The sequence below is a fragment of the Bacillus sp. FSL K6-1218 genome (genome assembly GCF_038006445.1).
Classification (GTDB): Bacteria; Bacillota; Bacilli; order Bacillales; family Bacillaceae_G; genus Bacillus_A; species Bacillus_A thuringiensis_S.
Genome location: NZ_JBBOVE010000001.1, coordinates 412,843 through 470,513, shown reverse-complemented (window position 1 = coordinate 470,513; position 57,671 = coordinate 412,843). Strand labels below are relative to the sequence as shown.

The following is a 57,671-nucleotide window of genomic DNA, read 5'->3' as shown; positions in this document are numbered from 1 at the left end:
AACGGAAATAGTATCGCTGGTTTTAAAATTCTTGAACTTCTGTCTGCTCAAGAAGGCTGGAGTATTTTTTAATCGCGAGTTATCCTGCTATACTAGCAGGATTTTTTATTTCACCAAAACCTCACTTTTGTCAGTTATCAATCCTCTTACAAAAACAGTGCTGAAAGTTTCTCTATATCATGCATATTTGTTCCCCCCTCCTGAATAATATAGTACAACCTAGCGCTATATGTGGAGGTGTGAAAGATGAAACTAATATTTCAAATGGGAAAACAACCTGTTCTTGAAAAAACAATCCTTCTTTTTATATTGAGTATTGTAGAAAGCTTGAAGTTAAAAGTTGTTTCACTCGACGAAGCTCACCGATACATATTCAATTTAGAAGTACTTGAATTATTAATGGATCGGAACATCGATGATCAAGTACTTGAACTTATTCATTTCGGGATGGGACTTGAAGACATTCATCATGTGCTTCCTGAAGAACTTGAGCACACGATTGAGGAATTAAAGTGGCTTTGCATCCAAGTGTTAAGTGAATACAGTATGCATGAAGAATCAGAGCAATTAATTGAAGACATACGCTAAAAAGCACCTATGTAGTATGTAGGTGCTTTTTATTTATTAAGAAGTAAATATCCGATGTCGATATATGCAATTTATTCAAGTATTTCCGAGGAAATGCTCGAACATTGCTTTTCTATTTTTACAACAACTGATCAATCCCAATAAGTATTAATAACACTCCTGCAATAATCGTCGCCCATTTCCCTAAGTATGCTGCTAAATATCGTTTTCCTACATACATAAAACCGCTTATACAAATAAAACTAAACACCCCAGAAATAGTCGCTGTAAGCCAAAGATTTAAATTTGTTACCCCAGCATCAAACCCACCTGCAATATTATTAATAGATAATGCAACTCCTAAAACAAGTGCTTCAGAAAAACTAATTGTTTTAGAGCCATCAAAATCTGCTTTTTCTGGATCACGTAAAATTCCCATAAGTACATTATCATCTTTAGAACCTGCAGTATTTTTTTGACTCAAGAAAGGCTGACATAAAATAAACACCCCAATTATCCCTAAAACGATTGCTCCAATCAGGTTTGCTGTAAACTCTGAAATAAATAACGCAATCCAGTTCCCAAAAAATCCAGCTAGTAAAGTAAATAAAAACCCCAAGAATGCGATGATAAAATTGTTAAACCACGAAATACGAATTTTACGAATGCCATACGCAATTCCAACACCTGCATTATCTAAATTAGAAGCGATGCCGATTAAAAAAATTGAAAATAAGCCTGCCGTACCCATAAATAGTCACCCCTTTTTCTCACTTTTCAATGCATATTATGAAAATGTTGAGCAACTGTGCCTGTCTGTTTCATATACTTGTAATAAATGCTCAACATTTTTTCAACACTAAAAAAGGAGTGCCTACACTATGGCTAATGAAAACCCGAATGATCGGCTTGGTAAATTAATAAAAAAACTTTTAAAAGAACGCGCCCTATCTATGCGCCAACTAGGAATACTTACAAATATTGATCCTGCAACAGTCTCAAGAATTATTAATGGCAAACAACCGCCAAAACAAAAACATCTACAAAAATTTGCAGAATGTCTTCAAGTTCCACCCCAATTGTTATTTGATGAAATGTACCCTGATTCTCCTCACATAAATAAAGAAAAAACGGATATGTACACATCTCTTGATACCATTCAGCAAACTTTACAATCCTCTAACTTATTCGATTTCGATTACACTACAACTCGCGTAAAACAAGAACTCGAAAATTACGAACGCTATGCCCAGACAACAGAAGGCGAAAAACGTATTCATGACAGTTTTGCAAGCAAATTAGAGCAAATTGATAGTGCTGGTCCTTTTATTGAACAATTAACAGATATGTATCAACAATTTTGTAATGAAGCCATTTCAAAAGAAGAACGTGCAGTTCTTGGGAGCGCATTACTTTATTTCATATTATCGACAGATATTATTCCCGACTATCTCTTTCCAATTGGCTATTTAGATGATGCGATTGCCGTTGAATTAGCGAAAGAGAAATTAATTGAAATGAAACGAAAGACCTAGCAAAATAAAGAACTATTTCAGTTGTTTATATTCAACTCTGAAATAGTTCACTAAAAAATCGTACAAGTATACATACTCGTACGATTTTACTATACAAATCTATTTTTTCGTGTGGCACCATTCATATATAAATGTTGTTATCACTTTTGTAAATTCAATTAACTGTTCAACTTCAACTTTCTCATTTACAGAATGTGCTTCTTCTAATGTACCTGGTCCATATATAATCGCTGGAATGTGAAACTCACTAAACCAACCGCCATCAGTTACCGTTGCAGACATATCTAAGATTGCATTTTTTGATAGAATAGACTCGTGTACTGAGCTAAGTTTTTTTACAGCTTTATGTTCACTATCTACTTCTAATGAAGGGAAAATTTCACCACGATCTACAATCATTGATTCTCCGCCCCACTTAAATTGTGGCGGATTTTCACTTAACCATGGATCGGCAGCTGCCACCTTTCCAATATACTCTTCAATTTCGTTTATTATTTGTTCATGTGTTTCATTCGGATAGAAGTGCACTGTTATCCACAATCGGCACTCATCCGCAATAAACGCCGCATGCCTTCCTCCCTCAATAACAGCTGGATTAATTGTTGTTGTTCCAGATGGATAGCCTTCATATGTTTTCATAACTGCCCAGTGGCGCTCTAATTCTTGTAAGCTTTGTACAATTTTCATCATTTTTTCAATCGCACTCGCTCCAAATAAACGTCCTCCAGCATGGATCATTTGTCTGCGCGTTGCATCATGAAACGTTTGCGGACTTTTCACTGTAATCCATCCAGTAATGACACCGCCTTGTCCTTGCATATGTAAATCGCTCGTATCCACTACGACTGCAAAATCAGCATCGTAACCCCTTTTGCAGCATTGAAGTGTACCTGCTTCTCCAACTTCTTCTCCAATTACCGATTGAAAAGTTAAATCTCCAGGTAATTCAATACCAGCTTCTTGTAAAAGTTGAATGGCAAATAGCGCTCCAGCCAGCCCACCTTTCATATCTGCTGCGCCACGTCCAACTAACCAGCCATCTTTTATAAATGGATCAAATGGATTTGTTTCCCATGCCTCATCTGCTGACACTTCGGCTACATCCATATGTCCATTAATAATAAGACTTTTATATGAGTCACTTTTTATCCCTTTTTTTACCCCAACAACATTCGGATCAATCGGATATACATCCCATTTATCAATACTAAAATTTCGTTTTCTTAAAAACTCTGCAATAAATTCTTGTGCTTCATTTGTATTTCTCGCTGGCGGTGCTGGTGTTTCAAAACGAATTAATGTTTTTGTAAGTTCTAACAATTCCTCTTTCCTTGAATCTATTTGTTTTAACAACTGCGAAACTTCTGGATTCATCGCTAATTCCCCTTTGCATACATAGTATGTTTCCAGCTTTATTTTCACAAAAAAAGAGACTGTTTACAATTTTACAGTCTCCTAATTAATCACTATTATAAACTCTCTACTTCCGTTGTATTTGTCTTTTCAATATGCTCTACATTACTTCCCTTATTTCTTGTAGCACGATAAAACAGTAAACAAACCATCATAAATGGAATACCACAATACAATGCCATTCTTTGTTCTGGAATAAAGGCCATGCCAACGATTACTGTTAAATTTAATACTAACGCAAGAAGTGGTACAAATGGATACAATGGTGTTTTAAATTTCAAGTCCTTAACATCCCCGCCCCGCTTCATATATGACCTTCTAGCTAATAAATTTGATAAAGCAATAGATGCCCAAACTAGTATCGCTCCGAACCCAGCGATAGAAAGCAGCCATAAATAAACTGTATCTTCCGCATAAATACCTGATAGTAGTGAGAGACACCCTACAATTGTGCTTACGATTAATGCATAAATAGGAACACCGTTTTTAGATAACTTTCCAAAAATTGGACTAATCATTCCTTGATTAGACATAGACCATAGCATACGTGAAGTTGCATATAATCCTGAATTCGCAACGGATAGTACTGCTGTAATAATAACGAAATTTATAATATCTGCTGCATAAGGAATACCAATTTTATCAAATACAACTACGAATGGACTTTCTATTACTCCTGCTTGCTGCCAAGGGAATAGTCCAGCAAGAATAAAAATAGATAGTACAAAGAAAACAAGTATACGCCAAACTGTATTGTTAATTGCCTTCGGGATCGTTTTCTCTGGATTTTCACTCTCACCTGCTGCAATACCAACTAATTCTGTTCCTTGGAAAGAAAAATTAACTGCAATCATTGTAATTAAAATGGCTGATAATCCATTTGGAAACAATCCACCATAATCAGTAAAGCTAGAGAACATTGGCGCTGGTTCATTCCCTTTCATATCTAGAAACCCAAACATTGCTGCCCCGCCCAAAATAATAAATGCAATAATTGTAATTACTTTAATACTTGCAAACCAAAATTCCACTTCCGCAAAACTTCTTGAAGATAACGCATTAATAGCAAAGAGCAGTACCGCGAACACTACACACCAAATCCATGACGGTACATCAGGAAACCAACGTTTCATCAAAATACTAACTGCAATTAATTCAATACCTATCGTAGCAGACCAGTTTAACCACGACATCCATCCCACTACATAACCTGCTGCAGGAGAAATATGCTTTGTCGCATACGTTTGATAAGACCCTGCGTCAGGCATCGCAACCGCTAACTCTCCAAGACAGAGCATCGTTAAATACATTACAAATCCACCGACAAGATACGCTACAATTGCTCCTCCAGGTCCAGCTTCATGAATCGTATAACCTGATCCTAAAAAAAGTCCTGTACCAATAACTCCACCAAGTGCAATCATAAATATGTGCCTGCTTTTCAATTCTCTTTTTAATCCTTGGTTTTGATCCATCATATAAATCCCCCCTTTTCACTTTGCCAATCCATTTAATGTAAGCGTTTTTAAAATTCTTCACCGTAAAAATAATGATTTAAAAGAGCAAAAATACACATCACTTACATTAATCACTGCCTGTTACTAAAAGGTCATCCCTTACTGTTATTAATAACTTTTGATCAGCAATAGCTTGTCCTTCTACTACTTCTAATGATTCAATATAACCACTGATTCCTATCTTAATTTCTACTTTCTGTTTATCTATCGTTTCAATTAACGCTAATTTCTCCCACTCGTATACGTAAGAACTTTCCGTAACAAATAACTTCTCTACTTTTCCATAACAAGGACTATACACACCTTCTATAACTGTCTTCACTTTATAAATCCCTCCCTCTTATTAATTGACACCGAAACGTTGTATATCCTGTAAAAATTCATATTCTCCCCTCTAGAGATTTCAAATATTATTTATGCAAAATGCGTACCAAGTCTCTAATTCATATATTAAATGAGAGTTTTACACAAAAAAGCGTGCACAACCGCAAAATTTTTCTATCATTTGAAAAGTTTTAAAAGGAAAATAGCAAAAAAATTTTGCGATTTTATAAGAATTTTAATAAAATTATAAAAAGTCAGTCTTCATAGGGTGAAATGAGGAGAAGATAATCTATGCGTACAGAAGACATTAATTTTAAACAGATCATTGAAATGAACATGCTATATGAAACTTTACTCAATGAACTCGATATCGGTATTCATATTATTAATGAGGAAAGTAAAACGATTATCTATAACCGCAAAATGACAGAAATTGAATCAATGGAACGCTCAGATGTATTATATAAAAGTCCTTTAGAAATATTTGCATTTGAAGAAAATAAAAATAGTACTCTTATAGAGGCATTAAAATTAGGAAAAACAAACAAAAATATAAAACAAACGTATTTTAACAATAAAGGACAAGAAATTACAACGATTAACGATACTTTCCCTATAATAGAAAATGGAAAAATTAAAGGCGCTATTGAAATATCAAAAGAAATTAGTAACTTAAAGCAAACAATAAGAATGGGCCCTTCTCGAAAACAAAGTACTAAATTTACCTTTGATCACATAATTGGTGATTCTGAAGCTATTCAATCAATCATTACTGAAGGAAAAAGAGTAATTCGTACATCTTCCTCCATACTTCTAGTAGGAGAAACAGGCACTGGGAAAGAACTATTTGCACAAAGCATCCATAATGAAAGTCAGCGTTCAACAAAACCCTTTATTTCACAGAACTGTGCCGCTATACCTGATACACTCATGGAAAGCTTATTATTCGGTACAAACCGAGGTGCATTTACAGGAGCTATCGATAAAGCTGGTTTATTTGAAGAAGCGAACGGAGGAACTTTGTTATTAGATGAAATCAACTCATTAAGTCCAGCACTTCAAGCGAAGTTACTACGAGCTATACAAGAAAAAACAATACGAAGAATCGGAGGCACACACGAAAAAGAAATTGATGTTCGTATTATAGCAACTATCAATGAAGATCCTTTCGAAGCCATCGCACATAATCGATTAAGAGAAGACTTATATTACCGATTAAGCGTCGTTACTTTATGTCTTCCGCCTTTACGTGAAAGAAAAGAAGATATTCTAGCTCTTGTTCAGCACTTTATTGAAAAATATAATACTCAATTTGGGCTCAACGTAAACGATGTAGATGTAAATGTAAGAGAATTTTTCTATGCATACGATTGGCCTGGAAACGTACGGGAGTTGGAACATATAATTGAAGGTTCCATGAACTTGATAGAAGATGAAACCATCATTACAGCATTTCATATGCCTACTCGCTTTCGTGAACGAATAAAAACAGAATTCAATATGCAGCATGCACTAACTAATCACAATACTGATGCACCTAAAACTTTAAAACACACAATAGAAAAAATGGAAAAGAACTACATTAATCAAATTCTTAAAGAGAATCATGGCAACATTTCACAAGCTGCAAAATTTTTAGGATTAAGTAGGCAAAACTTACAATATCGAATTAAAAAATTGCATTTACACATATGAAATGAACATGTCTCCAAGTGCAAAAACAACTTGGTAAAATATGTTATAATAAACATATAACATGCTAGAAAGGGGCTATATATATGAGTAATGATAAAAAATTAAAGTTATTACAATACTTATACTTTTTCCCTGCCATGCTCTGTATGATGTTATTCATTAATGCCGATGTAAGCAGCTCTCCTTATGCAAAGCTATTAGGAACAATTTTTGGCTCCTTTGCAGCTATTATGCTTGCTGCTTTTTGGAATTTGAAGCTACGTATAAAAAACGAGAAATCTTCGTAATACTAAAAAAATCGAGCTACTTAGCCCGATTTTTTTATTTGCCATTAAAACTCAACATTCTCTAAATACAACCCACTCGCCTCAGCAAGACAATTAATTTGATTACGTTGTTTTTCCTCTAAAATATTTGGGATTGCGTCCGCATCTAATTGTCCTAATCCAACTTCAATTAATGCTCCAACAATTTTTCGTACCATGTTATGAAGGAATCCGTTACCACTTACTCTAATTTGTACAAATCCTGCTTCTTCCATCACTTCAAGTGTATATACTTCTCGAACCATAGACTTTTTCTTTGATTTCGCATTTGAAAAAGCAGTAAAGTCATGTGAACCAACTAAATGTTTCGCAGCTTCTTTCATGCTTTTCACATTTAATTTTTTATTCACATGCATGCTGTATTTACGCATAAATGGATTTGTATGCTCTTCATTCCAAATTTTATAAAGATATGTTTTTGCTTTAGAATTGTAACGAGCATGGAAACGATCTTGTACTTCTTCTACACTCGTAATGCTAATATCATTGGGTAAATATTGATTTAAATATTTTTTCACTTTATGTTCCACTAACTTCTCATCACTTTGAAAGTTAGCAACTTGATTCAAAGCATGTACACCCGCGTCTGTTCTACTACAACCGATAATTTCAATTTCTTTTCCGACCATTTCAGATATGACACTTTCGATTTTTCCTTGAATTGTATTATCGTTATTACCGAGACGTTGCCATCCCTTAAAACGTGCACCATCGTACTGAATCGTTAATTTATAATTATTCATTTTACTCTCCTTCATAGAAAATATTCCCTCATATCGTGAGGGAATATGAATACACTTTACTTTCTAACAAGCTTCACTACATTTTCTACATGGGCTGTATGTGGGAACATATCAACTGGTTGTACATATTCCACTTCATAACTCTTCATTAATGCTTGTACATCACGTGCTAATGAAGAAGGATTACATGATACGTAAACAACTTGTTTTGGTTTCACTTTTAAAATTGTTTCCAGTAATTTATCATCGCAACCTGTACGAGGTGGATCGACAACAATTACATCTGGACGCCATCCTTCTTTTACCCATTTCGGTAACCATTGTTCAGCTTTACCTGCTTCATATTTCGTATTTGTAAATCCGTGACGCTTCGCATTTTTCCTTGCATCTGCAATCGCTTCTGGAATTACATCCATACCACGTACTTCCGCTGCATCGTTCGCAAGCCAAAGACCGATTGTACCAACACCACAGTACGCATCCACAATCTTCTCGTTTCCTGTTAACGCAGCTGCTTTTTTCGCTTCATCATATAAAACAACAGTTTGTTCTGGATTCAACTGGAAGAATGCACGTGCTGATAATTCGAATGATAAATCACCAAGTGTTTCTTGAATTACTTCTTTTCCAGCTAATTTAAATGTTTTGTCGCCAAAAATAACAGATGTTTTACGCCAGTTTACATTTTGCATAATTGATTTAACCGCTGGCATCTGTTTTTGTACTTCTGCAATAAATTGTTCTTTATTTGGTAATTCTTCTTTTGTTGTAATAAGTGTAACTTGTACTTCCCCTGTTTGAACTGCAGTACGTGTTACAATTGTGCGTACTAAACCTTTTTGTTTTTTCTCATTGTAAATAGAAACATTTAACTTTTCTAATATACGTCTTACAACTTTTGTCGCTTCATTTGTTGCTTTATGTTGAATCATACAGTGAGCGATATCAATTAACTGATGTGAGTTTTGTTTATATAGCCCTGTAATAACTTTTTCGTCTTTACGCCCCACTTGTAATTGACTCTTATTACGATAATGCCATGGATTTTCCATGCCAAGCGTTGGACGAATTTTCTCTTCCATGCTGTTTTTCATGTACTTCTCAAATGCTTGTACAACGATATCACGCTTTTGATTCAATTGTTCTTTATAATCTAAATGTTGCAGCTGACAACCGCCACACTCCTCATACACTGGACACGGTGCTTTCACACGATGCGGTGAAGCTTTACGAACTTTTTTCACTTTCGCTTCAGCGAAGCCACGCTGAATTTTCGTTGTTTCTGCAACAACTTCTTCTCCTGGTAATGCCCCTGGAATGAAAACAACTTGTCTCTTAAAATAACCAACGCCTTCTCCGTTAATCCCAAGACGTTTAATTGTCACAGGAAACGTTTGACCAACTTCCAACTTACTCTCATGTTGCTTTTGTATCATTATTACACCTCTACTCTATACTTTTCCATAAATATAACGCTGCATAACTGCAGTATGGTTCACACTCTTGTTTCACTTTTTCTAAAAATGCATCATCAGGTTTATCATCTAATTGAAATATACCTTGCACTGCACGCTGAATCCCAATATCCGCTTTCGGGAACATATTTTTCCGTCCAAGCCCAAACATTAAAAAGTTTTGCACTGTCCATGCACCAATTCCCCTAATTGGCAACAATTGTGCCCCAACCTCTTCTTCCGTCCCGGTTTCTATACTCGCTAAATTTAATGTACCACTGACAATACTTCGACCTAATCCTACTATATATTCAGCCTTTCGCTGACTAAACTTCTGCTCTCTCAATTCTTCTATTGAAATATTTGCTACTATTTCCGGAGTGGGGAAAAAGAATACACCGTTCTTCTCTGTTCCATACCGTTTCACAAATTGTTCTGTTAACACAGTAGCAAATTTCAAATTTATTTGTTGGTGAATGATACAGCGAAGAAGACAAGCAAAATAATCAAATTCTAAAATAATTGGAGTATAAGCATATGTTTCAAATAGTGGACGTAATGATGTGTTTAAAAAATGATTTTGTATATCTTGAAACGGTTCATTCCAATGAAAAATGGTCCTCATTCGTTTCATGACTTTCTCCGGATTTCCTGTCTGACTAGAAATCCAAAACTGTGGATTTTGTACAGTACCAATCCCTTGTAAGCGAACAATAACCTGTTCCTCGTCTATACAAAGCGGGATATAAATGACTTTCTCATCTAATTGAATGACGTTAAGAGGATCAAAAGATAAACGTTTTAATACTTCTTCAAAATGATACGGATACTCTAACGTAACATGTTCGCTCCACATACGTTTCCCCATCCTTTTTACACATCATTATAGCATGAGAAAACCGTAAGCATACACGCTTACGGTTGATTGCTTTTTACTAAGTCATCTAGACTTTTAAAATGATACCCTTTCTCGCGCAAATCATCAATGATTTTCGCAAGTGCTTCTGCATTATCTTTTGATATTGCATGAAGTAATAAAATAGATCCTGGGTGAATCATCGTCATAACATTATTATGCGCATATTGCCATCCTCTTTGCTGATCCACTTTCCAATCCAAAAATGCAAGTGACCAAAATACATTATAGTAGCCCATTTCTTTCGTAAGAGCTAACGTTCTTTCACTAAATACGCCGCGCGGAGGACGTACATATTTCACTTCTTTTTGCCCAGTTACTTTTTTAATTTCTTCCGTTACACTCGTTAATTCTTCACGAAGTTTCTCATCATTTACCGCTGTAAAATCAGGATGACTCCAAGAATGATTTCCAATAATGTGTCCTTCATCCTTCATTCTTAACAATAAATCTTTTTGTGTTTTAATGTAATGCCCCGTTACAAAGAAAGTTGCTGGTACTTTTTTCTCTTTTAATACATCTAAGATTTTCCCTGTGTATCCATTCTCATATCCATTATCAAATGTTAAATAAATATCTTTTTTCTTCGTATCTCCTAAATAAAACCCGCCATTTTTTTGAAGTAAATCTGTATATAACTTTCCTGCATCTGGTACTGTTTCATTTTTAGGACGCGGGATTCCCCAGTTATGTGGAGTATTTGTATAAGCCAATGTTGAAACTGGAACAAGTGCCATCATAATTGAAAAAATGAGACCGATATATAACCATTTATATTTCATAAATAGTCTCCTTTCCATATATAATCGTACCTGTAGTTTCTGTTTCCTTACTTACTTTCATGCTGTGCATGTTTTTCTATATATACCAAAAAATGCATCTCGAAAGATTCGAGATGCATTTTTGTTTATTTAAATACCGGCTCTTTAAAGCTAGCTAATTTTTCAAGTGATGTTTTATCGACATCTGCATGTAAACTATTACCATGAGAGTCCATCGTTACAACTGCTTTAAAACCTTCAATGCGTAAATGCCACATTGCTTCTGGAATACCAAATTGTAAGAAATCAACATCTTTCACTTCTTTAATACATTCAGCATAATATTGCGCCGCACCGCCAATTGCGTTTAAGTACACGCCGCCGTGTTCTTCTAAAGCCGCTAATGTTTTCGCACCCATACCGCCTTTTCCAATAACAGCGCGAATACCAAATTTCTTCATAATATCGCCTTGGTACGGTTCTTCACGAATACTTGTCGTTGGACCTGCCGCTTTAATTTGCCAATTGTCATTGTCATCTTTCACAACAACTGGACCACAGTGGTAAATAATTTGTCCATTTAAATCTACTGGACAATCATTATCCATTAAATGCTTATGGATTGCGTCACGACCTGTATACATCATGCCATTAATTGTTACAACATCACCAACGCGAAGTTCACGAATTTGCTCTTCTGTAATTGGCGCTTGTAATACGATCTCACGTTGCTCTGTTTTTTCTTGTGCTTCATGCTGAAGTGTATCTTCACCTTCTTGATATAACCAATCCATAATTTCACCTGTTTCAGGGTGGATTGTTACACCAAGGCGGCGATATGCCCAGCAATTATACGCCACAGATACGTAGAAACTAGCTGGCAAACGATTATAGACGCCAATTTTACAACCAAGTAAAGTTGTTTCTCCACCAAATCCCATCGTACCAATGCCAAGCTTATTCGCATTTTCTAATACGTACTCTTCAAGTTGTTGTAACTCTGGTACTGGATTGACATCATCTAATGTACGGAATAATTGATTTTTTGCTAATTCATAACCTGATGTGCGGTCTCCCCCGATACCAACACCAATTACACCAGCACTACATCCTTGACCTTGTGCTTGGTATACTGCATGAAGAAGGCATTTACGAATCCCTTCTAAATCACGGCCAGCTCGTCCAAGTCCTTCTAGTTCACACGGTAAGCTATATTGAATATTTTTATTCTCACAGCCACCACCTTTTAGGATTAAACGTGCATCAATATAATCTTTTTCCCATTGTTCAAACTTAATAACCGGTGTACCTGGTCCTAAATTATTTCCACTATTGTCTCCAAAAAGAGAATCAACAGAATTTGGACGAAGTTTACCATCTTTTGTCGCCCGCTCAAGCGCATTATAGATAGCTTCCTTCAACTTTAATTGATTCACACCAACTGGTGTATAAATTTTAAACGTTGGCATCCCTGTATCTTGGCAAATCGGTGAGATGTTATCATCAGCCATTTTAATATTATTTGTAATTGTGCCAAGTGCCATCGCAGAACGAGTCCCTGCATTTTCTCGCTCTTTCGCTTGTTGAATCGCACGACGAACATCTTTCGGTAAGTTCGTTGACGTTTCAACAATTAGTTGATACATGCTTTCTTGAAGCTTTTCCATTGTTACTTCCCCCTCAATTGTGAACGCTACCAAAACGTTATGAGCTGAAAATTTCATTTTTATGCTCTTTAGCTTTTTATTTGTTTCACGCTATTAAAGCATAAATGAAATTTTTCACAACCTGATTATACCTCTTTTTCTATCGTCCTTCTATTATCCGCACAGAAAAAGGCTACCAAATTGGAATTGGCAGCCTTTTTAATATATTATTCGTCTTTTTTAAATTGCTCACATTTTAATTCTAATTCATCTAACATTGCAAGAAGACGATCTACATCTTCTAATTCTACTTCTTCAGGTTCAATTGTATCAATTACTTCAATGAACATATTTAAACGCTCTTTTAAATATACTAATTGTGTATCTTTATCTTGAATTGCTTTTCCCATGAAGGCACTCTCCTTTTAATTCGAGTTACTTTTATTATACCGCAAAAATGATTGCTATGGGCATGAAATTTCATCAATTTTGTCACAGTCATCCACTATAATGTAAGCCCTCTCTCTTTTCACGCTAAAAAGTTTCACTTTATAAAAAGCACATATTCTTCTATTATAGAGAATGGACAAATTGTTATTTCAATAGTCAAAGGAGTATTTCATATGACGATATCACAAAAAATGAAGCCGATTACTCCTTCTTACGATCCATGGGAAGCGTATATGGACCTTGAAGAGTACGGCAAACTACTATTAACAAATGTTGAATTTACAACGACGACGTTATGCAATATGCGCTGTGAGCATTGCGCTGTTGGTTACACGTTACAGCCGAAAGACCCAAATCCGCTTCCGATGGATCTTTTATTAAAACGATTAGATGAGATTCCTCATTTACGTTCTTTAAGTATTACTGGCGGAGAACCTATGCTTTCAAAAAAATCCGTCGACAACTATGTAACACCACTCTTAAAATACGCCCATGAACGAGGCGTTCGCACTCAAATCAACTCTAACTTAACTATAGATTTAGCACGTTACGAACAAATTATTCCTTATTTAGACGTGTTGCATATCTCTCATAACTGGGGAACAATTGATGACTTCGTTGAAGGCGGATTTGCAATGATGGAGCGTAAACCTACTTACCAACAACGTGCAAAATTATTCGAAAGAATGATTACAAATAGTAAGGCTCTATCAGATGCAGGTGTACTTGTATCGGCCGAAACAATGTTAAACAAAAGAACTCTACCACATATTGAACATATTCACCGCCAAATCGTCGAAGAGATGGGCTGTAAACGTCATGAAGTTCACCCAATGTATCCAAGTGACTTCGCGAGTAATCTAGAGATTTTAACAAAAGCTGAAATTCGTAATGCGATTGAGCATTTACTAGAAATTCGCGATGAAAATGTATGGATGTTATTTGGAACTTTACCTTTCTATGCTTGTAGCGATGACGAGCGAGACATTGCCACATTTAAAAAATTACAAGAAAGCAAAAATGTCACTGTTCGTAATGATCCAGATGGCCGTTCTCGTTTAAATGTAAATATTTTCGATGGAAATATTATTGTGACGGACTTTGGTGATGTTCCACTTCTAGGAAACATACAAACAAACACATTACAAGAAGCATACGACAAATGGAGTGCTTCAAAAACAGCAAAATCATTAAGCTGTCACTGTCCTGCAGTAAAATGTCTTGGACCAAATGTTCTTGTAAAAAACAGCTACTATCCGACAGAAGATTTCTTATCAAAAACAGCAAACATTACATTATAAAAAACGTCAGCTTATAAGCTGACGTTTTTTCATGTTATTGCGAGTGAGAAGAAGAAATGAATTTAAAAAATAAATGATCATGAATTGGAATCGCCGCTCCAATTCCTTGAGAGGTAATATTTTTCACAACAAGTCTTTTTTGATTTCCCTTTAATACAAGATAGACTTCTCCAAATGTTACTTTTCCCTTTTCATTTACTGCTGGTGTATAAGCGTATAAATATCCGAGTTGACTCGGACTAATATTATACACACGCTCATGTCCAGTACCATAACCAATAGTTGTTTTAAACGAAAGGGGTAATTGTACTTTTTCAAGTGCTTTGAGAAGCATCATTTTTTTCACATCTGCAGCATCTTTCATATCTGCTGTTAAATCACCTTCAACCGTCTTTTGTGTTTCTTGCTTATAGCGAAGTGGATATAAACGGTCTCCTCCGCGATTATCATACACATTTCGATTCACTTGTTTATATTCCCAATTAATCGATGTGTCTACTGATTCATAATGTAAAGCCCATTGACCTAAATAAATTTTTGCCCGATACCCCACTGCAAGCGGCGCATTTGAAATTGTCGTTTCATTAAACATCCGAATTAAGTCTGGATTTTCAATTTTAATATTAGCTGTTTTCAATAGTTCTTGAGCAAACTTACTTGGCTGTAAACGTGGCAAATCTTGCGCATCATTTGGAAATGTATTGTCTTTTGAAATATTTAAAACAGATGAAGGCATTTTTGTTCCTACTGTTGTCTTTGCAAAACTCATGTTAGGAAATAATAAAATAAACGAGACCATAGTTGAAAGACATATGCTGTATACTCGTTTCACCTGTCTGGCTCCTTCCTATGTAAAGGTATATATACTACTTTGTTTATTGTTTTCTCTGAGCACAATTGTTATGCCTATTTTTCATAATAAATAAAAACCAATTCCCATAATGACATACGCCGCTAGTAAAGTGCCACCTTCAAACCAGTTTGTATCTCCATCATTTGAAATTGCAATCGTTAAGAAAACGGCTGTAATCATAGACACAAGTTCTGGTATGGTAAATACTAAAGGCATTCTCTGCGTAAAGAACATAGAAAGCAATACTAATACAGGAGCAACAAACATGGCGATTTGTAATGTAGAGCCTATTGCAATTTCGACTGCAATATTTACTTTATTTTTATAAGCCATAATAATTGCAGACGCATGTTCCGCTGCATTTCCAACAATTGCAACGATAATAACCCCTATAAATAACTCTGACCAACCAAATGATTTTGCAACAGTTTCAAAAGTATGCACGAGCGCCTCTGATACATAAGCTACCGCCAGTGTTGCTATCGCTAAAATAAGGAGTGCCTTCCCTTTCGACCACTCTGGCTCTTCTTCATGCGCTATTTCGTCACTTTTATGTTGATATACACCACGGTGCGTAACTAACTTAAATAGTAATGCAGCAAGGTACATGATAATCATAATAATAGAAACACCTATACTTAATTGATACGTCTTGCCAGCGTCCATCTTCATTGAAAAGATCTCTGGAATAACAAAGGCCACGACAACAGCAAATATTAATAAAGCTGAATTATGCCTTGCATCGTATACATTAAAACTTTGTCTTTTGTATTTAAGACCTCCAACAAAGAAGGATAACCCTCCTACTAATAATAAATTTCCAAGTACAGAACCCGTTAAAGAAGCTAACACCACTTCAATTAACCCTGCTTGAAGTGCAAAAATTGAAATGATAAGTTCAACAGCATTACCGAAAGTAGCATTTAATAATCCGCCTATTCTAGGACCAGAAACAATTGCTAAACTCTCTGTTGCTCTCCCCATAAAACCAGCTAATGCGATAATCGTAATACAATACACAGCGAACATAATTGTTTCTGGCCAATGAAGTGTTTTTCCAAGTACAGACAGTGGTACACCTATAAGCGCTACTATAAGAAATATTTTATTAAACATGCTTTTCACCCTTCCATCGTATGTATTTCTCCTCAATATTATTATTATTCTTCTCCTAACTTGTCCGATTTCATCACAATTACGTTTAAAAAATCGGATTGAAGAAAACAGTATGAAAGATATTTAAATTATCTTGTTTAAACAGACAGAATTATAAATTATGAAAAGGGGTTAAAATTATGCACTTAAAAGAAAAAATCGCAACTATTATTCAAGGTCAACGTACTGGTGTATTATCTACAGTACGAAATGAGAAACCTCATAGCGCCTTTATGATGTTTTTCCATGAAGATTTTGTACTGTATGTTGCAACAGATCGACAATCAAAAAAGATAACAGATATTGAACACAATCCTAATGTCCATGTACTACTCGGACGAGAAGGGAAAAAATTAGATGAAGATTATATTGAAGTTGAAGGATTGGCTTCAATCGAGGAAGACTCGACATTAAAAAACAAGTTTTGGAATAATAGCTTAAAACGTTGGTTACTCGGTCCTGAAGACCCTAATTACGTATTGATAAAAATCAATCCCGACACAATTTATTACATCGATGGTGCCGGTACGACGGAGCCTGAGTTTTTACGACTATAAAATAAAACAAGCCCCCTTAGGTGGGCTTGTTTTGTCGAAAAGTTCTTTTGAAAAAAACAATAAAATAGGTGGAACTTTCTAAAGATTCTGTTATATAATAGCAGTAACTTAAATAAACTGTATTAAAACAGATTGAGAGGAGAAATAAAATTGATGAAAAGAGAAGAACGCAAAAACATGATTGAGTTTATTGAAAAGAAGAAAGGGATTGAGCGTGACGAATTACTGTTTATGACAGACGATGAAGTAGAACATATTTATAATGTAACGTACTTTTTATATGAGGAAATTGCAGAGTAGTATAATAATCCCCACCTTATTAAAAATATAAGGTGGGGATTATTTCGTTATTTAGCCCACTATTTGTGGGCAGTAAAACTCCCACCTTAAAATTCAAGTGGCGCAAGAAGTTAAGTTGAAGTCGTGCTTCCTATAAACCTTAATTACTTCAACTTTATACATGAGAATCATTTTCATGTATAATACTGTAAGATTGGGGGGATTTTACTATGAGTTCGTGGCTCTTATTTGCACTATTATCAGCAATTGCTGCTGCCCTTGTATCGATTTTTGGAAAGTTTGGTTTAGACGGAATCGATGCAAACGTTGCAACAACAATTCGATCTATTATTATGGCATTATTTATGATAGGCGTTATTATCATACAAGGTAAATTTCAAAATATCGGCGACGTACTGCTAAATAAAAAAGCACTGCTATTTATCACATTAAGTGGGATTGCAGGTGCTTCTTCATGGCTATTTTATTTTCTTGCCCTCAAAACAGGAAAGGTTTCACAAGTAGCTCCTGTCGATAAATTAAGCGTCGTATTTTCTATCATTCTCGCTATGATTATCCTCGGTGAAAAGTTAAACTTTATGACCGGTGTTGGTGTAGTCTTTATTACAGCTGGTGTATTATTTATTGCTTTCAGCTAAAAAAACCGCTATTAGCGGTTTTTCTTTTTCTTTATGTAAAACCATACAACACATGTAACAACTGCTGAAATTAATAAAATCCATATTCCATAATGATGTAAACTATACTCAACGAAGCGCCACTTCTCGCCTAACTTCCAGCCAAGCCCAATAAAAACACTTATCCAAATGAGCGCACCACCGTAAGCGTACAAACAAAAACGCCAAAGTGTCAAATTTGATACCCCAGCAAAATATGCCGTTAAATGACGTACTCCCGGTATAAAATAACCAATCATTAAAAGAAATGGCCCATATTTTTCAAATAAAATATGTGTTTTTTCAATGTGATGTTCTTTAATTCTAATTTTCGGCCCATATTTCTTTAAAACAGGGAGCCCAAGTTTTAAACCTAATATATAGCTTAACGTAATCCCTAACATCGCACCAGCCATCCCACTTAAAAAAGCAGCAGTTCCTGACATAACTCCTTTTGAAACATTATAACCAATAAAGGTCAATAAAAACTCGTCTGGTATCGGTAATCCGACAATCCCACCAGCCAAAGCTATAACAATTCCAAAATAGCCATAATGCGCGATTAACTCGCCAATATGTTGTTCCATTCGGAAGACACATCCTATGCACGATCGTTATTCCACATTGTACCCTTTCTATCTTTAAGGCAAACATGGTATACATATTCACTATACATTGTTTTTATAATGAACTCTACTTCTATTCTTTCCTTTAACAGAGATAAAGTGAAACTTTAATCAGTGGGGCTTTTCTTCATCCTCTACTAATTATTAACCTACGCCAATCTTGCTTCTACAGACATCCCGACTCCCACATAACTCACTTACATTCACCAATTTTGAGAGTAGATTCTTACTGCCCGCAAATGACCCGATAAAAAATAAAAATTCATATGCGTGTTTTTTTGTTACAATAAAGGAAAGTTACTTTTCGCAACGGTTTAACTCTCAAGAAAAATGATATATCTAGCAAAAACATAGTTTGGTCTATATAATGCAACTTCTACCTATTAAAAGAACATGAACCCTTTTACATACAACATCATTTTTCTAAATTATACAGGGGGGAACGAACATGACCATTGAAAATCAATTTATTCAAAAAGTTTACTATAAAACATTTTTAACAGAAGAAACTTCTACTCCTGCATCGGAAGTACTAGGTGAAGCATATATAAATGAATCTAAAAATGAATTCTCCAACATTTCTAATATTCGATTTGCTCAAGGTGAATTTTATTATCAAAATAAAGATTTTGAAGCAGCTATATTTAAATGGGAAAAAGTAAATAATGCTCTTGCACTTTGGGCAACAAAAAATATTGCAGATGCTTATTTTGAACTAGGATTTTTACCAAAGGCAGAAGAAATTTATCAATCCATTCAAACAGAAGATACAACTCTTACGATGGAGGTTTCCTTACAACTTCTTTCTCTTTATATCGAACAAGATCGTTTAGGACTTGCTTTTAAGACGATTAGTGAAGCTGTTGCATTCCAACCGGATTACCCAAATATTACTGCAATTGCACGTTCTTTCTATGAAAAACAAGAAGATTGGAACAACGCTATCGAACTAGCTGTTCAAGAAGGTATTCGAACACAATCTTTACACTGGTTTGATACATTAATAAACTACATAAACAAAGGATTTACTAAAAATATTAAGCCTGAATATTTCTATGAGTCTTTAAAAGCTCTATATGCTGTTGATCAAGCTCAATTTAAAGAACTTGTTATTGCTCTTTGGAATAGCTACCAACATGAATCCTTATATCTTCCTTGGATTCAAAGTATTAATCATTTATTCTTGCATATTGAAACAGACAATAATGACGATTGGAATGAAATTTCTACTCGCTATCAAGAAACATACTTTGCATTAATTACCGGAAATCATTTTATGCATGAATTAAACGGACTTGTACCAAATTTATTAACAAATTGGTTTAGTTTAACGAAAGCAAAAGATTCTCTAGTTGTCTCTGCAGCAGTGTTAGCATGGAATGAAGTCTCACCTACAACTTTAGAATCATTACTCGTAAAAAGTGCTGGATCCTTACTTTCTAATACATCAGCTGAAGCAGATGTAAATATGGAAACAGTTTCTCATTTATTCGAAACAATCGCTGTATGGGCTGAGAAAAATGATGTAGATTTAAGTCATCAATTTACGCTACTAGTCCATGAACTATGTGATTTAAATGTCACACCACTACTAATAGCTGGAACTAGTGACCATGATAAAACATCATTTGTTAATTCAATATTGGGAGAGAACATCTTAACTGAAACTTTAACAACTCCTATTCTATTTAAAGACGCTAGTCAAACTGAAATAACAGAATTTACCGAGTTAGATATACGAAATATCCCTAACCTTGATGAATTCCATCAAATAACGGCTACATCTGCTCAGTCAGAACTTGAGAAAAAATGTATAGAAATTAAGCTACCAAGTAGGTTTTTAAGAAAAAATAAGTTTACATTTCTTCTTACACCATCCATTCAAGAGCAATTGGATAAAAACAATGCATACTTTGAATACTTACAAGCAGCAGATAGTCTTGTTTACGTATTAAATTCTTCTTCACCATTGCATAGTAAAGAAATTGATACATTAATTTATTTACGTGAACAAGTACCAAACTTACAAATTCACTTCGTATTACACACAAATAATACGACTACTAATGAAAAACTAATTAGTAAACTTAAAGTACATTTTCCAGATGCACAATTCTTCCCATACTCTCCTTCGCAAGAGAGTAGCCAGCAACTTGGAGATGTAACAGAATCTATTCTCTCTAATCTTGCAAAACGCGATATAGAAAAAGAACGTATAGAAAAGCTAATATGGTTTACACAAAAGACAATTGCTTATCTCATAAATGAACGTGTGGAATTAGAAAATACATTAGTAAAATCCGTACGCTGGAATAAACACATCTCAGTGAAACTTACTGGATTTATTAATAACCTTACTGCTCTTGAAAAAGATAAAATTCGCTCTATTACCGAATCCTATCTTTTAACGAAAGAAGAAATTACACGAGATATACATTCTCAAATTCCTGAATTATTACAGAGTTGCTCTGATCTTGTTCAAGAAGATAGTGATTTCAAACTAGTTCATGAAGAATTAAATGCTGCAATGAATGAACGTGTTCAAAAGCATGTACAACAGGTACTTCTTCCTAAATTTACTGGGTCTATTCAAGAATGGATTGAAACAGCACATAATGAATTTATTCAAGCTCAAGCTTATTTAGATGAAATGAGTGAAACGTTTAATAAATTATATAAAGAAGAACGTATGAAACTTCCTTGCGATTTCAAATTATTAGATGATTGGAATCGAGATGTTGCACGAATGACAAATCGAATTACAGTAACGAACATCAATATTTTATTACGCTTTACACCGACACAGTTTTTCTTAAAAAGTGCCGGAAAATTATTTGGTAATATGCAAAAAAACCAATCTATGCTCGCCAACAAATATAAACAATATATTGAAACAGAAGACTATACAGAAATTGCTCACACAATTTCCAAACAATTCTTCCTTCAATTTGAAGTATTTGAAGGTGCATTAGAACGTGATATCATGATGTTCTTCAAAGATCCACTTAATATATTGAAACAAAATGTAGATGCAGCTCAACTTGAGATACAGGAAGACGAGCAAACATTAGCGACGCTAAGAAGCAATCCAGAAACATATCATGATCCTTTGGCGTTATTTAAACTACAATTACTACAACATAAATTTGTTTTAAGTACTACAAAGAAACATGAAGATATCTCTGTATCAAACGAATCTCCTACTGTTTAACAAAAAAACCAAGCAAACTAAAATTTGCTTGGTTTTTTTTACTTTATTATTTTCATATGTTCAAACGGATAATAAATGCCTGCTAACTTTCCTAACACATCTTCTCTATCAATAAAACCTAAACCATTTCTACTATCTTTACTTATTAAGCGATTATCTCCCATAACAAAAATCTTATTTTTAGGAACTGTAATCGGTCCAAAGTCCTCTGTTAAATTCATAAGTTTTTTTTCTGCTTGTTTTTTATTACTATCCAAATACTCTTCATCTTTCACTTCAGAATTTACATATAATTGATCATTTCTCATCTCAATTATATCTCCAGGCAATCCAATCACTCTTTTGACATAAAAATTATCTGTTTTCACAACAATAATATCTTCTCTCCCATAGCTTTCAAATTGTTTTGCTAACTTATTAACAATCACCTTATCTCCATCTTGCAACGTTGGCCTCATAGATGCTCCTTTTACAGTCGTCGGAAAAAACACAAAAATTTTCGCCAAAAACACCAATAAACATGCAATTGCAATAGTTCCAAAGAATTCACGCCAACGTTTTTTCTTTTGCATCATTTCACCAACTCATCATCTTTTTACTTTTATTATAAATAATACGACCGGTGATTTTCTACAAAATTCTGAATTGTAAAATTATAATATTAGAAATTTTAAAATAAAAATACTGATCAAATTAACAAGCAAAAAAGATACTCTCAAAATAGTCTATCCACTATTTTTGAGAGTATCTTTTTATAATCCCACATATACAATACACATTTGAGCAGCTACATATGTAAGCCAAATCCAAAGTGGCTCATACTTCAATTTACGCCCTCCGATATCTGTCACGCCAATAATGAAATCAGAAATTACAAACAGTAAGCCACCAAACGCTGGTATCCACCATATCCCTGTATTTTCATAATATAAGGCGAATGCAAAGCAAGCCATTCCTCCAACCCACAATCCGTAAATTAGAGCTCCTATCGTAAACAACTTATCCTGTTTATCATTTCGGATAAAGAAGAACCATCCTACAATTAGAAAGAGCCCATATACGAGTAAGCCAATCCAAAAACCATTCCATGAAATTCCTGTTTGCAAAAATGCTTTTACATAAAAACAATGAGCAAGAGCGAAAGTAACCATCCCTCCAATTAATCGATGACCAATTGGAATCAGCCCAGCCATAAACAAATCTCCCACAGTCGATAAAGTCATACCAAGTGCAACCCACGTACTATACTCTACAGATGGATCTTGTAGCCATATGCAAATTGCACTACCTGTTAAAGAAAAACTAAGAATAAGACGAATTGCTAAAGGTAACGGCATATTATCTTTCGTTCTTTTTGTCTGCCCCATTGCATAAATTGCACCAATAAAAAAAAGAAATATTTGCCCAATTAACACCACGTAAAGTAGATTCATAATATGTTCTCCTCAATAAATGCTTTTTGTATCTTTTTTCGTTACACTTAGTCTATTATCCTTTTTCTAAAAAAAGAAGAACAGCACTGTTCTTCCATTGTAATCGCTTTTCTGCTCTCTATGCTACTTGTTTTTCTTGCTCCATTTTTTGCTTAGCTGGTGTCCGATTTACCACAATAATTCCCGCGGCTACACATGCTAAACCGAGTAGCACAAATGAATGAATTGCTTCACCTAAAATCATGCTCGATAATAACACACCAAATACGGGTATAAAGAACATATACATAGATACTTTTCCAACCTTGTTGTACTTCATAATTGTATTCCAAATGCAAAAACCAGCTGCAGATAAGAAAGATAAATAAATCAGCATAAGTAGTGCATGTAGACTAAATGTAAATGGCATTACTCCAACTTGTAAAGCCCCTATACATAATAATCCTATAGAACCAAACATCATTTGGTATGCTGTCATATAGCCAACATCTAATGTTTTACTACCTTCTTTTGCTAATATGTTTCCATATGAATACAGTATTGCTGCACTAAGAAGTAATAAGCTTCCGATTCCAAAATGAAATGATAAGCTACCATCACTCGGCACATTTACTAAAATGACGCCACAAAAACCAATCGATACCCCAATTATTTTTCTCATATTGAGAGCATCATCTTTATATAAAAAATGGGCGAGTAAAATTTGAAAGAATGATGATGTCCCTGAAATGATAGCTCCTTCAATTCCCGAACTATAACTCATTCCAATGTAAAAACAGATATATTGAAGAAACGTTTGGAATAAACCAATTTGTATTAACTGTTTCCCCGTTCCTTTTTTGAAGCTCATATCTTTTCCTAACACTTTAAAGAATAATAAGAGCATGACTCCAGATAAAAAGAAACGATAACCGGCAAATAATATTTGCTCTCCAACTTCTTGTGGTTGAATTCCAAGTTCAACATAACTTAATTTAATAAAAGGAAATGCGCTTCCCCATAAAAAAGTTGCTACTATTGCAGCAATAAATACGCCAATCGGATGGGTAAAAAATTTCTCTGTCTTCACTTGTTGTCTTCCTTTCCGACCTTTTTATGAACAATATTCATATATACCAAAGGAATTGCGAAAACACAAGTTTTCCGTTTATACTTGAAACAAAACTGTACCATCTCATAAAAACATATGATATACTATAGAATAATTACAACATAATAACTATTAAAAACAGATTCAACAGAAATGCTGCTATCCATTATGGATGGCAGCTTTCGTCGTTTTATAGGGGTTTCGATTTTGATTATTTTTCTCAATAAGAATTCGGAAGGAGCGAGTAGTAATGAACTCAGAAGTAAAAACGTTACACGCAAAAGAAACAATTCCTCATCCCTCTTTATGGGACATATTAAAAAAGCATTATGAACTTGTATTTGCAGTGACATCTGGTATTTTTATTTTAGCTGGCTGGCTATTCACAAAGAACGATGCAATGAATGTAGGTATTACTTGCTATATCCTTGCTTATATAGTTGGTGGATATGCAAAAGCGAAAGAAGGCATTGAAGATACGATTGAAGAAAAAGAGCTAAATGTTGAAATGCTAATGCTCTTTGCAGCTATTGGTGCTGCAATTATTGGCTACTGGGCAGAAGGGGCTATCTTAATCTTTATCTTTGCGCTCAGCGGTGCTATGGAATCTTATACGTTAAGTAAAAGCCAAAAAGAAATTTCCGCTCTTCTTGACTTACAACCTGAAGAAGCATTACGTATTTCCAACGGAACTGAGGAACGTGTTCCTGTTGGAGAGTTACAAATTAACGACATTATTTTAATTAAACCTGGTGAACGTGTTCCTGCTGACGGTACGATTCATAACGGTGAAACAAATATCGATGAAGCAGCAATCACGGGAGAACCTATTCCAAATGAGAAAAGACATGGCGATGAAGTATTTGCAGGTACTGTAAATTTACGTGGTGCTATCGAAGTTAAAATTACGAAGCCAAGCGATCAAACATTATTCCAAAAGATTATCCGTCTCGTCCAAAGTGCACAAAGTGAAAAATCACCATCACAACTATTCATCGAAAAGTTTGAAGGAACATACGTAAAAGGTGTACTACTCGTTGTTACGCTTATGATGTTCGTTCCTCATTTCTTAATTGACTGGAGCTGGAATGAAACGTTTTATCGCGCTATGATCTTACTTGTAGTCGCATCTCCTTGTGCACTCGTTGCTGCCATTACACCAGCAACGTTATCTGCAATTTCTAACGGAGCAAGAAATGGAATTCTCTTTAAAGGTGGAATACATTTAGAACGCCTTGCTTCGGTGAAAGCAATCGCGTTTGATAAAACAGGAACATTAACAGAAGGGAAACCTACCGTAACAGATGTATATGTTCGAGAAAATATAACAGAAAAAGAAGTACTTTCTATTACAGCATCCATTGAAAGTCACTCTACACATCCTTTAGCTGAATCCATTGTTAAATATGCACAACATGCGTACGACATTACATTAAAAAAACCAGAAAAGGTTGAAGATGTAACTGGTTTTGGGCTAAAAGGAATATTCGAAAACAACGCTTATAAAATAGGTAAAGCTGATTTTATCGGTGAAGAAACAAAAACATTCCATAATGGTATTTCTGCCTCACTTGAAAAGGAAGGTAAAACTGTCGTTTATATTAGTGATGAGGGAGGCATTCTTGGACTTATCGCTTTAAAAGATACGCTTCGCCAAGAAACAATAGCTGCTATTCGTGAATTACAAATCATTGGTGTCGAAGCAATTATGATTACTGGCGATAATGAGGAAACAGCAAAGGCAATTGCCTCTGAAAGTAATATAAAAGAATATTACGCATCATGTTTACCAGAAACAAAAGTTGAAACGATTAAAAAGTTAAAAGAAAAATACGGTACAGTAGCAATGGTCGGAGACGGTATAAATGATGCACCAGCACTCGCTACTGCTAGCATTGGTGTAGCAATGGGAGAAGGAACAGACGTAGCTTTAGAAACTGCGGATGTTGTACTGATGAAGAACGAATTATCTCGACTTTCTCAAGCGATCCGTCTATCAAAACGAATGAACCGTATTGTGAAGCAAAACGTAATCTTTTCGCTAGCTGTAATTGCACTACTAATTTGTTCAAATTTCTTACAATTTTTAGCTCTTCCATTCGGTGTTATTGGGCATGAAGGAAGTACGATTCTTGTCATTTTGAATGGCTTACGATTATTAAAAGGAAACAAATAAAACGGGTCCCTCATAAAGGACCCGCTTTTTTTAATGGTAGCTATTATGCCCATTCGCACTGCTACTCGTTTTATGCTTTGGATGCGAACTGCTTTTTTGTTTATTGTTATTTTTATTATTATGGTTCTTTTTATTATTACTCATGAAATATCCCCCCTGTTCCCTATTATTATGGAACAAGAGCTCACTTTTCATTACGGGAATTATTGTCACCCGTTCTATAATGATGGAGTAAACCATTAATTTCACCGCCAAGTAAAATTACCCATCCAGTTAAATAAAACCATAACATTAAAATAATGATACCACCGAGACCACCATATGTATTGGCGTAATTTGCAAACTTATCTACATAATAAGCAAATGAGTACGATACCACAATCCATCCTACAGTAGCAAATAACGCCCCTGAAATAACTTCTCTTCTTTTTAATTTTCGATCTGGTGCAAATGTATATAAAAAACTAAACAATGCAAATAACACGAAGAAACTCGCTACTAATCGTGTAATGCTCCATACGAAAGAGAAACTATCTGATAAACCGAGTGCTTTAAACACTGCTGCTCCAATAACTTGTCCGAATACTGGGACAATTAACGCAAAGACAATCATAAAAATGATAGCTAATGTAAACACAATTGATAACGCTCTTGTTGTAATAAAAGAACGTGTTTCCTTCACATCATAAGCGCGGTTAAAAGCATTCATAACCGCATTAACACCATTTGAGGCAAACCATAACATAGATAATAAACCAAACGATAATAAACCACCATTTTGCTGGTTTACAACTTTATCTACATTTACCTCAATTAAGTTCATTGCATCATCTGGTACATAAACCTCTAATAAACTAAGCACATCCTCTGTTTGAATGGGGATAAATCCAAGAAGCGTAATTAAGAAAACGAGCCCAGGAAAAATTGCAAGCAAGAAGAAATAAGCGAGCTGTGCTGCCAAGCCCGCTACATCATCGCGCATCGTCCGGTCATACAAATCTTTACCAAACGAATAAGTACGATTTCTTCTCACCTTTTCTAAAATTTTTCTCATATATGTTTAAACACTTTTCTTCTCTTCTTTATCTTGCTTCAACTCAATGTACGCTTCAGTTTTTTTTTCCTCTTTATTTGAGTCTTTCATAAATAATTCACGCGCTTCTTTCATACCACCATCTTCAGCAACTACTGGCTCTTCTTCTGCTTTCAGCTCATCTACCTTTGGAGATACAGCTTGAATTTCAATCGTTTCTGGCTTTTCTTCTGACTCAACTTTTTTCTTACTAAAAATTTCTTTCGTTTCTTTTAACGTCTCTACAACAGATGGCGTTAATTTTTTAATTTCTGCTACTTTCGCTTTTACCACATTGAAATCAGCAAGTTCGCGTCCTTTATCTGTAACAGTTTGCACCTTTTCTTTGATCTTTGCATTTTCACCAATTTCAATCATCTTTGTTTTTGCTTTTTCTGCTGTATTTTTTACTTTTTCACGGTTTTCTTTCTTTAACATGGATACAGCTACACCTGCCGCTACACCAATCGCAATGTTTCGAGCAATATTATTTTTCTTTGCCATATTCCTTCACCCTTTCATTTCTTATGTTAGAAAGTATTTCTTTCTAAGCTTCCTCATATTCCTTGTTCATTTCGAATGAAAGCTAATAGCTTTGCACACCCTTCTGTTACAAGGTCATATACTTCTTGGAAATTCCCTGTATAGTAAGGGTCAGGAACGTCTGTCCAGCCACCGTCTGGAACAAAGTCGGACAGCCTACCAATATAGCCTCCAGTTTTACCTAAACTTTTTAAATCTGCTATATTCTTGTTGTCCATGGCAATAATATAATCAAACTTTGTTAAGTCTTCTTTTTCTACTTGCCTTGCTTTAATTCCTTCAAAAGTGACTGCATTTTCTTTTAAAATTTTTTGTGTTCCTTTATGTGGCGGATGGCCAACATGCCAATCTCCAGTTCCTGCAGAATCAATGACAATTTTCTCTTCAAGTCCCTCTTTTACGACAAGATTTCGAAAAATCGCTTCTGCCATCGGAGAACGGCAAATGTTCCCAAGACAAACAAACAATACTTGAACCATGTTTTTGTTTCTTCCCTTCTTGGTGCATTTCTTCATATATACTTATAGTATAAACAACCAATTATGAAATATAAAGGAAATCCCTACTAATTTAATAGGATTGAAAAGATCCATTAACGAAAATGATAAAAAATGTTAAGATAGCCTTATGTTATTTTAAAGGGGGACACTTCGGTGGATTTATCCGTAAAGTCAGAAGAAAACGTTGAATACATGGTCGAAGCTATTAAAGAAAAATTACGTATGGTTAATGCTGGAGCGATGAGAGCTGCTAGTTTTAACGAAGAAATGTACGAAGATTTACGTGATATTTATGATCATGTTATGAAACGTGAAACATTCAGCATTAGTGAAATGCAAGCTATTACAGAAGAATTAGGTACATTAATTAAAAAGTAAAAAAGCCTCTCTTATATGAGGCTCTTTTTTATTTCCAACAAATTCATGACAACTCTTCTCTTTCCCTCAACCAACTGTAAAATATTGTACAATAGAAGTAGAACCTCACCTTAGATTTTTTCTCCATACATACTACTCACAAATAATAGCAACACTACCATTGCTAACTGTTTTTACTGGAGGTGCTTACTTATGAGCAATTGGTACAGTAAGACGAAAGATCAAACATTGATTGACCTAGAAACAAACGAACAACACGGTTTAACAGATGAGATTGTAAGTGAACGTTTAAAGCAATACGGTTCTAATGAATTAGCTACAAAACAAAAACGCACTTTATGGCAGCGTATTTTCGCCCAAATTAATGACGTCCTCGTATATGTCCTTATTATTGCTGCCCTTATTTCTGCCTTTGTAGGTGAATGGGCGGATGCCAGTATTATCGCGCTTGTTGTAGTTTTAAATGCTGTTATCGGTGTTGTCCAAGAATCGAAAGCAGAACAAGCTTTAGAGGCATTGAAAAAGATGGCAACACCTAAAGCTATCGTCAAGAGAAATGGTGAACTAAAAGAAATTCCATCTGAGCACGTCGTTCCAGGGGATATCGTTATGCTCGACGCCGGACGATATATCCCATGCGATTTACGCCTTATTGAAACCGCAAATTTAAAAGTTGAAGAATCTGCTCTAACTGGTGAATCTGTCCCTGTTGATAAAGATGCAATCTACCACCCTTCCATGCAAAGTGATGAGCAAGTACCACTCGGCGATCAAAAAAACATGGCATTTATGTCCACTCTTGTAACATACGGAAGAGGCGTCGGTGTTGCTGTTGAAACTGGAATGAACTCACAAATTGGTAAGATTGCTACCCTTTTACATGAAGCAGACGATGATATGACACCACTTCAAAAAAGCTTAGCACAAGTCGGAAAATATTTAGGCTTTGTCGCTGTAGCTATTTGTATCGTTATGTTCCTCATCGGTTTTTTACAAGGCCGGGATACGTTAGAAATGTTTATGACTGCTATTAGTTTAGCCGTTGCAGCTATTCCAGAAGGCTTGCCAGCTATTGTTTCCATCGTTCTTGCAATTGGTGTGCAACGTATGATTAAACAAAACGTTATCATTCGGAAACTACCAGCTGTTGAAGCCCTCGGTTCTGTCACAATTATTTGTTCAGATAAAACAGGTACGTTAACGCAAAATAAAATGACCGTTACTCACTTTTATAGTGATAACACATACAATCGCTTAGAAAGTTTAAATATAAATAATGATGCGCAACGTCTATTGTTAGAAAATATGGTGCTATGTAATGATGCTTCTTACACTAACGAATCACAAACGGGAGACCCGACTGAAATTGCACTTCTCGTTGCTGGAACCACTTTTAACATGCAAAAAGATTATTTAGAAAAAATACATGAACGTGTTAACGAAGTACCTTTCGATTCAGATCGTAAAATGATGTCAACCGTACATACATACGATGAAAGCTACTATAGCATGACGAAAGGCGCTATTGATAAGCTCTTACCTCGATGTACCCATATTTTTAAAAACGGCAAAATCGAGATTTTAACTGATTCTGATAAAAATCAAATATTAGAAGCTGCCGGAGCAATGTCTCAAGAAGCTTTAAGAGTACTTTCATTCGCATTTAAACAATACAATTCAAACGATGTGGATATAAATCATCTTGAAGAAAATCTTATCTTTATTGGTCTTGTCGGTATGATTGATCCACCACGAACTGAAGTGAAAGATTCAATTACAGAATGTAAAAAAGCCGGTATTCGCACAGTTATGATTACTGGTGACCATAAAGATACCGCCTTTGCAATTGCCAAAGAACTTGGCATTGCTGAAGAAATATCGGAAATTATGATTGGAACTGAATTAGATAACATTTCTGATACAGAACTAGCTAGCAAAATTAATCATTTAAATGTATTCGCTAGAGTCTCTCCAGAGCATAAAGTGAAAATTGTAAAGGCATTACGCGCGAAAGGAAATATCGTTTCTATGACTGGTGATGGCGTCAATGATGCACCATCTTTAAAGCAAGCCGATGTCGGCGTAGCGATGGGTATTACAGGAACAGACGTTGCAAAAGGGGCAGCGGATGTTGTGTTAACAGATGATAATTTTTCATCTATCGTGAAAGCTGTTGAAGAAGGTAGAAATATTTATCGCAACATAAAAAAATCAATTCTCTTCCTACTCTCTTGTAACTTCGGAGAAATTATCGCTTTATTTTTAGCGATTTTACTTGGCTGGGCAACACCCCTACGACCTATTCATATTTTGTGGGTAAATTTAATTACAGATACACTGCCTGCATTATCACTTGGGGTTGATCCTGAAGATCCAGATGTGATGAAGGAAAAACCACGACATGCGAAAGAAAGCTTATTTAGTGGTAGCGTTCCTTTTCTTGTTTTCAATGGGCTTGTCATTGGACTTTTAACGCTAATAGCTTTTATTGCCGGAGCAAAATTCTATACTGGAGATACAAATTTATTCCCTCTTTTCCCAGAGCGAATTGATGAGGATGCTCTATTACATGCCCAAACGATGGCATTTGTCGTTCTTAGTTTTTCTCAGCTTGTTCATTCATTTAACTTGCGTTCAAGAACGAAATCGATTTTTTCAATTGGGATCTTTACAAATAAATATTTAGTCTTCTCCCTTCTTATCGGTGTTCTTATGCAAGTTTGTATCATCTCCATCCCGCCCCTTGCAAATATATTCGGTGTACATGCATTAACGATGCGAGATTGGGGATTTGTTCTCTTATTAAGTATCATTCCACTTGTTGTGAATGAGATTATTAAATTAGTGAAGAGAAACTAAAAGGCAATGAGGACTATTCCTCATTGCCTTTTCATTTATCCTTGTAATTCTTTTTTGATATTCTCTGTTAATGTAGCCATACGCTTGCGACTTTCTTCACGCTCACGTTTATTTTGTTCTTCAATTTGTTGTGTTTCTTGCATACCTCTTGAAATAATGTTCCAAGTTTCCTCAAGTGTTTCCATTTTAATACTAGAAGAACCTGATAATCTCGCTACTTCTACACTTTGCGTTGCGATATTTTGTGCATTTTTCTTAAGTAATTCATTTGTACGGCGATCAAGTTCAGCCATAGAATCTGCAACAAGCTTTTGACGTTTCGCATTTACTGCTTGAATGATACCATTTTTAAAGATAGGAATCGTTGTAATAAATGCTGTATTGATTTTACCAATTAATTTATTATTACCACGTTGAATCATGCGAATTTGCGGCGCTGTAAGTAGCGCAACCATACGCGCTTTTTCTAAATCATCAATACGTTGCTCTAAAATTTCAACCGAGTTTTTAAGCGACTCTAATTCAATACCTGCTAATTGATCATTATTACGCACGCGCTCTTCATACATCGGAACTAATTCTGTATTTAAGCGCTCTAATAACATTTCTCCTGCTACTACATACTTCTCTAAGTCTAAATAATATTTTAAGTTTTGCTCATACAAGCCATCTAACGTACCAATTGATTTTTTCATCTCATCTTGGTACTTCGTAATTTCCACATAAACTTTATCAATTTCGCGGCCCATCGTTTGATATTTACTAAAGATTTGTTCTATCATTTTATCCGCTTTTTTGAACATGCGCGAGAAGAAACCACTTTTTTCTTCCGCAAAGTCTTTACTATCAAATCTGTCCATAATTTTACCAAGTTGCTTTAACAATTCACCAGAATCTTCTATCTTTGATAGAGACATTGTATGTAAAATTTGATCAGCGAAACGTGAAATTTCCATAGAAGGTTCTTTTCCAAGTTCAATTAATTCCAGTTGATCTTTAATATCTACTGCGTTATAAATACGTTGCACATCTGCATCTTGTCTAAGTTGCAAGCGAACATCTTGTGCGGTTTGCTCATTCAATTCAGTTTTCGAATCTAGTACGACTGGGTTATTCATATGGTATTCTCCCTTTCCTTATAAAAATGGACGAAATAGTCCTTTTATTGTTTGTGATAAATTTTTATAGGCTGATGAACCATGAAACTCAAGATCGAAATTAACTTCTTCAAGCCAATGTGAATCAAATGCTCCTGCTTCAACATACGGTTCAATATCGTTTCTGCCCGTGGGATTGAAATGGAATACATCTACTCCAATTTGATTCAAAAATAGTAATAAAACAGCGTCAGAACGAGTTAATTCTCCGCTCTTCTCATTATTAAATATAACAATTTTCGGTACATCTTGTGAATAATCAAATTTCTCAAGCTGCTCTAAAATATTAGGTGGTATTTGAGAAAGTTGTGCGAAAACATACAGTGCTACATCTTGTTTCGTTTCTTTCGCAATTGGTTTGCACATTTCACTTTCGCACGTATGGATAATCGCCTCTGCAATCCCATGTTGTAAACCTTCCGGTAAACGCTTATGCGGCCACCAATGGCTATTCATAATTAGATCAGGATGTAATTTCCCCGCTCGGTCCAATGCATCTCGATAATGATATTGGAAATTTGCTTTCTGCTCTTTCGTAAACGGGAATGTATTAATTAATAAACTGTTATCAAATGATGTAACAACCTTTAATCGTTGAAAATATTCTTTATCATTCTTTGAAACGCCTGATATTTTCGCAAATAAAGAAGGAATATAAATATGTTTATTTTCAACATAAAATGTCGGACGTACAAATGCCTTTTCTTTCGTAATTAAAAAGAGTTCATCATATGTCGTTTTTAACGTACGTGCTACAGGTGTATACGAACGAAATTGCCACGGTTTATATAATAGTGAATTATCGTGGTGAAGTACTTGTTCAATTTCTTTCGAAGCTTGATACGCTACTGTTGCAACACGCTCACGTCGACGATCAGGGAATGGTTCAAGCGAAATGCGACCCGGATGAGATACAACAAAAGTTCTTCCCTCTTCATCAATATTTTCAAATCCATCTTTTCCTTCGGGGTGATAATAAAGCACATCACAACCGAGCATAATAAGAAAATATAAGAAATATATACGGCTTTCCTGTGCATCACCATACCAAACGATACGCGGCATTTGTTTCTTATAATTAATCGTAGAGAACCACTTCGCTACGTAATTTTCGCTTAGTTTAATTATGTCGATTAAGAAACGACGGAAGCCTTCTGTCTTTAACGACTGATTATGTTGTTTCTCATATAATTTCAATACTGAAATGAACGTCGCATGTATGTAATGCTGTAAATCAGGATTGTCTACTTTCGGTAAAAGTTGTTTCCCAGATAAGTGTGCAACTAGCCTATTTACTGTCAGACCATTTGGTGCTTCTTGATGTAATCCGAACACTTCTTGAATATGACGAAGCTTTTCCGAATCAATCACTTTGTTTAAATTTTGTTCGTGTAAAACTTCAATTCCTTTCGCTTCACTATAATCAAACAGTTCATTAAAATATTCATCTACATCATTAGGAACGCCAAGGATTCGACATGCTATATAACTAAATTTCATTTCATTCTCTGTCAGCTCATATTGTGGGCGTTTTTCTAAAAGTGTTTCAAATTGCTTTAAATCCGATTCATCTTTTAATGCATATGGTTGAAGTGTAAAACGTGAAAACACAACAGTTCACCTCCAAAAACATTTACGTTTTTTCTAAGTCTTTCTTCTATTATAAACTATTTTTGGTTATAAAAAATGGGCGCTCACAAAACGAGCAAACCCATTTCAATTATTTATGGTCTTCTTTAGTAGCTGCAACTTCTTCTTTAGCTTGTCCAGAATTCTTCATGTAGTGAAGTATAAATGTTGCTCCAAATGCTACAACTAAAATAATAAAGAATAGTGTATGACTAACCTCAATCTTGATTAAAGACAGTAACATTTTCGATGCGATAATTAAGATTAAAATATATGCTGTCGTTTCAAGCTCTGGAATACGCTCTAACAATTTTAAGAATACACCAGCGATACCACGCATCATTAAAATACCGAGCATTCCGCCTAATAATAAAATCCAAACTTCATTAGATACACCAAATGCAGCAAGTACGCTATCTACAGAGAATGCGATATCCATTAATTCAACCATCGCAACTGTTCCCCAGAAGACACCGAACATTCTAAAGAGAATACTGTTTTGATTCATACCGTGAGCTTCGTCTTCTTCACTTGCACCTTTACGCTTATCAATAAAGTATTTTACTGATAACCAAGCAAGGTAAAGTGCACCAAGAAGTTTTACCCACCATAATTTAATTAAGAACATTCCAATTCCAATTGCAATAAAGCGGAACACATAAGCTCCAATAAGTCCATAGAATAATGCTTTTTTACGTTTTTCTTCCGGAAGATGTTTTACCATTACTGCTAACACAAGTGCGTTATCAGCAGATAACAAACCTTCAAGTACAACAAGTGTACCTATTAATCCCCAAGATACTGGATCTTGCAACACTTTAATCCACATGTCCAAGTCGAAAAACTGAGCATACGTATCAAGGATTCCTTGCAAAATACTCATCTTACCTTTATCCCCTATTCTTTGCCAGATTTATAGAAAGGTCAAAAAAAGGAAACGAATATCGTTTCCTTTCTATGCATCCAAGCCATACGCTCTTACAAGCGCACCTAAACCACCTTGGAATCCACTTCCTACTGCATTAAACTTCCACTGTCCATTATGACGGTATAATTCACAAAAGACAACTGCTGTTTCGATGGAGAAATCTTCCCCTAAATCAAAACGAAGAACTTCTTCATTCGTCTCTTCATTTGCTAAACGAACAAACGCATTTCCTACTTGTCCAAAGTTTTGACTACGGCCTTCTGCATCATAAATCGTAACTGTAATAGCAATTCTGTGCACATCTGCTGGAACTTTCTTTAAGTCCACAACAAGTTGCTCATCGTCACCTTCACCTTCACCTGTACGGTTATCTCCTGTATGTAAAACAGATCCACAAGGAGACTGTAAATTATTATAGAAGATAAAATCAGTTTCCTTCGTACATTTTCCGTTTGCATCTAATAAAAAGGCAGATGCATCTAAATCGAAATCTGATCCACCGTCATAAGATTTAATATCCCATCCAAGACCAATTACTGCTTTTGTTAAACCAGGGCTTGTCTTACCCAAATCAATTTTCTGTCCTTTTTGTAATTGAATAACCATCTATATTCACCTCTATATTTTTATCTTTAAAAATATATCCATCGGTAAACATACATTTCACCGATGGATATATAAATTAAATCTATTACTCTACGTCTAAACCAAAGTTATTACATAGAGACGCTAATCCACCTTGGAATCCACTTCCGATTGCATTGAATTTCCAGTCACCTGCATGACGGTATAATTCACCTACTACTACGGCTGTTTCAATAGAGAAATCTTCTCCTAAATCGTAACGAATTAATTCTGCATTCTTTTCTTCATCTAAAATACGTACGAAAGAGTTAGAAACTTGTCCGAAGTTTTGGCTACGACCTTCTCCATCATAGATTGTAATTGTGAAACAAATACGTTCGATATGTGCAGGTACATTTTTCAAATCTACTTTGATCGATTCGTCATCACCTTCACCTTCGCCAGTTCGGTTATCTCCTAAATGCTCGACAGCACCATTCGCACCTTTTGGGTTATTATAGAAGACGAAATCCTCTGCACCTGAAACTTTACCGTTAGCGCCTACTAAGAAAATACTAACATCTAAATCGAAATCGTTTTGTCCGTCATAACGATTCGTATCCCAACCTAGTCCTACAAGAACTTTTGAAAGACCCGGATTCGTTTTTGTTAAGTCTACCTTTTGTCCTTTTTTCAATGAAATTGATGCCATATTCAATTCCTCCTCGGTTTATTTTATTGATAACGTGATACAATCTCACTTAAGTTTTTATCTTGTGTGCCTTCTCCAACAGCTGAAAACTTCCATTCACTTCCGTGACGATACATTTCACCTGCAATTAGAGTCGTTTTGCCACCATAATTATCCGATAAATTATAGCGTGCTAATTCTTCACCAGTTTGCGGGTTTTGAATACGAATATATGCATTACGAATCATCCCGAAATCTTGACGACGATTTACACAGTCATAAATATTTACAACGAATACTAAACGATTAATACGGCTCGGAACTTTATGTAATTCTACGAAAATTGTTTCGTCATCACCAGCGCCTTCACCTGTTAAATTATCTCCTGAATGAATAATACTACCACAAGTAGAAAGTTTGTTTCCGAAGTAAACTAAATCATTTTTGTTTAAAAAACGATCTCCTTCTAACATAACAACAGATGCATCACAATCTACATTTGGTTTACTTCCAAATAATGAAGACAGAAATCCACCTGATTGCCCAATTGGATCCCAGCCTAAGCCAACCTGTAGTTTTGCTACTTTTGGTTGTCCTTTCGTTAAATCGATCTTTTGACCTTTTTCTAAAATAATAGGCATGAAGTTTCTCCCTTTCTACAAAGCATTTTCCAAATCGGAAAATATTGTATTCTTCTCTTATATTGTAGCATTATTTACCTAGCGATAAAAAGGATAAATTCTCAGTTATATGAAAACATTCATATAATTTACTTATGATGATGTAAGAAGTGGTAAATAGCACCAATCATTCCTGCACAATTACCGTTTTGTGCAAGTTCAATCTCACAATTATTATAAATCTCTTGATTTAAGTATTTACTGACCTCTTCTTTTACTTCTTTTAAAAACTCATTTCCTCTATCGGTAATTCCTCCACCAATAATAATCGTTTCTGGATTAAAAATATAAGCAAGATTACTAATTCCGATTGCCAAATATTTAAAGAAGATCCCAACTGCTTGAACAACTTCCCGATCTCCTTTATCATACAACTCGAAAATTCTTTTCCCATTCCACTCACCTTTGCCTTTATATTTTCTGACAAGACGAATTAATCCTGAAATCGAGGCAACCTCTTCAAACGGTTTTCCTTCTATTAACATATTCCCCCATTCACCAGCACTAAATGAATGTCCTCGGTACAATTCTCCATCTATAAAAATTGCTCCCCCAATCCCTGTTCCAAGGGTGAGCATAATAAAGTTCTCTTTCTCTCTTCCACTACCATTCCACTTTTCTCCAAACGCTGCACAATTCACATCATTGTCAATCGATACTGGAACTTTTAATATCTCTTGTAATCTATCAATAATAGGAATAGTACGATATCCCGGAATATGATCCGCACCTCCCGTCACAATTCCCTTACTAATATCAACAATCCCCGTGGTGCTAATACCAATTCCTGCAATAGTATGTTCATTCATTATTTTTTTTGATACATATATCAGTTTTTGAATAATTTGTTCTCCGCCTAAATGAATTTCTGTTGCAACTGTTTTACGCTTTAATACTCTCCCTATTTCTGAAACAATGCCATACTTAATTTGCGTACCGCCAATATCAAACGCTATATACTCTTTCATCTACTGCCACTTCCTCTACCGTTATGAATGTAAATTCTCCGCCTCTACTATTTGTAGGAAATCTACATTAACTCTTTTCTGCTTTGAGAAATACACCACCTTTTTCTATATATAGTTTTTTTTGCATAAAACTCTTTTTCCTAAGAAATATTACAAAGGGATGTATTTTAGATGGAATATTAATTTCTTAGGAGGAAAACCATGACGAAAATCTTCATTTTAGCATCAACACTCTCTTTATCTTTTTTTAGCGGTTTAAATATTGGTAATGCTGCAACTGAAAACTTCCGCCCATTAACAAACGCTATTGTACAAAATAGTGATCATTTTGCAGAAGGAAACTCAAAGGATAATAATAAACCTCCAGGAAATAACGGTTCTCAGAACGATAGTGGTTCTGGTGACAACGGTTCTGGTGGCAATGGTTCCGGCGGTAACGGTTCTGGTGGCAATGGTTCCGGCGGTAACGGTTCTGGTAGCAGTGGCTCTGACGGCAACGGCTCTGACGGCAATGGTTCCGGCGGTAACGGTTCTGGTGGCAGTGGCTCTGGCGGCAATGGTTCCGGCGGTAACGGTTCTGGTGGCAGTGGCTCTGACGGCAATGGTTCCGGCGGTAACGGTTCTGGTGGCAGTGGCTCTGACGGCAATGGTTCCGGCGGTAACGGTTCTGGTGGCAGTGGCTCTGGCGGCAATGGTTCCGGCGGTAACGGCTCCGGTGGCAACGGTTCTGGTGGCAGTGGCTCTGGCGACAACGGTTCTGGTGGCAACGGCTCTGGTGGCAACGGCTCTGGTGGCAATGGTTCCGGCGGTAACGGTTCTGGTGGCAGTGGCTCTGGCGACAACGGTTCTGGTGGCAATGGTTCTGGTGGCAATGGTTCTGGTGGCAGTGGCTCTGGTGGCAGTGGCTCTGGTGGCAATGGCTCTGGTGGCAATGGCTCTGGTGGCAATGGTTCTGGTGGCAGTGGTTCTGGTGGCAGTGGCTCTGGTGGCAATGGCTCTGGTGGCAATGGCTCTCAAGGCGGTAATCGTGTTAAAGGCGATAGCAGTTCTCAAGGTGGCAATGGCTCTCAAGGGGGTAACCGCGTTAAAGGCGATAGTAGCTCTCAAGGGGGAAATGGTTCCCAAGGTGGTAACGTAAAAGACAACTCGAAAAAACAAGGCGATAAGTTACCTAATACTGCAACACATTATCCTGCATCTATTTTAATGGGACTTTCAACATTCCTAATCGGTATGTTACTGTTTATTCGCCGTAAAAATGCAAAATAAAAACACATCCTTCCATCTAAACAATACATGAAACAAATTATAAAACTAAAAAGGACTTTGGATTGCATTTTATTATGCAGCCCAAAGTCCTTTTTATCACCTATCAGAAAAAGTATTAATACGCTTTTCCCCAATACACCATTTGTTTAGCTTCTTTACCACAACAAATACATTCTTCAGCTAAATGCTCTTGCTCAAAAGGCATACAACGTGAAGATACTCCCACTTCTTCTTTTAGTTTCTCTTCACAAGCCAATTCTCCGCACCACATTGCCTTAATAAAGCCTTGCTTTTCGTCAGCTACTTTTTTCATCTCTTCGAAATTTGTCGCAGCATACGTATTTTCATCACGAAATACTTTTGCTTTATTAAATAAAGAAATATGAATTTCTTCAAGTAATGCTGGAACACGTTCTTCTAATTGATCCATTGGTACAAACTCTTTTTCCTTCCTATCTCTTCTTACAAGTACAACTTGATTCTTTTCAATATCTTTAGGGCCAACTTCTAATCGAATTGGAATACCCTTCATTTCATACTCATTAAATTTCCAACCTGGCGTTTTATTACTAGCATCTATTTTTACTCGTGCAACCTTTTGAATATGTCCTTGTAACTCTGTTGCTTTTGCTAAAACTCCTTCTTTATGCTGAGCAATCGGTACAATAACAACTTGCACTGGAGCAACTTTTGGTGGCATTACAAGTCCATTATTATCGCTATGAACCATAATTAGCCCACCTATCATTCTTGTTGATACACCCCAAGATGTTTGGTGTACATATTGCCACTTACCGTTACGATCTAAAAATTTAATATCAAATGCTTCAGAGAAATTCGTTCCAAAGTTATGGGATGTTCCTGTTTGAAGTGCTTTCCCATCATGCATTAAGCTTTCAATTGTATAAGTTGCCTTTGCTCCAGCAAACTTCTCTTTTTCTGTTTTTTGTCCTTTAATAACTGGTATCGCTAAATAATCCTCACAGAAAGAAGCATATAAGTTTAAAATATTTAATGTTTCAGCCTGCGATTCTTCTGCTGTTTCATGGATTGTATGACCCTCTTGCCATAAAAATTCTGTCGTACGAAGGAATGGCCTAGTTGTCTTCTCCCAACGAACTACTGAACACCACTGGTTGTATAATTTTGGCAAATTATTATAGGATTGCACAATTTTTGAAAAGTGCTCACAGAATAAAGTTTCAGATGTAGGACGTACACAAAGTCTTTCCGCTAACTTTTCATCTCCGCCATGCGTAACCCATGCTACTTCAGGAGCAAACCCTTCAACATGATCCTTCTCTTTTTGCAATAAACTCTCTGGGATAAACATTGGCATATATACATTTTCATGGCCAGTTTCTTTTAGCTTCTCATCCATCACCTTCTGCATATTCTCCCATAAGGCATAACCATATGGACGTAAAATCATGCACCCTTTTACACTTGAATAATCAACAAGTTCGGCTTTTTTTACAATATCGGTATACCACTGCGCAAAGTCCTCTTCCATCTTCGTAATAGCTTGCACTTGTTCTTTTGCCATAGTCATTCTTCCTCCTTCTAGAAAATACAAAAAAGCCCGCGCCCCTAAATAGGGACCGAGCTTTGCCGGCGTTACCACCCTGATTCATACACAAAAATTGTATATGCTCTCTTCTTGATAACGGGAAATTCCCGCTGCATATGCAGAACTCAAAGGCAGGTTCCATATTGCCTTTTTAAGAATCTTTCAGCCTGGCGGATTCTCTCTCTGCTAAAAAGGTTGAACATGTACTAGTCCTTTTTCATCGTTATAACGCAATAAATTTGTTGATTATCATAATACAAATTCTTTTTTAAAACAATAGCTAATTTTCTTATTATTATATATTCTTTTCATTTTTTGCAGTTTTATACGTAGCTTTTTCGAGAGATTTTTACAAGTTGATGTGCAATCATACCGATGAGTGTACCTAGTAGAACGAAGAAACCAATAAATCCATATCCCATTCCTTCCCACCCACCAATAACCATCATTGTAACGGGAAAGGACGCTAAGCAAAGAAGTATTAAACTAAGTGCAAATATAATATCGAACTGTTTGTCTGGAAACCGTTTCTTTAGTAAATATGAAATAGCAAATACAAGGATAATCGTGATTCCGCCAATGATGTAAAAGATACCAAATCCATCTAACCAACCCATAGTGTTTCCTCCTTCCATAGATTCCCTTATACTTAATTATATGTTTAATTTTTCTGAAAATAAATAATAAATTTTCACCTAAAAATATATTTTTATTACTAGGTATTAATAGTAATATATAAGAATAGGTTTTATATAATCAGGAGGGAACTTTATGGATAAAGCATTAACAAACCACGTCATTATTTTATCATTCGACTGTTTATCAGCTTTAGATTTTCCTATACTACAAAAACTACCTCATTTCCAATCTCTAATAAAAAAAGGCACGGTTGTCGAAAAAGTAGAACCGATTTATCCTTCTGTAACATATCCAAGCCACTCAACAATCGTAACCGGTAATTACCCTAACAAGCACGGTGTTGTTAGCAATACGTTACTTCAACCAGGGCGTGAATCACCTGATTGGCATTGGTACCGAAAATCGATAAAAGGAACAACATTGTATGATGAAGCACGTAAAGCAAATTTAACGACAGCTGCTCTTCTATGGCCTGTTACCGGCAGAGCAAATATTGATTACAATTTACCAGAAATCTTTCCAAATAGACCGTGGCAAAATCAAGTTTTAGTTTCCTTATTTAGCGGTAGCCCACTATACCAATTAGATTTAAATCGTCGTTTCGGCCATATAAGAAATGGTTTATCACAGCCAGAGCTGGATGATTTCGTCCTCGCCTCTGCTGTGCATACAATCCAGACGAAAAAGCCTAATGTCATGTTTGTACATTTCACCGATCTAGACACCCAAAGACACTATCACGGCTTTGAATCTAACGAAACAATGGCTGCTATCCAGAGACACGACGAACGTCTAGGGAAAATTATTCAAGCACTAAAAGAAAGTGACCTATACGAAGAAAGTACAATTATTGCCCTTGGTGATCATAGCGCTTTAAGTGAAAACAAATCCATCCAATTAAATGTACTATTCCATCAAAGAGGACTTATATCTCTTAATAAAAAAGGAAAATTAGTAGACTGGAAAGCCTATTGCCAAAGTTGCGACGGCTCTGCCTATGTATATGTAAAGGACAAAAATAATACAGATACAATTCGGGAGGTACAACTACTCCTTGAAGAACTACTTCAAAATAAACAAAACGGAATTGAATTTATACTTCATGATGAAGCTGCGAAGGAATGGGGTGCAGACGGTAATTGTTTATTCATGTTAGAAGCACGAGAAGGGTATTATTTCACTGAAAACTATACAGGAGATTTTATCAAAGAAATTACTGAAAAAGATGTTACGCCTAGTAAAAAATATACATTTGGTACGCATGGATATTCTCCAACAAAACCTAACTATGAAACAATTTTTATCGCTGCTGGAAAAGGTATAAAAAGTGGTGTGACAATCCCGTATATGAGACTTATTGATGAAGGTCCAACTATCGCTAGACTACTAGGTTTACACTTAGGTGAAACAGACGGAGCAATTGTAGAGGATTTACTCCAATTGTAAAGAACTGTGTATATATGTAAAAGTTATGTAAAATTCATCACTGTTTCTCTTTTTATAATTTTTATTTTTGTACACTGTTAGTAAAACAAATTTAAGGGGGAACATTATATGAAAAAAATGTCCAGACAAGAAAAAAGCTGGATATTATACGATTGGGCGAACTCTGTATACTCGCTCGTCATTACAACTGCATTATTTCCAATTTACTTTAAAGCAGCTGCAAAAGAAGCTGGACTATCTGGGGCAACTTCAACAGCATATTGGGGATATGCAAACTCATTCGCAACACTTTTAATTTCTATACTTGCTCCTATTCTCGGCACAGTTGCTGATTATAAAGGATTTAAAAAACGATTTTTCACATTCTTCTTTGGACTCGGTATCGTATTTACAAGTATATTAGCAGTCGTTCCAACATCTCAGTGGTACTTATTATTAGGATGCTATATGCTCGCCTTAGTCGGTTTTGCTGGAGCAAACATTTTTTATGATGCATTTTTAGTAGATGTCACTTCTGAAGATAGAATGGATCGAATTTCTACGCGAGGTTTCGCATTAGGCTATATTGGGAGTACTATTCCTTTCATCGGTTGTATCGCTCTTATTATTCTTTCTCAAAAAGGAACTATCCCTTTATCTGTTGGTATTGCTAGTCAAATTTCATTTGCGATAACAGCTCTTTGGTGGGGGTTATTTACGATTCCAATGCTAAAAAACGTAGAGCAAACGCACTATATTGAACGTCACCCTAGACCAATTACAATGAGCTTCAAACGCCTTGCTGCTACTTTTAAAAATATTAAAGAATATAAAACTGTATTCATGTTCCTAATCGCTTACTTTTTCTATATTGATGGAGTCGATACAATTATTACTATGTCCACCGCTTACGGAACAGATCTCGGTATCAGTGCAACTAATCTATTAATCATATTATTTGTAACACAAATTGTCGCTTGTCCATTTGCTTTATTATACGGAAAATTATCAGCAACATTTACAGGTAAAAAAATGCTATATGTCGGTATCATTATTTATATCATCATTTGCATATATGCTTATTTCTTAAAAACGACACTTGATTTTTGGATTTTAGCAATGTTAGTTGCTACATCTCAAGGTGGTATTCAAGCACTAAGTCGTTCATACTTTGCAAAGCTAGTACCAAAAGAATCTGCTAATGAATTCTTCGGATTTTATAATATCTTTGGTAAGTTCGCCGCAATTATGGGCCCAGTATTAGTCGGTGTTACAACGCAATTAACAGGAAAAACAAACGCTGGTGTTCTTAGTATTATTGTTCTGTTTATTATCGGTGGATTCTTACTAACTAGAGTTCCAGAAAATAATACATCCGTTACACCACCTAGTCCCAAGACTAAAACGCTATAAGAAAAGATCCTCTTCTCATGAGAAGAGGATCTTTTTTATTTTTAACGGTGCGCCTTATAATGAACGACTCTACTGCTTGTACAAAAATAATTTATCAACAGTTGTTCCTAATACTTCAGCTAAACGGAATGCTAACGCTAAGCTTGGATCATATTTATTATTCTCAATTGCATTTATCGTCTGTCTAGAAACCTTGCATTTATCAGCTAATGCGCCTTGTGAAATATTATTTTCAGTGCGTAATTCATAGATTTGATTTTTCACACCATTGCTCCTAACCTGTAAAATCGTTTTTACAACATCAGTATATAATTGGCTCATATAGTTGTCAAAAGTTCCTCAAAGAAAAAGGGAACAATTTTGCTCCCTTAAAATAGTTATTTCGAAGCTAACGAATTTGTTAGTTTCTCTTTATTAACGACATCTTCTTTCTTTATTTGCATGCGTAGAACTGGCCCTATCGCTAATAAAATAAGTGCCATTGCTATACAAAACACAATAACTAGTGAAGTTAGTTCCTTTAATCCTCCAGCTAGTGAAGTTCCAATTAGCATTGCCCCCATAAACAGTGGTACAATCGTCCCATTTACTCTTCCAACCATATTTTCTGGTACAAGTTGAATCATAAGCGTACCGACAACGATATTAACACAAGCTAAACAAATACCTGTTCCAAATCTCATGAAACTAGTAATCCAAAATGATGTAGATAGCCCTTCTACTAAAAATGACATCGCTAATATGCTCATACCGAATACAAACATCTTTTTCGGATTCACTTTTGAAGCGAAAACTGCAGCAACAATACCACCAATTAACATACCTATTCCATCAGCTGCAGCTAAATATTGAACTGCTTCCTTTTCCATTCCAAGGCGTTCTATTACAAGAAACACCTCTAATGGAGTTGTTAATCCAACAGCTAAGCCTATAATGGTGAAAGTAATCGTAATCATACGTAAATTTTTCGTATGAAGAACATACTTCCAACCTTCTTTTATATCATTTTTTAATGAATCTCTCGCCACTTGCTCTTTTTCAACCCATTTTGGTAAAAATGAAAGAATGATAGCCGATAACAAAAATAGAATGATTAAGCTATATAGTGATGTAAATAAGCCAAGTTGTGTATACACAATTGATCCTACAACTGGCCCAAAAATCATAAATAAGGACTGTAATGTTTGATTAAATGCAATAGCACTTGCTACCTCTTCTTCTTTTACATAGCGCTTAAATATACGCGAAGATGAGGGCTGAGAAAACTGACCTACAATTGCGGAAACGAGTGTTGCAAAAAATATTGCCTGCCAGTAATCAAACGTTAACAATATGACAATTCCTATAATAGACAGTACACTTAACACATCTCCAGCAATCATTGTTCTTTTCGGATTCCAACGATCTGCTAATGCACCACCAATGAACGAGAAAATAAAGATAGGTGCATATTCCATGACAGATAATAGCGACACTGAAACTGGATCATTATTCGTCCGCTCCATTATGAAATACAATAGAGCCATATTTCTAATCCAAATTGCAAATTGTTGTAAAATATCAGATGCCATAACGAGCATAAATGCTCTGTTTTTAAATAAAGTGTTCATTTTCATCCTCCTTATAAACCGACCGTTCGGTCTAATTTGTTTCATAAGAAAAGCTGCTGACTTATTATTCAGCTGCCATTCCTTTTAACAATACATCTATTGCCTTTTTATAAATACGTTTCAACTCTTTATAATCTAATTCGTAGTAAAGTACTCCAAGCCCTGATAATAATCCGTTCACAATATACATAAGATCACGAGTATTATCTTCACGGAACTCTCCAGACTGTATACCTGCTTCAATTAATTTCTCAAACATAACATATGATTCTCTAGTTAAAGCTAACAGTTCATCCAGAATCTCTTTACTTACAACTTGGCTCATAGAGAATTCCTCTATTGCATTTGAAATTGGTTGCTGTATGTCCTCTACATGATATTCCGCGAGACCATATAGTTTTTCAGTACTAGTGCTATACAACTTCTCTTTTTCATTCCATTTTTCAAGCCAATCATACGTATGCTGTTTCACTACAAATAAAAATAAATCTTCTTTACTTTTAAAGTGATAATAAATACTTCCTTTACTTCGCTCTGTAATTTCACAAATCTCTTCCATAGATGTAGCTGCGTAGCCCTTCTGTGAAAATAGACTTTCTGCTTTAGATGCAATTTCTTTCTTTATCTCTTCTGCGCTTCTTCTCATATTCACACCTCTTTAAACCGACCGTTCAGTTTAATAATAACAAATCAAAAACCTCTATCGCAAGAGGCTATATTCCTTATTTAAGAAAACGTACTTTCAAACCAAGTTCGAATCATATGTATCGTTCCAAATTTAAATGCTAATTTAACAAGAAATACGCCTCCCGCAGCTAATAAAAATAACACTACTTTCCCCTTATTTTTCACTTTCGGTTCCCTTTTCATTTCCATTCCCCTTAGTATGTTAAAAATATTAATCAAACGTTTGTTTAACTGTGTTTATGCATATGTAAGCCGACTAATCAAACGTTTGTTTAAAAAGAAATACGCCTATATAAGGCGCATTTTCATCAATCACCACCGCCACCGCAGCTTCCTCCGCTATCTCCCCCAAAAGACCCTCCACAATCATGTGAGCCGCCATCATGCGAGCTATCATTATCAGATCCAGCAAAGAAAAATAATGGTGATGAGCTGTTAGATGAATTATGAATGTTATTTTGTTTTGTAAGATTTACCTTCTTTTTGTTCGATCGAACTGCTGTTACGATTATTCCAACTACAACAAATAATAGTATGACAATAATAAATTCCATATAAAAGCCTCCCTTATTCCTCAAATAATTGAATGGTTCTCTCTAGATTTTCAAGTGAAATGAAGCGCGATTCCCGAAGGATCTCTTTTCCATTATAAAATAATAAAATTGTCGGTCCTGTAAATACGGCATATCGCCCCGCAATCTCTTGCATGTCTTGTAGTAATATCTCTATTTTCTCTACGTAATCATAATTCTCTAATACGCAATTTACTTTTCTTAGCATAACATCACAAACACCACAATTTTCCGTTTTAATAAACAGAAGTACCAATTGTTGTTCTTCAATATATGTCGCTAATTCTTCTATCGTTTTAAATTTATGCATCTTATACCTCTTAACGCAATTTATGAAATACTCTATCTTGATACATACGAAAAGCTGAACTATCTTTAATCTTTCTCTTTTCCATTACTTGCTGAAAACGAAGCGTTTTTGCTGTTAACTCTTCTCGTAATTTCTTTCTCTCTTCTTCATCATAACAGCAAGCAATTAGATCCTCTATTTTTAATATATCTTTTTGTAGTTCCATTTCTGGTGGAATCATTCCCGCATTTTTTAAAATTTTATAACTCATTCTAAGTTCTGGAGGTACCATTGAAAGATCTTCTAATTGTAGTGGTTTTCCTTTTCCCGGAAGATAATCAAGATCACCATTCCGTATTGCTTGTCGAATTTTTTCTTCAGCAATGTTCAAAAACACATCCACACCATTCCCTCCTTTACATATTTTTACTATTATTTTACATGATATTTCCTTATCTTTCTACGTCTTTAATAATTGACTCCAGACAATTTTTTCTCAAATTTATTTATAATAAGCTTTTTCCTCCCATACCGATCTTTCGTTTTCATATATAGTTTGTATTCAAGCCTTTTTGTATTGAGAAAGTATGTTTCAACTTAATAAAGCGTTTACACTAAATCTTACATTTGTTACGATTTAATCACCCCCAGCTCCCTTGTATAGACTTCGTGATGTCTGATCATTTTATCTAGACGTTTCATACGTCTAGATTCATTTTGATTTATTGGCGTATGCCTTTAAATATATTTTTTATTTTGAAAGGAGAAATGGCTATGAGGTCTCAAAAATTCACACTGCTATTACTATCTCTACTACTTTTCTTACCTCTTTTTCTCACAAATTTTATTACTCCAAATCTCGCATTAGCAGATTCACCAAAGCAAAGTCAAAAAATTGTTGGGTACTTTCCTTCGTGGGGCGTTTACGGACGTAATTATCAAGTTGCTGACATTGATGCATCAAAACTTACTCACCTTAACTATGCTTTCGCGGATATTTGTTGGAATGGAAAACATGGAAACCCTTCTACTCATCCTGATAATCCAAATAAACAAACGTGGAACTGTAAAGAATCTGGTGTGCCATTGCAAAATAAAGAGGTTCCTAATGGTACTCTCGTACTCGGTGAACCATGGGCTGATGTTACCAAATCGTATCCTGGCTCAGGGACAACTTGGGAAGATTGCGATAAATATGCCCGTTGCGGAAATTTCGGAGAACTAAAACGATTAAAAGCTAAATATCCTCACTTAAAAACAATTATTTCCGTTGGTGGCTGGACTTGGTCTAACCGCTTTTCTGATATGGCCGCTGATGAAAAAACAAGAAAAGTATTTGCTGAATCTACAGTATCTTTTCTTCGTGCATATGGGTTTGATGGCGTGGATTTAGACTGGGAATATCCGGGCGTTGAAACGATTCCTGGTGGTAGTTATCGTCCTGAAGATAAACAAAATTTCACTCTCCTTCTTCAAGACGTCCGAAATGCTTTGAATAAAGCAGGTGCTGAAGATGGCAAACAATATTTACTAACAATCGCTTCAGGCGCAAGCCAACGCTACGCTGATCATACAGAGCTAAAGAAAATTTCTCAAATACTCGATTGGATTAATATTATGACATATGATTTCCACGGCGGATGGGAAGCTACTTCTAATCATAATGCAGCTCTATATAAGGATCCAAATGACCCAGCAGCAAATACGAATTTTTACGTAGATGGTGCTATAGACGTTTATACAAATGAAGGTGTTCCAGTGGATAAACTAGTATTAGGCGTACCTTTTTACGGACGTGGCTGGAAAAGTTGTGGAAAAGAAAATAACGGACAATATCAACCTTGCAAACCAGGTAGTGATGGGAAACTTGCTTCTAAAGGTACTTGGGATGATTATTCTACTGGTGACACAGGTGTATATGATTACGGTGATTTAGCAGCCAATTACGTTAATAAAAATGGTTTTGTACGCTACTGGAATGACACAGCTAAAGTACCTTATTTATATAATGCAACTACAGGCACATTTATTAGCTACGATGACAATGAATCTATGAAATATAAAACAGACTATATAAAGACGAAAGGTTTAAGTGGAGCAATGTTTTGGGAACTAAGCGGGGATTGCCGTACAAGTCCAAAATATAGTTGTAGTGGCCCAAAATTACTTGATACGCTAGTAAAAGAATTACTTGGTGGACCTATTATTCAAAAAGATACTGAGCCACCAACGAATGTTAAAAATATTGTAGTTACGAATAAAAATTCAAGCTCAGTTCAATTAAGCTGGACTGCATCCACTGATAACGTAGGCGTTACTGAATACGAAATTACTGCCGGAGAAGAAAAATGGAGTGCAACAACAAATAGTATTACAATTAAAAACTTAAAACCTAATACGGAATACACATTTTCAGTAATTGCCAAAGATGCTGCTGGAAATAAATCACAACCTAACGCTCTTACTGTCAAAACGGATGAAGCTAATACGACACCTCCTGATGGAAATGGCACTGCTACATTTTCAGTCACTTCGAATTGGGGCAGCGGTTATAACTTCTCGATTATAATCAAAAATAATGGAACGACTCCTATTAAAAATTGGAAATTAGAATTTGATTATAGCGGCAATTTAACACAAGTTTGGGATTCTAAAATTAGTAGTAAAACAAATAATCATTATGTAATTACGAACGCAGGATGGAATGGCGAAATTCCTCCTGGTGGATCTATTACAATTGGTGGTGCAGGAACGGGTAATCCTGCCGAACTTTTAAATGCCATCATTAGCGAAAACTAGACGTAATATCCATTAATTATTTCACTAAAGTTTGAATTTAGGTTCGAGCAATACCTCCTAAATTCAAACTTTTAATTTTATGAAAAATCAAAAACATCAAAATAACCTATTATAATTATATTTAGTTTCTAATATGGAGTTTATATGAAGTTCATTTGAATTTTACATGAATTTCCTTTAATTTCTATTGTCTTCCTATAATATCCACATTATCCTTTACATATAGGAATTATTTTCATTCCATTTTGAACTATCTATATATATAAAGAAAGATAGTCACCTGTTAGGGAAAGGCTTTCGTATTATTATAAATATAACAAAAGAAAAAGCACGCTTATAAGCGCACCATAAGAGTGCTTCTTCATACAATTCTCATGTAAGAGTTCTCGAAAATCATGTTAATCACAAAGAAAAGGCATTAGCTCATAAAAGCTAATGCCTTTTCTTTATTCATATTGTTCAGCATTCCAATCCTCTATATTCCACACTTTTGTTATCCACGATTCATAGAAAGAAGGTTCATGTGAGACAATTAAAACTGTTCCTTTGTATTGTTGTAACGCTTCCTGTAAAGCCATCTTAGTTTCTACATCCAAATGATTAGTCGGTTCGTCTAAAATTAAAACATTGCTTTTCGTTACGATAAGTTCACATAAACGTACTTTCGTTTGCTCTCCACCGCTTAATAAACGAATAGGTTTTAATACGTGTTCTTCTTTCAATCCGCACTTCGCTAATGCTTGGCGCACTTCTTTCTTTGTCATATCTGGTCGTTCTGTCCAAACTTTCTCTAACGGTGTTATTTCTGAAGCAAACTCTTCCTGTGCAAAATAAGCAGGATTTACTCGTTCCCCAACAAAAATTGAACCGCTTAGCGGCTTTATTTGACCTAATAACGTCTTTAACATTGTCGTTTTTCCAATACCATTATGACCAACAACAGCTATCTTTTCTCCTTTTTTCACTTGTAAATTCAAGTCTGGAAATAACGGCTCACTATAACCCACTCTTAGTTTCTCAGCCTGTAATATACGACTTACTGGTTCATTATAAACAGTAAAAGCAAAACGGGACCGAGGTACATTATTAACCTTTTCAACCCTTTGCATTTTCTCCAATACTTTCTCTCGACTTTTTGCCTGTTTTGCTTTTCGAATTTTATTTTTTTTGAATAAATGTTTCTAACTGAGCAATTTCTTTTTGTTGTTTCGCATACGCCGATTGTAATTGTTTCCTTTGCAATTGATAACTTTGTAAAAACTTTTCATAATCCCCTACATATCGCTTAACTTTTCGTTCTTCTAGATGGTAAATGACATTCGTAATATTGTTCAAAAATACTTCGTCATGCGAAATGATAATATAAGCTTTTTCATACAACTTCAAGTACGATTGCAACCATTCTATATGTGCTGTATCTAAATAGTTCGTTGGTTCATCTAGCAATAAAACATCAGCTTTTTCTAGAAGAAGCTTTCCTAGTAATAACTTTGTCCGCTGTCCTCCACTTAACTTTGAAACATCCTTTTCCAATCCTATTTCAAACAGCCCTAAACCAATTGCCACTTCTTCAATTTCTGTATGAATTTGATAGAAATTAGAGTTTTCCAATATAGTTTGTAACTCTCCATACCTTACTAACAATTTTTCTACTTCTACTGCTTCAGCCATCTCTTCTGCAATTTTTAACATTTCGTATTCAATCGCATATAAGTTAGAAAATGCACTTTGCAAGTATCCTTCAATTGTTATCCCTTCTTGTAAATCTATATGCTGCTGCAAAAATCCAACCTTTACATGTGGAAACCATTCAATGTTCCCATCATCATGTATAAGTTCTCCTGTTAAAATTCTTAGCAGTGTTGATTTTCCAATCCCATTTTTCCCTACTAACCCAACATGCTCCCCCTTTAATAATCGAAAGCATGCATTATATAAGATGGTTTTCTCACCATACGAATGACTTAAATTTTCTACTGTTAATATACTCATTTTTTTCTCTCCTTTACTTATCGTCCATAAGCTAAATAGAGAGACCAACAGTATGAAGCCTTATTTAATTATGCATATAAAAATGGGTAAGGTGAATACACCTTACCCATTACATATTATCGTAAAAAAGGATTAAGGTTCTTTACCTGCTGTCTTCAATTTAGCTTAATCTTAAAAAATGGGCAGACTTCTCCCCTATCAAGCTAAAACCATTTGAAGAACAGTTGATAAAGTCATTTTATCCTTTCACTCCTTTAACATTTGTTATATTAAGAGTATAAACTACTCTGTTATATTCTATTCTCTATTTTCCCTTTTGTTCCTTCTCCATCTTTTCATATTCTAAAAAAAGCCTCTTAACAGTAATTATACTAAAAACTGTTAAAAGGCTTTTTCTATTTTTTCATATAAGGAGCTAACACACTTAAAATCTCTTCTTTATCCTTTTTTAATTCGAGTGATGTTAACATATCCATCGTTCTCGGTCTAGGTAATTTCACTTGTACCTCGCCAACTATTGACGCTGGTCTTTGAGATAAAATAAATACGCGATCTGAAAGCAAGATTGCCTCATCTAAGTCATGTGTAACCATAACGATTGTTTGCTTCTCTTGATGCCAAGAGTTTAAAAGCCAGCTATGTACTTCCATTTTTGTAAATGCATCTAACTTTCCAAAAGGCTCATCAAGCAGCATAATTGGCTTTTCACATAAATATGTGCGCAGAAAACTAATTCTTTGACGCATACCACCAGACAATTCATCTGGATAATGGTCTGCATATTCATCTAGTTCGAACTGCTTTAATGCTTCCATTCCTTCTGTCAGCCTTTGTTTTTTCGGCTTTCCTTCAATTTCTAACGGAAGAACGATATTTTGCAAAGCTGATCGCCACGGTAGTAATAAATCTTGTTGTGGCATGTAACTAACAACGTCTTGCTCTTGTACTTGCTTATCTTTATACGTTACGTTCCCGCTTGTTGGTTTTTCAACATTTGCAATCATGTTTAATAATGTGCTTTTCCCGCAACCACTCGGTCCTACAAAGGAAACAAACTCTCCCTCTTGTATAGAGGCACTAATATTCTCTAATACATTCTTTCCGTCGAAAGATTTCACTATATTTTTTATTTGTAATCCGCTCATTTTTCACTTGGAAGGAATTCATTTGTAAAAGCATCTTTTACATCGATTTTCTTTTTAATAACTTTGTTGTCATATAAGAAATTCATGTAATTCGTCCAAATTTCTTCCTTCTGTACTCCCCATGCTTTCGCATCATCTTGATACTTCGTACTTAACCATTTCTGGCTTTCTTGAACTAAATCTTTATTTACATCTGGAACAGCTTTAATTAGAATATCAGCAGCTTCTTTCGGTTCCTTAATTGCAAAATTATAACCTTCTGTTGTTGCACTCATAAACTTTTTCACAAAGTCTTTATCTTGCTTCGTATGTTTTTCACTCGTAATAATAACAGGACTATAGAAATCAAGCGCTGGATCTAAGTCCTTCACCATAATCGTATTTAACTCTTTTCCTTGGCGCTTCGCTTCAATACCATCCCAACCGTAATAAATCCATTCGAAATCTGCATCACGGCCGATTGATTTAAAGAAATCTGTTTGTCCTAAGATGATTTTTTCAACTTTATTAAAATCAGCTTGATGCTTATCCATAATCGTCTTTAATGTCGCTTCTTCCGCTGGTCCTCCCCAGCCGCCATAACGTTTACCTTCAAAATCTTTCGGTGACGTCATATTATCTTTCTTAAGCGATGCAAACGCTGAAGTGTTATGCTGAATAATCGCTCCTACAGATACAACAGGAATTCCTTCCACACGAGCTAATGTTACATTTTCTTGTGCGCTTATTGCGAAGTCTGCTTTTCCTGATGCTATCATTTGCTCTGCTGTTACATTGTCACCTGGTTGAATAATTTCTACATCTAATCCTTGCTTTTTGTAATAATCTTTCGTTTGCGCTACATACAAGCCAGTATGATTCGTATTTGGAAACCAATCTAATACTACTTTTACTTTTTGATCTTTACTTGCACTTTCTTCTTTCTTCGCCGGATTACATCCAGCCACACCTACCGCTACTAAGGCAGCTAACATAACTTTCAAACCTTTTTTCATTTTCTGCCGTCCTTTCTATATATCCATGGTGCTGTTATTCTTGCCATAAACTCTACGATAAAATACAGGCATAATGTCACTATAACGATGATTGCTGCAACACCAAATACTCGGGCAGTCAAAAAGGATTTTGTAGCCCTCGTAAGCATAACGCCTAATCCTTCACTTGCACCGAGCCATTCTCCGATAATTGCCCCCATTACGCTATATGTAACTGCAATTTTTAAACCGGAGAAAAAGTATGGAAGCACTGCTGGAAATTTTACTTTCTGGTAAACTTGCCATTTTGTCGCCTTCATTGTTTGTAACAGTTTCAGCATGTTTTTATCTACTGTTTGAAAACCTTCTAAAATACTAAGCGCAATTGGGAAGAAACAAACGAGTATTACGACCATTACTTTCGGCAACATCCCATATCCAAACCAAATAATAAATAGCGGTGCAAGTACAACAATTGGAATTGTTTGCGAAATAACGAGCAATGGATTTATTAGAATACGAAATAACGGTATAACGTCCATAATAATTGCGATGCTCGTCCCCAATAAAATCGCAAAGAATAGTCCAATTATAACTTCCTGCAGTGTTTGCATTGTATTTGGTAATAGTAAATCTTTCATCCCAATTAATTCTTGAACAATGGCAGAAGGCTTTGGTAAAATCCACGGTTCGATTTTAAATAATGAAACAGATCCTTCCCATATCGCAATGAGAAGGATAAGCCAAATAGTTGTAATAAGTTTAGATTGCTTCTGGTTTTGCATATTCATCACGGTACTTCCAAACCTTTTCATCTATCGTTACACCAGTGCTTGGACGATAATGGATTTTAATAGAAGTAATCACTTCTTCTGCTCCAGCATCGACGCAAGCTTGTTGCGCACGTTTAACGACATCAAGAAGTACATCTAATTCTCCTTCCAAAGTTGTTTCCATTGCCCCTACTTCATAACGAACTCCCGATTGTTGCACAACTTCAATTGCTTTATCGACAACAGAATATACATCTTTCGTTTTCGCTTGTGGTACTACTGAAAATGACATTGTAACTTGTTGTGACATAATAAAATCCCCCTTATAAAATTAAATTTCAAAAATAAGAAAAGGCTTTCCTACTGCGTAGGAAAGCCTTGTATGCAAGTTATTATAGAATAACATATGCTACATCACTTTAAGTAACTCCCTACGCTGGCATTATCCAGATCAGGTTGAGGGTCGATGTTTACTTACATCCTCTCAGCCAATTGGCTCCCCGGTCCTTAATTCGTTTTCATTGTAGCATGATTTATTTTATTGAACAAACAAAAGCATGCATAATCATTTTATTATTTTTGGAAAATAACCAACTTTTTCACCATGAGCTAATAACTGCTGAATAAATTCTTTATTAATTGTTGGTACTATCAATTCTTTTTTCTTAATCCATTCATTCGTTCTACGCGTACCCATTACAATTTCAGATTGCTGCGCTCCATCTCCTGCAACTTGAGAAGCAATTAACTCTGCTATTACTTCATTTCCCTTTGCTAATTCAAGTCCGGCATTTTCATATTCTGAAAGTGGAACCATTTCAAGATTGTATCCACACACTCCAATTAGCTGTATAAATTGTTCAAACTCAATTTGATGTGGATGACAGATGTGCAATGTTTCTCCATCTATTTGTGAATCTTGTACATACGTTACAATTGATTTACTAGCAAAATCAATTGGTGTGAAATCAACTTTCCACTTCACATTTGGTGCTTTTCCAATTAATAGCATTGTTTTAATAAGACGATAAAATGCGTTTCCTTCAATATTTTGTTGGAACGAACCTGTTTCTGAATGACATGCTAAATTACCTGCACGATAAATATTTCCGTGCAAACCATTTTTCATTGCTTCACGAACAATGTTTTCCGCTTGTAGTTTACTATTTGAATATACATTCTCTAAGTCTACACTGTAATTAAAATCACCAGTTTTCATGTATGTATCCCATTGATCTACTGCTAATTCTAACGGGATACCAATTGTAGAAATAAAATGGAATGTAGCATCTTTTTCCGCTAATGCTAGCATACGGCTAGTTCCTTGTACATTTATATTTTCAAATTGTTTTACATCTCCAAAATGTCTTACATCTGCACCGCAATGAATTATCGTATCCATCTTAGAACTGATGAACATAAATTCTTCTTCGCTCATCCCAAGATACTCTTCTCCCAGATCGCCAGCTACGGCCTGTATACGCTGTAACCATTCTTCACATATATCATTAAAGTAGCCTGTTAATGTATCTATAATTCTTTGCTGCACATCTTTGGTTGGTCTTACTAAACAATAAATAGTAGCAGATGTATCTCTCAGCAATTCATATAATATGTGTGATCCTAAATAACCAGTAGCTCCTGTTAAAAAAATATTTGAAATCTGGGTTTCTTCCAAAGCATTTGCATACGTAATAGTATCTGGTTCGTGAATCACTTTATATTCACGAAATACTTCTTCTTTCTCTACTTTTACTTCTCGCTCAATTCGAGCTAATCCATATATCGTTCTTTCTTTAAAGAAATCTTGAATGGTTAAATGTGAGAAATCTTCTTTTAA

General features: G+C 35.3%; 57 protein-coding genes, 1 pseudogene, 1 riboswitch and 1 other annotated feature (2 of these 60 only partly in view). Of the genes and pseudogenes, 17 read left to right on the top strand and 41 right to left on the bottom strand.

Annotated features, from left to right (window positions below; all coding sequences use genetic code 11):
* Window positions 1–72, top strand: partial view of a glutaminase A gene (glsA, locus tag MHI26_RS02420; RefSeq protein ID WP_001149845.1) — the 3' end only. The gene continues 858 nt to the left of window position 1, outside the view; only the last 72 of its 930 coding nucleotides appear in the window; its start codon lies off the left edge, out of view; its stop codon occupies window positions 70–72.
* Window positions 73–246: 174 nt separating this feature from the next.
* Window positions 247–588 carry a DUF3969 family protein gene (locus MHI26_RS02415; RefSeq protein WP_000766603.1) on the top strand — a complete coding sequence of 114 codons (342 nt, stop codon included), beginning with the start codon at window positions 247–249 and terminating at the stop codon, window positions 586–588.
* Between the two features lie 118 nt (window positions 589–706).
* Here MHI26_RS02415 and ytaF read toward each other — a convergent pair whose 3' ends face one another.
* On the bottom strand, window positions 707–1,318 hold the full coding sequence (gene ytaF, locus MHI26_RS02410; protein ID WP_000536225.1) for a sporulation membrane protein YtaF: 612 nt from the start codon (window positions 1,316–1,318) through the stop codon (window positions 707–709).
* 130 nt (window positions 1,319–1,448) lie between these two features.
* Here ytaF and MHI26_RS02405 point away from each other — a divergent pair, with 130 nt between their 5' ends.
* Window positions 1,449–2,102, top strand: coding sequence for a DUF1232 domain-containing protein (locus MHI26_RS02405; protein ID WP_001262770.1), 654 nt, complete (start codon window positions 1,449–1,451; stop codon window positions 2,100–2,102).
* Window positions 2,103–2,201: 99 nt separating this feature from the next.
* Here MHI26_RS02405 and MHI26_RS02400 read toward each other — a convergent pair whose 3' ends face one another.
* From MHI26_RS02400 to MHI26_RS02390, 3 genes are all read right to left on the bottom strand, one after another.
* Complete coding sequence (locus MHI26_RS02400; protein WP_061666215.1) at window positions 2,202–3,476, bottom strand: acetylornithine deacetylase; 1,275 nt, start codon at window positions 3,474–3,476, stop codon at window positions 2,202–2,204.
* Window positions 3,477–3,571: 95 nt separating this feature from the next.
* Complete coding sequence (locus MHI26_RS02395; RefSeq protein WP_000969254.1) at window positions 3,572–4,993, bottom strand: amino acid permease; 1,422 nt, start codon at window positions 4,991–4,993, stop codon at window positions 3,572–3,574.
* 106 nt (window positions 4,994–5,099) lie between these two features.
* Entirely contained in the window at window positions 5,100–5,354 is a 255-nt protein-coding gene (locus MHI26_RS02390; RefSeq protein ID WP_000859489.1) for a biotin/lipoyl-containing protein, read from the bottom strand.
* Window positions 5,355–5,647: 293 nt separating this feature from the next.
* On the opposite strand from MHI26_RS02390, the gene MHI26_RS02385 reads away from it, so the two are divergent.
* Together MHI26_RS02385 and MHI26_RS02380 are read left to right on the top strand one after the other, a co-directional pair.
* The gene (locus tag MHI26_RS02385; RefSeq protein WP_061666214.1) at window positions 5,648–7,051 is read left to right on the top strand and encodes a sigma-54 interaction domain-containing protein; all 1,404 of its coding nucleotides are present in this window, start codon (window positions 5,648–5,650) and stop codon (window positions 7,049–7,051) included.
* Between the two features lie 83 nt (window positions 7,052–7,134).
* On the top strand, window positions 7,135–7,338 hold the full coding sequence (locus MHI26_RS02380; protein WP_000063861.1) for a hypothetical protein: 204 nt from the start codon (window positions 7,135–7,137) through the stop codon (window positions 7,336–7,338).
* A 44-nt stretch (window positions 7,339–7,382) separates the two neighbouring features.
* On the opposite strand, the gene truA is transcribed toward MHI26_RS02380, so the two are convergent.
* The 6 genes from truA to MHI26_RS02350 all read right to left on the bottom strand — a co-directional run bounded on the left by truA (window position 7,383) and on the right by MHI26_RS02350 (window position 13,307).
* On the bottom strand, window positions 7,383–8,120 hold the full coding sequence (truA, locus tag MHI26_RS02375; RefSeq protein ID WP_001067311.1) for a tRNA pseudouridine(38-40) synthase TruA: 738 nt from the start codon (window positions 8,118–8,120) through the stop codon (window positions 7,383–7,385).
* A 56-nt stretch (window positions 8,121–8,176) separates the two neighbouring features.
* Window positions 8,177–9,556: a 23S rRNA (uracil(1939)-C(5))-methyltransferase RlmD gene (gene rlmD / locus MHI26_RS02370; protein WP_000615197.1), complete on the bottom strand. Its 1,380-nt coding sequence runs from the start codon at window positions 9,554–9,556 to the stop codon at window positions 8,177–8,179.
* Between the two features lie 10 nt (window positions 9,557–9,566).
* Complete coding sequence (locus MHI26_RS02365) at window positions 9,567–10,430, bottom strand: DNA-3-methyladenine glycosylase family protein (protein ID WP_000269417.1); 864 nt, start codon at window positions 10,428–10,430, stop codon at window positions 9,567–9,569.
* Window positions 10,431–10,489: 59 nt separating this feature from the next.
* Complete coding sequence (pdaA, locus tag MHI26_RS02360) at window positions 10,490–11,272, bottom strand: delta-lactam-biosynthetic de-N-acetylase (protein ID WP_000875970.1); 783 nt, start codon at window positions 11,270–11,272, stop codon at window positions 10,490–10,492.
* A gap of 125 nt (window positions 11,273–11,397) precedes the next feature.
* Complete coding sequence (gene fumA, locus MHI26_RS02355) at window positions 11,398–12,918, bottom strand: class I fumarate hydratase (protein ID WP_000413526.1); 1,521 nt, start codon at window positions 12,916–12,918, stop codon at window positions 11,398–11,400.
* A 206-nt stretch (window positions 12,919–13,124) separates the two neighbouring features.
* A complete protein-coding gene (locus MHI26_RS02350; protein WP_000513558.1) occupies window positions 13,125–13,307 on the bottom strand; it encodes an SE1561 family protein in 183 nt (60 codons plus the stop codon).
* A 213-nt stretch (window positions 13,308–13,520) separates the two neighbouring features.
* On the opposite strand from MHI26_RS02350, the gene yfkAB reads away from it, so the two are divergent.
* Entirely contained in the window at window positions 13,521–14,648 is a 1,128-nt protein-coding gene (gene yfkAB / locus MHI26_RS02345; protein WP_061666213.1) for a radical SAM/CxCxxxxC motif protein YfkAB, read from the top strand.
* 34 nt (window positions 14,649–14,682) lie between these two features.
* Here the strand turns inward: yfkAB and MHI26_RS02340 are convergent, their stop codons facing one another.
* The gene (locus tag MHI26_RS02340) at window positions 14,683–15,480 is read right to left on the bottom strand and encodes a YfkD famly protein (protein WP_002083605.1); all 798 of its coding nucleotides are present in this window, start codon (window positions 15,478–15,480) and stop codon (window positions 14,683–14,685) included.
* A gap of 81 nt (window positions 15,481–15,561) precedes the next feature.
* On the bottom strand, window positions 15,562–16,617 hold the full coding sequence (gene cax / locus MHI26_RS02335) for a calcium/proton exchanger (protein ID WP_000482132.1): 1,056 nt from the start codon (window positions 16,615–16,617) through the stop codon (window positions 15,562–15,564).
* A 179-nt stretch (window positions 16,618–16,796) separates the two neighbouring features.
* Here cax and MHI26_RS02330 point away from each other — a divergent pair, with 179 nt between their 5' ends.
* From MHI26_RS02330 to MHI26_RS02320, 3 genes are all read left to right on the top strand, one after another.
* Window positions 16,797–17,213, top strand: a complete 417-nt coding sequence (locus MHI26_RS02330; RefSeq protein WP_000550217.1) for a pyridoxamine 5'-phosphate oxidase family protein — start codon at window positions 16,797–16,799, stop codon at window positions 17,211–17,213.
* Between the two features lie 153 nt (window positions 17,214–17,366).
* Window positions 17,367–17,513, top strand: coding sequence for a BH0509 family protein (locus MHI26_RS02325; RefSeq protein ID WP_000817786.1), 147 nt, complete (start codon window positions 17,367–17,369; stop codon window positions 17,511–17,513).
* A gap of 209 nt (window positions 17,514–17,722) precedes the next feature.
* Entirely contained in the window at window positions 17,723–18,151 is a 429-nt protein-coding gene (locus MHI26_RS02320) for an EamA family transporter (RefSeq protein WP_000100295.1), read from the top strand.
* An 11-nt stretch (window positions 18,152–18,162) separates the two neighbouring features.
* Here the strand turns inward: MHI26_RS02320 and MHI26_RS02315 are convergent, their stop codons facing one another.
* Window positions 18,163–18,756 carry a DedA family protein gene (locus MHI26_RS02315; RefSeq protein WP_000434870.1) on the bottom strand — a complete coding sequence of 198 codons (594 nt, stop codon included), beginning with the start codon at window positions 18,754–18,756 and terminating at the stop codon, window positions 18,163–18,165.
* A gap of 487 nt (window positions 18,757–19,243) precedes the next feature.
* Between MHI26_RS02315 and MHI26_RS02310 the strand changes: the two genes are divergently transcribed.
* Complete coding sequence (locus MHI26_RS02310) at window positions 19,244–22,006, top strand: tetratricopeptide repeat protein (protein ID WP_061655991.1); 2,763 nt, start codon at window positions 19,244–19,246, stop codon at window positions 22,004–22,006.
* 38 nt (window positions 22,007–22,044) lie between these two features.
* Here the strand turns inward: MHI26_RS02310 and lepB are convergent, their stop codons facing one another.
* From lepB to MHI26_RS02295, 3 genes are all read right to left on the bottom strand, one after another.
* Complete coding sequence (gene lepB / locus MHI26_RS02305; protein ID WP_000983308.1) at window positions 22,045–22,581, bottom strand: signal peptidase I; 537 nt, start codon at window positions 22,579–22,581, stop codon at window positions 22,045–22,047.
* Window positions 22,582–22,758: 177 nt separating this feature from the next.
* Window positions 22,759–23,439, bottom strand: coding sequence for a lysoplasmalogenase (locus tag MHI26_RS02300; RefSeq protein WP_001051071.1), 681 nt, complete (start codon window positions 23,437–23,439; stop codon window positions 22,759–22,761).
* 118 nt (window positions 23,440–23,557) lie between these two features.
* A complete protein-coding gene (locus tag MHI26_RS02295) occupies window positions 23,558–24,508 on the bottom strand; it encodes a DMT family transporter (protein WP_000845705.1) in 951 nt (316 codons plus the stop codon).
* A gap of 271 nt (window positions 24,509–24,779) precedes the next feature.
* On the opposite strand from MHI26_RS02295, the gene MHI26_RS02290 reads away from it, so the two are divergent.
* Window positions 24,780–26,705, top strand: a complete 1,926-nt coding sequence (locus MHI26_RS02290) for a heavy metal translocating P-type ATPase (RefSeq protein ID WP_061666212.1) — start codon at window positions 24,780–24,782, stop codon at window positions 26,703–26,705.
* Between the two features lie 184 nt (window positions 26,706–26,889).
* On the opposite strand, the gene MHI26_RS02285 is transcribed toward MHI26_RS02290, so the two are convergent.
* Genes MHI26_RS02285 through MHI26_RS02275 form a run of 3 tightly spaced genes read right to left on the bottom strand, consistent with a single transcriptional unit; the run spans window position 26,890 to window position 28,799 of the window.
* Window positions 26,890–27,759 carry a YihY/virulence factor BrkB family protein gene (locus MHI26_RS02285; protein WP_001226537.1) on the bottom strand — a complete coding sequence of 290 codons (870 nt, stop codon included), beginning with the start codon at window positions 27,757–27,759 and terminating at the stop codon, window positions 26,890–26,892.
* A gap of 6 nt (window positions 27,760–27,765) precedes the next feature.
* Complete coding sequence (locus tag MHI26_RS02280; RefSeq protein WP_001085391.1) at window positions 27,766–28,281, bottom strand: DUF4075 domain-containing protein; 516 nt, start codon at window positions 28,279–28,281, stop codon at window positions 27,766–27,768.
* Between the two features lie 53 nt (window positions 28,282–28,334).
* The gene (locus tag MHI26_RS02275) at window positions 28,335–28,799 is read right to left on the bottom strand and encodes a low molecular weight protein-tyrosine-phosphatase (protein WP_000250916.1); all 465 of its coding nucleotides are present in this window, start codon (window positions 28,797–28,799) and stop codon (window positions 28,335–28,337) included.
* A 174-nt stretch (window positions 28,800–28,973) separates the two neighbouring features.
* Between MHI26_RS02275 and MHI26_RS02270 the strand changes: the two genes are divergently transcribed.
* Window positions 28,974–29,198 (top strand): DUF1128 domain-containing protein, encoded by a 225-nt coding sequence (locus tag MHI26_RS02270; RefSeq protein ID WP_000366196.1) that lies wholly within the window; start codon window positions 28,974–28,976, stop codon window positions 29,196–29,198.
* A 192-nt stretch (window positions 29,199–29,390) separates the two neighbouring features.
* Window positions 29,391–32,057, top strand: a complete 2,667-nt coding sequence (locus MHI26_RS02265; RefSeq protein ID WP_061666211.1) for a cation-translocating P-type ATPase — start codon at window positions 29,391–29,393, stop codon at window positions 32,055–32,057.
* A gap of 35 nt (window positions 32,058–32,092) precedes the next feature.
* On the opposite strand, the gene MHI26_RS02260 is transcribed toward MHI26_RS02265, so the two are convergent.
* The 7 genes from MHI26_RS02260 to MHI26_RS02230 all read right to left on the bottom strand — a co-directional run bounded on the left by MHI26_RS02260 (window position 32,093) and on the right by MHI26_RS02230 (window position 38,674).
* Window positions 32,093–33,175 (bottom strand): toxic anion resistance protein, encoded by a 1,083-nt coding sequence (locus tag MHI26_RS02260; protein ID WP_001064413.1) that lies wholly within the window; start codon window positions 33,173–33,175, stop codon window positions 32,093–32,095.
* 18 nt (window positions 33,176–33,193) lie between these two features.
* The gene (locus MHI26_RS02255; RefSeq protein ID WP_000492855.1) at window positions 33,194–34,825 is read right to left on the bottom strand and encodes a YceG family protein; all 1,632 of its coding nucleotides are present in this window, start codon (window positions 34,823–34,825) and stop codon (window positions 33,194–33,196) included.
* A gap of 109 nt (window positions 34,826–34,934) precedes the next feature.
* A complete protein-coding gene (locus tag MHI26_RS02250; RefSeq protein ID WP_000025706.1) occupies window positions 34,935–35,726 on the bottom strand; it encodes a TerC family protein in 792 nt (263 codons plus the stop codon).
* A gap of 72 nt (window positions 35,727–35,798) precedes the next feature.
* On the bottom strand, window positions 35,799–36,377 hold the full coding sequence (locus MHI26_RS02245) for a TerD family protein (RefSeq protein ID WP_000236653.1): 579 nt from the start codon (window positions 36,375–36,377) through the stop codon (window positions 35,799–35,801).
* 85 nt (window positions 36,378–36,462) lie between these two features.
* A complete protein-coding gene (locus MHI26_RS02240; protein ID WP_000146729.1) occupies window positions 36,463–37,047 on the bottom strand; it encodes a TerD family protein in 585 nt (194 codons plus the stop codon).
* A gap of 23 nt (window positions 37,048–37,070) precedes the next feature.
* Window positions 37,071–37,667 carry a TerD family protein gene (locus MHI26_RS02235; protein ID WP_061666210.1) on the bottom strand — a complete coding sequence of 199 codons (597 nt, stop codon included), beginning with the start codon at window positions 37,665–37,667 and terminating at the stop codon, window positions 37,071–37,073.
* Between the two features lie 128 nt (window positions 37,668–37,795).
* Entirely contained in the window at window positions 37,796–38,674 is an 879-nt protein-coding gene (locus MHI26_RS02230) for an ROK family protein (protein WP_061666209.1), read from the bottom strand.
* Window positions 38,675–38,875: 201 nt separating this feature from the next.
* On the opposite strand from MHI26_RS02230, the gene MHI26_RS02225 reads away from it, so the two are divergent.
* Window positions 38,876–39,943, top strand: a complete 1,068-nt coding sequence (locus tag MHI26_RS02225) for an LPXTG cell wall anchor domain-containing protein (protein WP_340993693.1) — start codon at window positions 38,876–38,878, stop codon at window positions 39,941–39,943.
* Between the two features lie 115 nt (window positions 39,944–40,058).
* Here MHI26_RS02225 and proS read toward each other — a convergent pair whose 3' ends face one another.
* Both proS and MHI26_RS02215 read right to left on the bottom strand, forming a co-directional pair.
* Window positions 40,059–41,489, bottom strand: a complete 1,431-nt coding sequence (gene proS / locus MHI26_RS02220) for a proline--tRNA ligase (protein WP_061666207.1) — start codon at window positions 41,487–41,489, stop codon at window positions 40,059–40,061.
* A gap of 47 nt (window positions 41,490–41,536) precedes the next feature.
* Window positions 41,537–41,743 (bottom strand) — a binding site (T-box leader).
* Window positions 41,744–41,836: 93 nt separating this feature from the next.
* Window positions 41,837–42,130 carry a YesK-like family protein gene (locus tag MHI26_RS02215; protein ID WP_061666206.1) on the bottom strand — a complete coding sequence of 98 codons (294 nt, stop codon included), beginning with the start codon at window positions 42,128–42,130 and terminating at the stop codon, window positions 41,837–41,839.
* Window positions 42,131–42,284: 154 nt separating this feature from the next.
* On the opposite strand from MHI26_RS02215, the gene MHI26_RS02210 reads away from it, so the two are divergent.
* Both MHI26_RS02210 and MHI26_RS02205 read left to right on the top strand, forming a co-directional pair.
* Window positions 42,285–43,598, top strand: a complete 1,314-nt coding sequence (locus tag MHI26_RS02210) for an alkaline phosphatase family protein (protein ID WP_061666205.1) — start codon at window positions 42,285–42,287, stop codon at window positions 43,596–43,598.
* 108 nt (window positions 43,599–43,706) lie between these two features.
* Entirely contained in the window at window positions 43,707–44,990 is a 1,284-nt protein-coding gene (locus tag MHI26_RS02205; protein ID WP_000738804.1) for an MFS transporter, read from the top strand.
* A 69-nt stretch (window positions 44,991–45,059) separates the two neighbouring features.
* Here the strand turns inward: MHI26_RS02205 and MHI26_RS02200 are convergent, their stop codons facing one another.
* The 7 genes from MHI26_RS02200 to MHI26_RS02170 form a co-directional block, all read right to left on the bottom strand.
* On the bottom strand, window positions 45,060–45,311 hold the full coding sequence (locus tag MHI26_RS02200; RefSeq protein WP_002023181.1) for a helix-turn-helix transcriptional regulator: 252 nt from the start codon (window positions 45,309–45,311) through the stop codon (window positions 45,060–45,062).
* 56 nt (window positions 45,312–45,367) lie between these two features.
* A complete protein-coding gene (locus MHI26_RS02195) occupies window positions 45,368–46,600 on the bottom strand; it encodes an MFS transporter (protein WP_001093904.1) in 1,233 nt (410 codons plus the stop codon).
* Window positions 46,601–46,664: 64 nt separating this feature from the next.
* A complete protein-coding gene (locus MHI26_RS02190; RefSeq protein ID WP_001254428.1) occupies window positions 46,665–47,246 on the bottom strand; it encodes a TetR/AcrR family transcriptional regulator in 582 nt (193 codons plus the stop codon).
* 80 nt (window positions 47,247–47,326) lie between these two features.
* Window positions 47,327–47,470, bottom strand: coding sequence for a hypothetical protein (locus MHI26_RS02185; protein WP_000817981.1), 144 nt, complete (start codon window positions 47,468–47,470; stop codon window positions 47,327–47,329).
* Window positions 47,471–47,595: 125 nt separating this feature from the next.
* Window positions 47,596–47,841 carry a hypothetical protein gene (locus MHI26_RS02180; RefSeq protein WP_000394364.1) on the bottom strand — a complete coding sequence of 82 codons (246 nt, stop codon included), beginning with the start codon at window positions 47,839–47,841 and terminating at the stop codon, window positions 47,596–47,598.
* Window positions 47,842–47,854: 13 nt separating this feature from the next.
* Entirely contained in the window at window positions 47,855–48,169 is a 315-nt protein-coding gene (locus tag MHI26_RS02175) for a thioredoxin family protein (RefSeq protein ID WP_061666204.1), read from the bottom strand.
* Window positions 48,170–48,179: 10 nt separating this feature from the next.
* On the bottom strand, window positions 48,180–48,551 hold the full coding sequence (locus MHI26_RS02170; protein ID WP_061666203.1) for a DnaJ family domain-containing protein: 372 nt from the start codon (window positions 48,549–48,551) through the stop codon (window positions 48,180–48,182).
* A 371-nt stretch (window positions 48,552–48,922) separates the two neighbouring features.
* Between MHI26_RS02170 and MHI26_RS02165 the strand changes: the two genes are divergently transcribed.
* On the top strand, window positions 48,923–50,947 hold the full coding sequence (locus MHI26_RS02165) for a glycosyl hydrolase family 18 protein (protein WP_001257490.1): 2,025 nt from the start codon (window positions 48,923–48,925) through the stop codon (window positions 50,945–50,947).
* A 446-nt stretch (window positions 50,948–51,393) separates the two neighbouring features.
* Here MHI26_RS02165 and MHI26_RS02160 read toward each other — a convergent pair.
* From MHI26_RS02160 to MHI26_RS02135, 6 genes and pseudogenes are all read right to left on the bottom strand, one after another.
* Window positions 51,394–52,939, bottom strand: a pseudogene (locus MHI26_RS02160) (ABC-F family ATP-binding cassette domain-containing protein).
* Window positions 52,940–53,334: 395 nt separating this feature from the next.
* Complete coding sequence (locus MHI26_RS02155; RefSeq protein WP_000016083.1) at window positions 53,335–54,084, bottom strand: ABC transporter ATP-binding protein; 750 nt, start codon at window positions 54,082–54,084, stop codon at window positions 53,335–53,337.
* Entirely contained in the window at window positions 54,081–55,079 is a 999-nt protein-coding gene (locus MHI26_RS02150; RefSeq protein ID WP_000715573.1) for an ABC transporter substrate-binding protein, read from the bottom strand. The genes MHI26_RS02155 and MHI26_RS02150 overlap by 4 nt, the downstream gene beginning before the upstream one ends.
* A complete protein-coding gene (locus MHI26_RS02145) occupies window positions 55,076–55,849 on the bottom strand; it encodes an ABC transporter permease (RefSeq protein WP_001057164.1) in 774 nt (257 codons plus the stop codon). The genes MHI26_RS02150 and MHI26_RS02145 overlap by 4 nt, the downstream gene beginning before the upstream one ends.
* Entirely contained in the window at window positions 55,821–56,141 is a 321-nt protein-coding gene (locus MHI26_RS02140) for an MTH1187 family thiamine-binding protein (protein WP_000082906.1), read from the bottom strand. Before MHI26_RS02140 ends, MHI26_RS02145 begins: the two co-directional genes overlap by 29 nt.
* A gap of 101 nt (window positions 56,142–56,242) precedes the next feature.
* Window positions 56,243–56,344: riboswitch (TPP riboswitch) on the bottom strand.
* A 52-nt stretch (window positions 56,345–56,396) separates the two neighbouring features.
* A protein-coding gene (locus MHI26_RS02135; protein WP_061666202.1) for a non-ribosomal peptide synthetase family protein crosses the window boundary here: on the bottom strand, window positions 56,397–57,671 show its final stretch. The gene runs 2,307 nt beyond the window's last position; 1,275 of the gene's 3,582 nt are visible here — the last part of the coding sequence; its start codon lies beyond the right edge, outside the window; the stop codon is at window positions 56,397–56,399.

Bases quoted from the DNA above. Each gene is read 5' to 3' on its own strand.
- MHI26_RS02415 (WP_000766603.1), top strand. From the start codon at position 247: ATGAAACTAATATTTCAAATGGGAAAACAACCTGTTCTTGAAAAAACA.
- ytaF (WP_000536225.1), bottom strand. From the start codon at position 1,318: ATGGGTACGGCAGGCTTATTTTCAATTTTTTTAATCGGCATCGCTTCT.
- MHI26_RS02405 (WP_001262770.1), top strand. From the start codon at position 1,449: ATGGCTAATGAAAACCCGAATGATCGGCTTGGTAAATTAATAAAAAAA.
- MHI26_RS02400 (WP_061666215.1), bottom strand. From the start codon at position 3,476: ATGAATCCAGAAGTTTCGCAGTTGTTAAAACAAATAGATTCAAGGAAA.
- MHI26_RS02395 (WP_000969254.1), bottom strand. From the start codon at position 4,993: ATGATGGATCAAAACCAAGGATTAAAAAGAGAATTGAAAAGCAGGCAC.
- MHI26_RS02385 (WP_061666214.1), top strand. From the start codon at position 5,648: ATGCGTACAGAAGACATTAATTTTAAACAGATCATTGAAATGAACATG.
- MHI26_RS02380 (WP_000063861.1), top strand. From the start codon at position 7,135: ATGAGTAATGATAAAAAATTAAAGTTATTACAATACTTATACTTTTTC.
- truA (WP_001067311.1), bottom strand. From the start codon at position 8,120: ATGAATAATTATAAATTAACGATTCAGTACGATGGTGCACGTTTTAAG.
- rlmD (WP_000615197.1), bottom strand. From the start codon at position 9,556: ATGATACAAAAGCAACATGAGAGTAAGTTGGAAGTTGGTCAAACGTTT.
- MHI26_RS02365 (WP_000269417.1), bottom strand. From the start codon at position 10,430: ATGTGGAGCGAACATGTTACGTTAGAGTATCCGTATCATTTTGAAGAA.
- pdaA (WP_000875970.1), bottom strand. From the start codon at position 11,272: ATGAAATATAAATGGTTATATATCGGTCTCATTTTTTCAATTATGATG.
- fumA (WP_000413526.1), bottom strand. From the start codon at position 12,918: ATGGAAAAGCTTCAAGAAAGCATGTATCAACTAATTGTTGAAACGTCA.
- MHI26_RS02350 (WP_000513558.1), bottom strand. From the start codon at position 13,307: ATGGGAAAAGCAATTCAAGATAAAGATACACAATTAGTATATTTAAAA.
- yfkAB (WP_061666213.1), top strand. From the start codon at position 13,521: ATGACGATATCACAAAAAATGAAGCCGATTACTCCTTCTTACGATCCA.
- cax (WP_000482132.1), bottom strand. From the start codon at position 16,617: ATGTTTAATAAAATATTTCTTATAGTAGCGCTTATAGGTGTACCACTG.
- MHI26_RS02330 (WP_000550217.1), top strand. From the start codon at position 16,797: ATGCACTTAAAAGAAAAAATCGCAACTATTATTCAAGGTCAACGTACT.
- MHI26_RS02325 (WP_000817786.1), top strand. From the start codon at position 17,367: ATGAAAAGAGAAGAACGCAAAAACATGATTGAGTTTATTGAAAAGAAG.
- MHI26_RS02320 (WP_000100295.1), top strand. From the start codon at position 17,723: ATGAGTTCGTGGCTCTTATTTGCACTATTATCAGCAATTGCTGCTGCC.
- MHI26_RS02315 (WP_000434870.1), bottom strand. From the start codon at position 18,756: ATGGAACAACATATTGGCGAGTTAATCGCGCATTATGGCTATTTTGGA.
- MHI26_RS02310 (WP_061655991.1), top strand. From the start codon at position 19,244: ATGACCATTGAAAATCAATTTATTCAAAAAGTTTACTATAAAACATTT.
- lepB (WP_000983308.1), bottom strand. From the start codon at position 22,581: ATGATGCAAAAGAAAAAACGTTGGCGTGAATTCTTTGGAACTATTGCA.
- MHI26_RS02300 (WP_001051071.1), bottom strand. From the start codon at position 23,439: ATGAATCTACTTTACGTGGTGTTAATTGGGCAAATATTTCTTTTTTTT.
- MHI26_RS02290 (WP_061666212.1), top strand. From the start codon at position 24,780: ATGAACTCAGAAGTAAAAACGTTACACGCAAAAGAAACAATTCCTCAT.
- MHI26_RS02285 (WP_001226537.1), bottom strand. From the start codon at position 27,759: ATGAGAAAAATTTTAGAAAAGGTGAGAAGAAATCGTACTTATTCGTTT.
- MHI26_RS02280 (WP_001085391.1), bottom strand. From the start codon at position 28,281: ATGGCAAAGAAAAATAATATTGCTCGAAACATTGCGATTGGTGTAGCG.
- MHI26_RS02275 (WP_000250916.1), bottom strand. From the start codon at position 28,799: ATGGTTCAAGTATTGTTTGTTTGTCTTGGGAACATTTGCCGTTCTCCG.
- MHI26_RS02265 (WP_061666211.1), top strand. From the start codon at position 29,391: ATGAGCAATTGGTACAGTAAGACGAAAGATCAAACATTGATTGACCTA.
- MHI26_RS02260 (WP_001064413.1), bottom strand. From the start codon at position 33,175: ATGAATAACCCAGTCGTACTAGATTCGAAAACTGAATTGAATGAGCAA.
- MHI26_RS02250 (WP_000025706.1), bottom strand. From the start codon at position 35,726: ATGAGTATTTTGCAAGGAATCCTTGATACGTATGCTCAGTTTTTCGAC.
- MHI26_RS02245 (WP_000236653.1), bottom strand. From the start codon at position 36,377: ATGGTTATTCAATTACAAAAAGGACAGAAAATTGATTTGGGTAAGACA.
- MHI26_RS02240 (WP_000146729.1), bottom strand. From the start codon at position 37,047: ATGGCATCAATTTCATTGAAAAAAGGACAAAAGGTAGACTTAACAAAA.
- MHI26_RS02235 (WP_061666210.1), bottom strand. From the start codon at position 37,667: ATGCCTATTATTTTAGAAAAAGGTCAAAAGATCGATTTAACGAAAGGA.
- MHI26_RS02230 (WP_061666209.1), bottom strand. From the start codon at position 38,674: ATGAAAGAGTATATAGCGTTTGATATTGGCGGTACGCAAATTAAGTAT.
- MHI26_RS02225 (WP_340993693.1), top strand. From the start codon at position 38,876: ATGACGAAAATCTTCATTTTAGCATCAACACTCTCTTTATCTTTTTTT.
- proS (WP_061666207.1), bottom strand. From the start codon at position 41,489: ATGGCAAAAGAACAAGTGCAAGCTATTACGAAGATGGAAGAGGACTTT.
- MHI26_RS02215 (WP_061666206.1), bottom strand. From the start codon at position 42,130: ATGGGTTGGTTAGATGGATTTGGTATCTTTTACATCATTGGCGGAATC.
- MHI26_RS02210 (WP_061666205.1), top strand. From the start codon at position 42,285: ATGGATAAAGCATTAACAAACCACGTCATTATTTTATCATTCGACTGT.
- MHI26_RS02205 (WP_000738804.1), top strand. From the start codon at position 43,707: ATGAAAAAAATGTCCAGACAAGAAAAAAGCTGGATATTATACGATTGG.
- MHI26_RS02200 (WP_002023181.1), bottom strand. From the start codon at position 45,311: ATGAGCCAATTATATACTGATGTTGTAAAAACGATTTTACAGGTTAGG.
- MHI26_RS02195 (WP_001093904.1), bottom strand. From the start codon at position 46,600: ATGAACACTTTATTTAAAAACAGAGCATTTATGCTCGTTATGGCATCT.
- MHI26_RS02190 (WP_001254428.1), bottom strand. From the start codon at position 47,246: ATGAGAAGAAGCGCAGAAGAGATAAAGAAAGAAATTGCATCTAAAGCA.
- MHI26_RS02185 (WP_000817981.1), bottom strand. From the start codon at position 47,470: ATGAAAAGGGAACCGAAAGTGAAAAATAAGGGGAAAGTAGTGTTATTT.
- MHI26_RS02180 (WP_000394364.1), bottom strand. From the start codon at position 47,841: ATGGAATTTATTATTGTCATACTATTATTTGTTGTAGTTGGAATAATC.
- MHI26_RS02175 (WP_061666204.1), bottom strand. From the start codon at position 48,169: ATGCATAAATTTAAAACGATAGAAGAATTAGCGACATATATTGAAGAA.
- MHI26_RS02165 (WP_001257490.1), top strand. From the start codon at position 48,923: ATGAGGTCTCAAAAATTCACACTGCTATTACTATCTCTACTACTTTTC.
- MHI26_RS02155 (WP_000016083.1), bottom strand. From the start codon at position 54,084: ATGAGCGGATTACAAATAAAAAATATAGTGAAATCTTTCGACGGAAAG.
- MHI26_RS02150 (WP_000715573.1), bottom strand. From the start codon at position 55,079: ATGAAAAAAGGTTTGAAAGTTATGTTAGCTGCCTTAGTAGCGGTAGGT.
- MHI26_RS02145 (WP_001057164.1), bottom strand. From the start codon at position 55,849: ATGAATATGCAAAACCAGAAGCAATCTAAACTTATTACAACTATTTGG.
- MHI26_RS02140 (WP_000082906.1), bottom strand. From the start codon at position 56,141: ATGTCACAACAAGTTACAATGTCATTTTCAGTAGTACCACAAGCGAAA.